The sequence below is a fragment of the Xanthomonas sp. MUS 060 genome, from assembly GCF_000963215.1.
Classification (GTDB): domain Bacteria; phylum Pseudomonadota; class Gammaproteobacteria; order Xanthomonadales; family Xanthomonadaceae; genus Xanthomonas_A.
Genome location: NZ_JZIM01000011.1, coordinates 57,672 through 98,921, shown reverse-complemented (window position 1 = coordinate 98,921; position 41,250 = coordinate 57,672). Strand labels below are relative to the sequence as shown.

The following is a 41,250-nucleotide window of genomic DNA, read 5'->3' as shown; positions in this document are numbered from 1 at the left end:
GTACACCGTGTCCTGCAGGATGTCCTGCGGGTTGAGGTAGTAGATCTCGTAGGCGCCGTAGTTACTGGTGCTGCGCAACTCGTTGTGGGCATTTTTGCCGTTGTTGCGCCAGCTCGGTTGATCCAGGCGCACCGGCGCGGCGGTGCTCGTGGTCTGGGTCACCACCACGTTCTGACGCACGTTGTTCAGCGCGCTGGCATGCAGCGCCAGCGTGCCGGCAATCTCGATGGTGGAGCCGAGGTTGTCCACCCGGGCGGCATTGCCGATGGCCTGTTGGTTGCCATCCAGCGCTCCGCCGATGGACGCATCACCATCGCTGTAGATCAAGGCGCTGTCGGTGTTGCTCAACTGGCCCACGCCGATGTCCAGGCGCTGGCGCGCGGCCACGGTGCCGGCATGGGTCACCCCGGCCACGCTCTCGGCACGGTTGAGCAAGGTGCCCGCGGCGATGGCGATGTGGTCGCCATACACGCGCCCGGTGCCCACGTTGTCCACGGTCGCCGCTTGCAGTTGGGTCAGCGCGCCGTCGATCAGGCCGCGATTGGTCAATTGCCCGCCGGCCTGCACGTGGGTGACGCCCTGGCTGCTGATTTCGCCGCTGGCTGGCCGCGTTGTCCACATTGGAAGCAGACACATCCAGATTGCCCGCGCGCAGCACGCCCTGGTTGAGCAGATCGCCGTCGGTGTGCACGGACAGGGTGCCGTTGGCGATCAGTTGCCCGGTATTGGTCAGGCTTTCGTGCAGGTTCAGGCTCAGATCGCCCTGGGATTGCACTTGTCCATCGCCACTGAGCGCGCGCGCGGCCAGGAACTGGTTGCCTTGCGAACGCAGCATGCCAGCGGTGTTGGTCAGCGCGTCGGCATGGGTGTTCAAGCTGCCGCCGGAGGCGATCCGTCCACCGCTGTTATCCAGCCCCGCGCTCAATTGCACGCTGCTGGCGCCGTTGCTGAGCACCTGGCCCTGCTGGTTGTTCAGCGCCTGCGCCTGCAGTTGCAGTTGTCCGGCCTGTACGCCCAGCGTGTTGCCGGCAGTGAGGGTGTTGCGGTTGTCCAGCGTCGCCGCGGTGAGGCTCAACAAACCATTGGCCGCGAGCAACCCGGCCTGGTTGTTCAGATCGCCGCCCAGGGTCAGGGCCAGGGTCTGCCCACCTTGGACCCGACCGCCCGCGTTGTTCAACGTCGCCGCGTTCAACGCCAGATTGCCCGCCGCGCTCAGGCTGCCGGCAGCGCTGTTGTCCACGCTGCTCAACCCCAGCCGCGCATCACCCTGGGCAAAGACGACGCCACCGCGATTGTCCAGGCTGCCGCCATCCACTTGCAGACGACCACCGGCCAACAGGCCACCGTTGGCCCCGGAGCCAGTGTTGACGATGGCCTGGCCGTCGGTTTGCACCGATAGGTCGGTCTTGGACTGCACCCGCCCACCCGCGTTGAGGAGGGGACCGCTGTGCACGGACAGTGCGCCGCTCTGGCTACCCAGGGTGCCGCTGCTGTTATCCAGCGTCTGCCCCTGGGTGTCCACGCTCAGCGTGCCGCCGACCACGCTGCCGCTCCGGTTGGATAGCCCAGCGCTTTGCAGTTGCGCAGCACCGTTCGCCTGGAGGATGCCCGCGTCGTTATCCAGGGCTCCGCCGAGCTGCGCGCTCATGTCACCACCGGCCACGACCGTGCCGGTACTGCTGTTATCCAGCGTGCCGGCCGTCAGGGCCAGTTGGCCGCCGCTGGAGATCACCCCGTGTGCGTGGTTGTCCAGTGCGCCGTCCACCTGCACCTGCAAGGCGTTGCCGGCGGCCGAGACGATGCCGCCCTGGTTCGCCAGACTGGCCGCGTTGAGCTGCCCGGCGCCGCCCAGCAGGAGCTTGCCTTGCTGGTTCTGCAGATCCTGCGCAATACGCAGCGTCGACAGGCCCTGACCCGCCGCCTGCACGCTGCCCTGCACGTTGAGCAGGCGCTGCGCGTGCAAGGCCAGCACGCCATTGCTACCGATCGCGCCGCCGGTATTGTCCAGCGTCCCGCCAACGTTGAGGTTCAATGCCTGGGTGCCGCTGGCGGTCAGGTGGCCGCCGGCGGTGCTGAGCGTGCCGGTGGTGATCGCGATGGTCTGCGCCGTGGTGGTGCCATGGCTCAGGTCGGTACTTTGCCCGGTGATGCCCAGGGTGCCATTGCTGACGATGCTGCCGCCGCTGCCACTCAGCGTGTCCGCCGCAATCTGCAATTGTCCGTTGCCGGCGTGCTGGATGGCGCCCTGCGTGTTGTTCAGCGATGTCGCTTGCACGGTCAGATCGCCATTGCTGGCCACTGTGCCGCCGGCGTTGTTCAACGCCTGCGCGTGCAGCACGCTGGCGGCATTGCCGCTGGCCACGATCCGCCCACCTGCGCTGTTGTCCAGCGTGCCGGCCTGCACCTGGAGGCTGGCCGCGCCCAGGGTGCCCTGGCGTTGATCCACCGTGTTGGCCGTCAAGGTGAGCGCGGCGCTGCTGACGATGCTGCCTTGCGTGTTGGTCACGCCGTTGGCGGTGAGCGCCAGTCCCTGGCTGCCAGTGTGGCTGAGGGTGCCGTGGGCGTTGATCAATTGGTCCGCGCTGATGGACAGCAGGCTGCCGTTGCTGGCCACGGTGCCCTGGGTGTTGTCCAGTTGCCCGCTCACCACGATGTCGCTCTCGGCGCTGCCCGCCGCGGTGAGAGTGCCGCCGCGGTTGGACAGCGCGCCGGCCTGCAAGACCAGCGCACCATTGCCGGCGATGCTGCCGCCGTCGTTGTCCAGCGCACCGCTCAGATGCAGCGTCATGGCCTGGTCGCCGGTGGCCATCACGTGACCGCCCGCGGTGTTCAAGGTGTCGGCGAAGAGGGTGATCTGTTTGGCCTGGGTCGTGCTGCCCGCGCCCAGTTCCAGATCGCCGCCGCTCAGTTGCAGGCTCCCTTGCGTCAGCACCTTGCCGCCGGCGCCCTGCAGGGTCTGCGCGGCCACGCTCAAGGTGCCGTCGCCGGCGTGCTCGATCGCGCCCAAGGTGTTGTCCAGTGTCGCCACGCGCACGCTGACGTCGCCGCTGGCGGCCAGGCGACCGCCCTGGCTGTTATCCAACAGGCTCGTCGCTCCGATCTGCAACGCCGCACCGCCAGCGGCGAGCACGCTGCCGCCGCGATTGAGCACGCTGTCGGCCTGGACCATCACCGCGCCATTGGCCGACAGTGTCCCGGCCGTGTTGTCCAGGGTGCCGCCGATGGTCAGTTGCGCCCCGTCGTGGCCGGCCGCCAGCAGCGTGCCGCCGCCGTTGTCCAGCGCGCCGGCCTGCAGGGTGATCCCCGCGTTGCCGAGCAGGCGACCGCCATGGTTGTTCAAGCCACCCTGCACCTGCAGGGCAAGCGTCTGCGTGCCCAGCGAAGTCAATTGGCCACCAGCGGTGCTCAGGCTATCGGCGTGGATGCCGATCCACTGCGCCGACGTGTTGCCCGCGCTCAGGTCGATTGCACCGCCGCTCACCGTCAATCCGCCGTTGCTGAGCAGCCGGCCACCGCTGCCGGCCAGACTGCCGGCGGCGATGCGCAACATCCCGCTACCAGCCTGCTGCACCTGGCCGTTGGCATTGCCAAAGGTACCGGCCCCCAGGCTCAGATCGCCATTGCTGGCGATACTGCCACCGGCGCCGTTGTCCAGCAGATCGCGCACTTGCACGCTGGCCGCCTGCGTGCCGGTGGACAGCAAGCTGCCGCCGCGGTTGTCCAGGCTGTCGGCTTGTACATCCAGCATGCTGGCGCTCGTCGTGGCGGCGCGATGGTCGATGCTGCCAGCCCGCCAGACCAGCGCACCCGGCGTGGCGATCTGGCCGCCGGCACCGGACCAGTCCTGTGCGGTCAGGCTCAGCCCTTGGGCGCCGCTGTGGGTGATGTGCCCATTGACGTTGAGCACCGTCTGCGCGTCCAGTTGCCACGCCGCCGCGTTGCTGGACAGCACGCCGCCAGTGTTGTCCAGCAGGCCCTGCACGTGCCAGGCCGTCGCATCGCTGCCGCCATGGCGCAGGCTGCCACCTTGGTTGCTCAACGAAGCCGCGTTCAAGCCCAGCGCGTTGGCCACGTCCAGGTGGCCCTGGTCGTTGACCAGCGCACCCAGTTGCAAATCCGCATCGCCGTACACCGCCAGGGTGCCGGCCTGGTTGCGCAGGTCTCCGCGCACGCTCAGCGCGGCCACGCCCAGACGTCCGGCGCTGTTGTCCAGCCCGGAAGCCACCGACACGGCGATCGGGCCAGCACCATCGATGCGCCCGCCGTCGTTATCGAGCGCACCGGCGATGCTCAACAGGCCTGCGGCCAGCGGCGCGCCGGTCGTGGTTTGGCCGCTGCCGGAGTTTGGCGTCGTGCCGCCACCGGACGTGGTGCCAGCGCCGCCGGTGCCGCCGCCGCCGCTCGTCCCAGTGCCCGTGCCAGTTCCGGTGGCAGGCGTGTTCCCCTGTCCGTCGCTGCCGGCCACCGTCCCCAGGCTGCCCTGGGCGCGGTTGCTCAGGCTGCCTGCATTCACTCCCAGTGCTTGCAGGCCGGTCTGCTCGATCTTGCCACCCTGGTTGCGCAACGTCGCCGCCGCGATCTGCAAGCGCTGCGCATTGAGCGTGCCACCGCTGTTGTCCACATCCGCGGCGGTGTTGACCTGCAAGGTGCCACGCGCACTGACCACGCCGGCATTGGCGATGCCGCCGCTGGCCGCGATCTGCGTGTCCTGCTGCGATTGCAGCGCACCGCTGTTCTGCAGACGGCCGTCCACCGTGACCACCAGTTCGCCCGCCTGCGCGCCCAGGTTGCCCGCGTTGCGCACACCCACGCCGTGCTCGTTGCCGATCAGCCAGATCTTGTTGGCGAACATGCCACCCAGCGCCCCGACATCCAGCGCGAACGTCGGCGCCGTGCCGCTGGCCGCCTGCGCGGTGATCTGGTGTTGATCGGCGCTGACCACGTTGCTGCCGAGCACCGCCTGCACTTGATTGGCCCAGATCCCCGCGTTGACCTGCACCGCACGCGCCAGCAGGCCGGTGTAGTCGGCGCCACGGCTATCCAGGCCGGCGCCGGTAATCTGGATCGTCCCGCCGCTCACCCGATACCCATCCAGCGCACCGTTGGAGACCAGCGGTGTGCCGGTGGTCAGCGTGACCCGGCTGGCGTTGAGGAAGCCGCCGCCATCGACCTGGATGCCCGCCGGATTGGCGATGACCACTTCCGCCCGCGCCCCGGCCACTTCCACGTAGCCACCCAGTTGGCTGACCGGCCCGTTGACCTCGTTGAGGATCACCTTGGCGCCGGTGGACAGCCACGGATTGCCCTGCACCCAACCGCCCAGTTGGGTCTGGCTCTGCACGGGGGAGTTGTTGAGGATCGCTCCCTGCCGGCCCACGTCGAACTGGCTGTAGCTGTTGCGCTACACCCCCGCCGCCGAGGGCGTGGTGATGTTCACCAGCGGCACGCCATTGGCGGCGTTGAGCACCGTCGGGCGCTGCGCGCCGGGTGCAGTGGGATCGCCCACGATGCGCCCCATCGCCTGCGCCTGCGCCGCACCGGACATCCCCACACCTGCAAGTACCCAGCACAGCGCCCAGCACAGGCGGGTCATCCGTGTCGGGCCCGCGTCCGCGCCACGCAACGCACTGCCCGCCGGGCGGCGCACCTGTTCCGAGGCGACCTGCCACACGCGCAGCGCCCGGTTGAACACCAGTCGATAGATGCGATTCATGTCACTGCTCCTTGTGAGCGCTTAAAGGTGCCAGGTCAGGCTGAGGCCGAACGTGCTGTAAGAAATGGGCAAATGCGCCGGATGCTGTAGCGGTGCGCCGACGAAACCATCCACGCTGATGTGCTGCCAATTGCCGCGCAGGCCCAACGCCAGACCGGTCAGCTCCTGACCCGCCTGGAATTGCGCCGACGGCCCGCCGATCCGCCCGGTATCGGCAGCCAGATAGGCTTCCAGGCCGCTGCCCAGTACCAGGTCCAGTTCGTTGCGCAGCAGCCAGCCGCGCTCGCCGCTGAGCGTCAATTCACCATCGAAGCCGCGCACCGTGTAGCGCCCGCCGATGGCAAAGCGGTCCTGCGGCGATAGCGGCGTGCGGTTCCACTGCGCGCGCCAGGCGGCGGTGTAGCGCAGACGCTGGCCACCAAGCTGGAACGGCACCACCAGTTGCGCATCGGCCAGGATCAAGGCCATCCGCGAGGTCCCGTCCAGCGGCAACTGCGGTGCGAAGGCGTGCGCGCGCTCCTCCGGCGAACGCAGCGCGCCGAACGCCCCGGTGCCGCGGCGATAGGCCACACTGCCATCCAGCGTGGCCTTGCCCAGGAACTGCCGATCGGTCAGCCCCAGTTCCCAGCCGGCGGTGCGCCGACGCTGCACCAGAATCTCGGTGTCGTCGATGGCGCTGTTGGATTGCCGCCACCAGCCACGCCCATACACCCCGATCTTGGTCTTGGCATTGCGCAGCAGCAGACGATCCACACGCGCTTCGGCATTGCGGCTGCGGCCGCTGTAGTCGTAGGTCTGGGTGGCGCCGGCCACCGGCTGGACGTAGTCGTAGGCGCTGGCGGTCACCCCGAACAGCCAGTAGCGATAGGGAACATCGTAATGCGCCGTCCAGCTGTCGGTGGACTGGCCGGCGGCGTTGAACACGCCCTTGCCCAGGCTGACGTAGAACAGGTCGTTCACGTGCAACGGGTTGTCCCACGACACCGTGCCGTTGGCCTGCATCTTGCCGGTCGCCTTGCTGCCGGCATCGTCCAGGCTCAGGCTGGCGCGCAGGCGCCGGTGCTGCTGCCAGGCAATGGCCAGGTCGCTCTCGCCCGGCCCAACGCCCTCGCCCTGCGCCGGGGCGATCTGGATATCCGCCGTCACCGTCGGCACCCGCTGGAAGTTCTCCAGCCCCTGCTCGATATCGCGCAGATTGAGCAATGCCCCGCTGTGCGTGGGCACCGCGTTCCACACCGCCGCATGCGCCGTCGCCGGCGTGGTGAAGCCCACCGCGTGCACGTAACCGGGCACCAGCGATAACCGCAACGTGCCGCCAGTGAGATCCTGTGGCGCCGCCAGCACCCGCGTGGTCACATAGCCACGCGCAATCACCGCGTTCTGCACCCGCGTCATCACCAGATTGATGCCCTCGGTGCCCAAGCAGCGTCCGGTCGCCGGATCCTGCTTCGGATCGGCCGCCTTCAAGGCCCAGGCAAACGCCTTGGCCTGCGTGCCATCAAGGACGATATGGTTGATCCGGAAACACGGCGACTCCTGCGCCGGCAGGCGTTGCACGCCATCGACCGGCGCGGCTTGCAACCGCACATCCGGCCGGGCCTCCTGCTGCTCGCGCAACACCCGCTCGCGCTCTTGCTGCAACAGCAACTGCTGCGCCGCAGGATCGCTGGCCTGTTGCGCCAACACCGGCGAACCAACCCCTGCCAATAAGGCAATACACCACTTGGCGCGATTGCGCGCCATCCCCTTCCTGCGAATATCCATCTATGGATGAAGCGCTCCAGCCCAGTGACACAATCAAACAACAACCGAGCCTGCGCCGGTCCCCTTTGTCTACATAAGAATACTCAGCGGCCTGACGGAGGCACAGACACGATGGATATTTGTCTACCAAAAGAGACGAAATGTGCGCGACTTCCAGGGTACTTATCCCAACACATGGCCGCGTGTCGGTGCTAAAGACTTGAGCCGCTGAAACGCATCGGCCTTCACCGCATGCCGCGCTCAATCCATCGACACATGAGCACGCCAACTAGGGCGGCCGTGCGAAGGTGGAAGCGGTCCGGCAAGTGACGGATCGTTAGCCCTGGCAGAGCTCGCCGAGCGACTAGGCCCCGTCATCAATTAAGTAAAACCGCGTTGTCCACATTGGAAGCAGACACATCCAGATTGCCCGCGCGCAGCACGCCCTGGTTGAGCAGATCGCCGTCGGTGTGCACGGACAGGGTGCCGTTGGCGATCAGTTGCCCGGTATTGGTCAGGCTTTCGTGCAGGTTCAGGCTCAGATCGCCCTGGGATTGCACTTGTCCATCGCCACTGAGCGCGCGCGCGGCCAGGAACTGGTTGCCTTGCGAACGCAGCATGCCAGCGGTGTTGGTCAGCGCGTCGGCATGGGTGTTCAAGCTGCCGCCGGAGGCGATCCGTCCACCGCTGTTATCCAGCCCCGCGCTCAATTGCACGCTGCTGGCGCCGTTGCTGAGCACCTGGCCCTGCTGGTTGTTCAGCGCCTGCGCCTGCAGTTGCAGTTGTCCGGCCTGTACGCCCAGCGTGTTGCCGGCAGTGAGGGTGTTGCGGTTGTCCAGCGTCGCCGCGGTGAGGCTCAACAAACCATTGGCCGCGAGCAACCCGGCCTGGTTGTTCAGATCGCCGCCCAGGGTCAGGGCCAGGGTCTGCCCACCTTGGACCCGACCGCCCGCGTTGTTCAACGTCGCCGCGTTCAACGCCAGATTGCCCGCCGCGCTCAGGCTGCCGGCAGCGCTGTTGTCCACGCTGCTCAACCCCAGCCGCGCATCACCCTGGGCAAAGACGACGCCACCGCGATTGTCCAGGCTGCCGCCATCCACTTGCAGACGACCACCGGCCAACAGGCCACCGTTGGCCCCGGAGCCAGTGTTGACGATGGCCTGGCCGTCGGTTTGCACCGATAGGTCGGTCTTGGACTGCACCCGCCCACCCGCGTTGAGGAGGGGACCGCTGTGCACGGACAGTGCGCCGCTCTGGCTACCCAGGGTGCCGCTGCTGTTATCCAGCGTCTGCCCCTGGGTGTCCACGCTCAGCGTGCCGCCGACCACGCTGCCGCTCCGGTTGGATAGCCCAGCGCTTTGCAGTTGCGCAGCACCGTTCGCCTGGAGGATGCCCGCGTCGTTATCCAGGGCTCCGCCGAGCTGCGCGCTCATGTCACCACCGGCCACGACCGTGCCGGTACTGCTGTTATCCAGCGTGCCGGCCGTCAGGGCCAGTTGGCCGCCGCTGGAGATCACCCCGTGTGCGTGGTTGTCCAGTGCGCCGTCCACCTGCACCTGCAAGGCGTTGCCGGCGGCCGAGACGATGCCGCCCTGGTTCGCCAGACTGGCCGCGTTGAGCTGCCCGGCGCCGCCCAGCAGGAGCTTGCCTTGCTGGTTCTGCAGATCCTGCGCAATACGCAGCGTCGACAGGCCCTGACCCGCCGCCTGCACGCTGCCCTGCACGTTGAGCAGGCGCTGCGCGTGCAAGGCCAGCACGCCATTGCTACCGATCGCGCCGCCGGTATTGTCCAGCGTCCCGCCAACGTTGAGGTTCAATGCCTGGGTGCCGCTGGCGGTCAGGTGGCCGCCGGCGGTGCTGAGCGTGCCGGTGGTGATCGCGATGGTCTGCGCCGTGGTGGTGCCATGGCTCAGGTCGGTACTTTGCCCGGTGATGCCCAGGGTGCCATTGCTGACGATGCTGCCGCCGCTGCCACTCAGCGTGTCCGCCGCAATCTGCAATTGTCCGTTGCCGGCGTGCTGGATGGCGCCCTGCGTGTTGTTCAGCGATGTCGCTTGCACGGTCAGATCGCCATTGCTGGCCACTGTGCCGCCGGCGTTGTTCAACGCCTGCGCGTGCAGCACGCTGGCGGCATTGCCGCTGGCCACGATCCGCCCACCTGCGCTGTTGTCCAGCGTGCCGGCCTGCACCTGGAGGCTGGCCGCGCCCAGGGTGCCCTGGCGTTGATCCACCGTGTTGGCCGTCAAGGTGAGCGCGGCGCTGCTGACGATGCTGCCTTGCGTGTTGGTCACGCCGTTGGCGGTGAGCGCCAGTCCCTGGCTGCCAGTGTGGCTGAGGGTGCCGTGGGCGTTGATCAATTGGTCCGCGCTGATGGACAGCAGGCTGCCGTTGCTGGCCACGGTGCCCTGGGTGTTGTCCAGTTGCCCGCTCACCACGATGTCGCTCTCGGCGCTGCCCGCCGCGGTGAGAGTGCCGCCGCGGTTGGACAGCGCGCCGGCCTGCAAGACCAGCGCACCATTGCCGGCGATGCTGCCGCCGTCGTTGTCCAGCGCACCGCTCAGATGCAGCGTCATGGCCTGGTCGCCGGTGGCCATCACGTGACCGCCCGCGGTGTTCAAGGTGTCGGCGAAGAGGGTGATCTGTTTGGCCTGGGTCGTGCTGCCCGCGCCCAGTTCCAGATCGCCGCCGCTCAGTTGCAGGCTCCCTTGCGTCAGCACCTTGCCGCCGGCGCCCTGCAGGGTCTGCGCGGCCACGCTCAAGGTGCCGTCGCCGGCGTGCTCGATCGCGCCCAAGGTGTTGTCCAGTGTCGCCACGCGCACGCTGACGTCGCCGCTGGCGGCCAGGCGACCGCCCTGGCTGTTATCCAACAGGCTCGTCGCTCCGATCTGCAACGCCGCACCGCCAGCGGCGAGCACGCTGCCGCCGCGATTGAGCACGCTGTCGGCCTGGACCATCACCGCGCCATTGGCCGACAGTGTCCCGGCCGTGTTGTCCAGGGTGCCGCCGATGGTCAGTTGCGCCCCGTCGTGGCCGGCCGCCAGCAGCGTGCCGCCGCCGTTGTCCAGCGCGCCGGCCTGCAGGGTGATCCCCGCGTTGCCGAGCAGGCGACCGCCATGGTTGTTCAAGCCACCCTGCACCTGCAGGGCAAGCGTCTGCGTGCCCAGCGAAGTCAATTGGCCACCAGCGGTGCTCAGGCTATCGGCGTGGATGCCGATCCACTGCGCCGACGTGTTGCCCGCGCTCAGGTCGATTGCACCGCCGCTCACCGTCAATCCGCCGTTGCTGAGCAGCCGGCCACCGCTGCCGGCCAGACTGCCGGCGGCGATGCGCAACATCCCGCTACCAGCCTGCTGCACCTGGCCGTTGGCATTGCCAAAGGTACCGGCCCCCAGGCTCAGATCGCCATTGCTGGCGATACTGCCACCGGCGCCGTTGTCCAGCAGATCGCGCACTTGCACGCTGGCCGCCTGCGTGCCGGTGGACAGCAAGCTGCCGCCGCGGTTGTCCAGGCTGTCGGCTTGTACATCCAGCATGCTGGCGCTCGTCGTGGCGGCGCGATGGTCGATGCTGCCAGCCCGCCAGACCAGCGCACCCGGCGTGGCGATCTGGCCGCCGGCACCGGACCAGTCCTGTGCGGTCAGGCTCAGCCCTTGGGCGCCGCTGTGGGTGATGTGCCCATTGACGTTGAGCACCGTCTGCGCGTCCAGTTGCCACGCCGCCGCGTTGCTGGACAGCACGCCGCCAGTGTTGTCCAGCAGGCCCTGCACGTGCCAGGCCGTCGCATCGCTGCCGCCATGGCGCAGGCTGCCACCTTGGTTGCTCAACGAAGCCGCGTTCAAGCCCAGCGCGTTGGCCACGTCCAGGTGGCCCTGGTCGTTGACCAGCGCACCCAGTTGCAAATCCGCATCGCCGTACACCGCCAGGGTGCCGGCCTGGTTGCGCAGGTCTCCGCGCACGCTCAGCGCGGCCACGCCCAGACGTCCGGCGCTGTTGTCCAGCCCGGAAGCCACCGACACGGCGATCGGGCCAGCACCATCGATGCGCCCGCCGTCGTTATCGAGCGCACCGGCGATGCTCAACAGGCCTGCGGCCAGCGGCGCGCCGGTCGTGGTTTGGCCGCTGCCGGAGTTTGGCGTCGTGCCGCCACCGGACGTGGTGCCAGCGCCGCCGGTGCCGCCGCCGCCGCTCGTCCCAGTGCCCGTGCCAGTTCCGGTGGCAGGCGTGTTCCCCTGTCCGTCGCTGCCGGCCACCGTCCCCAGGCTGCCCTGGGCGCGGTTGCTCAGGCTGCCTGCATTCACTCCCAGTGCTTGCAGGCCGGTCTGCTCGATCTTGCCACCCTGGTTGCGCAACGTCGCCGCCGCGATCTGCAAGCGCTGCGCATTGAGCGTGCCACCGCTGTTGTCCACATCCGCGGCGGTGTTGACCTGCAAGGTGCCACGCGCACTGACCACGCCGGCATTGGCGATGCCGCCGCTGGCCGCGATCTGCGTGTCCTGCTGCGATTGCAGCGCACCGCTGTTCTGCAGACGGCCGTCCACCGTGACCACCAGTTCGCCCGCCTGCGCGCCCAGGTTGCCCGCGTTGCGCACACCCACGCCGTGCTCGTTGCCGATCAGCCAGATCTTGTTGGCGAACATGCCACCCAGCGCCCCGACATCCAGCGCGAACGTCGGCGCCGTGCCGCTGGCCGCCTGCGCGGTGATCTGGTGTTGATCGGCGCTGACCACGTTGCTGCCGAGCACCGCCTGCACTTGATTGGCCCAGATCCCCGCGTTGACCTGCACCGCACGCGCCAGCAGGCCGGTGTAGTCGGCGCCACGGCTATCCAGGCCGGCGCCGGTAATCTGGATCGTCCCGCCGCTCACCCGATACCCATCCAGCGCACCGTTGGAGACCAGCGGTGTGCCGGTGGTCAGCGTGACCCGGCTGGCGTTGAGGAAGCCGCCGCCATCGACCTGGATGCCCGCCGGATTGGCGATGACCACTTCCGCCCGCGCCCCGGCCACTTCCACGTAGCCACCCAGTTGGCTGACCGGCCCGTTGACCTCGTTGAGGATCACCTTGGCGCCGGTGGACAGCCACGGATTGCCCTGCACCCAACCGCCCAGTTGGGTCTGGCTCTGCACGGGGGAGTTGTTGAGGATCGCTCCCTGCCGGCCCACGTCGAACTGGCTGTAGCTGTTGCGCTACACCCCCGCCGCCGAGGGCGTGGTGATGTTCACCAGCGGCACGCCATTGGCGGCGTTGAGCACCGTCGGGCGCTGCGCGCCGGGTGCAGTGGGATCGCCCACGATGCGCCCCATCGCCTGCGCCTGCGCCGCACCGGACATCCCCACACCTGCAAGTACCCAGCACAGCGCCCAGCACAGGCGGGTCATCCGTGTCGGGCCCGCGTCCGCGCCACGCAACGCACTGCCCGCCGGGCGGCGCACCTGTTCCGAGGCGACCTGCCACACGCGCAGCGCCCGGTTGAACACCAGTCGATAGATGCGATTCATGTCACTGCTCCTTGTGAGCGCTTAAAGGTGCCAGGTCAGGCTGAGGCCGAACGTGCTGTAAGAAATGGGCAAATGCGCCGGATGCTGTAGCGGTGCGCCGACGAAACCATCCACGCTGATGTGCTGCCAATTGCCGCGCAGGCCCAACGCCAGACCGGTCAGCTCCTGACCCGCCTGGAATTGCGCCGACGGCCCGCCGATCCGCCCGGTATCGGCAGCCAGATAGGCTTCCAGGCCGCTGCCCAGTACCAGGTCCAGTTCGTTGCGCAGCAGCCAGCCGCGCTCGCCGCTGAGCGTCAATTCACCATCGAAGCCGCGCACCGTGTAGCGCCCGCCGATGGCAAAGCGGTCCTGCGGCGATAGCGGCGTGCGGTTCCACTGCGCGCGCCAGGCGGCGGTGTAGCGCAGACGCTGGCCACCAAGCTGGAACGGCACCACCAGTTGCGCATCGGCCAGGATCAAGGCCATCCGCGAGGTCCCGTCCAGCGGCAACTGCGGTGCGAAGGCGTGCGCGCGCTCCTCCGGCGAACGCAGCGCGCCGAACGCCCCGGTGCCGCGGCGATAGGCCACACTGCCATCCAGCGTGGCCTTGCCCAGGAACTGCCGATCGGTCAGCCCCAGTTCCCAGCCGGCGGTGCGCCGACGCTGCACCAGAATCTCGGTGTCGTCGATGGCGCTGTTGGATTGCCGCCACCAGCCACGCCCATACACCCCGATCTTGGTCTTGGCATTGCGCAGCAGCAGACGATCCACACGCGCTTCGGCATTGCGGCTGCGGCCGCTGTAGTCGTAGGTCTGGGTGGCGCCGGCCACCGGCTGGACGTAGTCGTAGGCGCTGGCGGTCACCCCGAACAGCCAGTAGCGATAGGGAACATCGTAATGCGCCGTCCAGCTGTCGGTGGACTGGCCGGCGGCGTTGAACACGCCCTTGCCCAGGCTGACGTAGAACAGGTCGTTCACGTGCAACGGGTTGTCCCACGACACCGTGCCGTTGGCCTGCATCTTGCCGGTCGCCTTGCTGCCGGCATCGTCCAGGCTCAGGCTGGCGCGCAGGCGCCGGTGCTGCTGCCAGGCAATGGCCAGGTCGCTCTCGCCCGGCCCAACGCCCTCGCCCTGCGCCGGGGCGATCTGGATATCCGCCGTCACCGTCGGCACCCGCTGGAAGTTCTCCAGCCCCTGCTCGATATCGCGCAGATTGAGCAATGCCCCGCTGTGCGTGGGCACCGCGTTCCACACCGCCGCATGCGCCGTCGCCGGCGTGGTGAAGCCCACCGCGTGCACGTAACCGGGCACCAGCGATAACCGCAACGTGCCGCCAGTGAGATCCTGTGGCGCCGCCAGCACCCGCGTGGTCACATAGCCACGCGCAATCACCGCGTTCTGCACCCGCGTCATCACCAGATTGATGCCCTCGGTGCCCAAGCAGCGTCCGGTCGCCGGATCCTGCTTCGGATCGGCCGCCTTCAAGGCCCAGGCAAACGCCTTGGCCTGCGTGCCATCAAGGACGATATGGTTGATCCGGAAACACGGCGACTCCTGCGCCGGCAGGCGTTGCACGCCATCGACCGGCGCGGCTTGCAACCGCACATCCGGCCGGGCCTCCTGCTGCTCGCGCAACACCCGCTCGCGCTCTTGCTGCAACAGCAACTGCTGCGCCGCAGGATCGCTGGCCTGTTGCGCCAACACCGGCGAACCAACCCCTGCCAATAAGGCAATACACCACTTGGCGCGATTGCGCGCCATCCCCTTCCTGCGAATATCCATCTATGGATGAAGCGCTCCAGCCCAGTGACACAATCAAACAACAACCGAGCCTGCGCCGGTCCCCTTTGTCTACATAAGAATACTCAGCGGCCTGACGGAGGCACAGACACGATGGATATTTGTCTACCAAAAGAGACGAAATGTGCGCGACTTCCAGGGTACTTATCCCAACACATGGCCGCGTGTCGGTGCTAAAGACTTGAGCCGCTGAAACGCATCGGCCTTCACCGCATGCCGCGCTCAATCCATCGACACATGAGCACGCCAACTAGGGCGGCCGTGCGAAGGTGGAAGCGGTCCGGCAAGTGACGGATCGTTAGCCCTGGCAGAGCTCGCCGAGCGACTAGGCCCCGTCATCAATTAAGTAAAATTAACTGATGCGACCCGGTCGATGGCGCCGAGGAAGTTGCAGGCCGTCTTGTCGTATCGGGTGGCAATGGCCCGGTACTGTTTGAGTTTGGCAAAGAAGTTCTCGATCAGATGTCGATCCCATTGATCGTCTCGCAGGGCGTCGCGACGTGCCATGGCAGAATGAGGCGGAAAGGGGCAACAAGCATCGCCTATCCGCCGAGCAATTGATGACAGGCCCTAGGCGTCGAGCCCACTCAAAACGGCTTCGCCAGCACCAACCAGATCACCACCAGCAACACCAATACCGGCACCTCGTTGAACAGCCGCAGCGCGCGCGAGGACGGCAGCGCCTGCTGCCCTACCCACTTGAGCCAGCGTCCGGTGAACACATAGTAGGCCAGCATCAACGCCACCAAGCCCAGCTTGGCGTGCAACCAACCGCTGTGGTCCGGCACGACCATGGTCGGGAAATTTGGCAGCACCTTATAGCCTAGCCACAGCACCAATCCCAGTAACAACGCCAGACCGAACATGCTGTGGCCGAAACGGTACAGACGACGCCCCATCAGTGCCAGCCGCTCCTGCACCTGCGGCTGGCCCGTGCTCTCGGCCGCGTTGACCAGGATGCGCGGCAGGTAGAACACCGCCGCCATCCAGGCGATCACGAACAGCAAATGCAAGGACTTGATCCACAGATAGAGTTGCATGCGCTGGCTCCAGGTCGCTGGCGTAGGATGTCGTGCCATTTTGTCCCATTCGTCCCGCGACCGCACGGACCCACGCGCGCATGCACAAACAATACGACGCCGACTACTTCCAACGCTGGTACCGCCGCGACGGCATCGGCAATGCCGCGCGTCTGGCACGCAAGGTCGCACTCGCCATCGCGCAGGCCGAGTACTACTTGGAACGCCCGATCCGCAGCGTGCTCGACATCGGCTGCGGCGAAGGGGCTTGGCGCGCGCCGCTGCTGAAACAACGCCCCAAGCTGCGCTACCTCGGTTTCGACAGCAGCGACTATGCGGTCGCCCGCTATGGCCGCCAACGCAACCTGCACCCGGCGCGCTTCGGCGATTTCGCCTGGCTGCGACCGTGCGCCCCGGTGGATCTGCTGGTGTGCTCGGATGTCCTGCACTACGTCCCCAGCCGCGAATTGCGCCAGGGCCTGCCAGGCCTGGCCGAGCTGTGCGGCGGGGTCGCATTCCTGGAGACCTTCACCGCGCAGGACGACTTCGATGGCGACCATGCCGAGTTCCAGCCACGTGCAGCACGCTGGTACCGACGCCAATTTGGTGCAGTCGGCTTGCGCCCGGTGGGCAGTCACTGCTGGCTGAGCCCCGCGATGGCGGGCGATGCAGCGGCGCTGGAGACGACAGGTCCGCCCCCCTGTTAAGGAGCAACCGACCGCGATAGGTTATGCTGCACAGCAGCATACGCTCAGGATGGGAACACCGGCATGCTTTACCAATTGCACGAACTGACCCGCAACCTGCTCGCGCCCTGGGTCCACCAGGCCGAGGCCAACGCCAAGATCTTCTCCGACGCCAACAGTATATGGTCGACGCTGCCGGGAGCCGACCGGTTCGCCGCCAGCAACGAGCTACTGCATCGTCTGGGCAAGGACTACGAGAAACCGGCTTGGTCTTTGGATCATGTCGAAATCAACGGCCACGCGCTGCCGATCGTCGAGCAGGAAGTCCTGCACAAACCGTTCTGCCGCCTGCTGCGCTTCAAGCGCTTCAGCGACGACACCGCCATCGTGGACAGCCTCAAGCAGCAACCCGCCGTGCTGGTGGTGGCGCCGCTGTCCGGCCACCATGCCACGCTGCTGCGCGATACCGTGCGCACCCTGCTACGCGACCACAAGGTCTACGTCACCGACTGGATCGATGCACGCATGGTGCCGCAGAGCGAAGGCGACTTCGGCCTGGACGACTATGTCGACTACGTGCAGGAATTCATTCGCCATATCGGCGCCGCATCGCTGCACGTGATGAGCGTGTGCCAGCCGACCGTGCCGGTGCTGGCGGCGGTGTCGTTGATGGCCGCGCGCGGCGAAGTCACACCGCGCTCGCTGGTGATGATGGGCGGGCCGATCGATGCTCGACACAGCCCCACCGAGGTCAACAACCTGGCCACGCGCAACACGCTGTCCTGGTTCGAGCACAACCTCATCCACACCGTGCCGTCGGCGTATCCCGGCCATGGCCGCCAGGTGTATCCGGGCTTTTTGCAGCACATCGGTTTTCTGGCGATGAACCCGAGCCGGCATTTCATGTCGCACTGGGATTTCTACGCCAACCTGATCAAAGGCGATTTGCAGGACGCTCAGGCGCACCGCCGCTTCTACGACGAATACAACGCGGTGCTGGACATGCCGGCCTCCTACTATTTGGATACGATCCGGGTGGTGTTCCAGGAGTTCCTGCTGCCGCGTGGGGAATGGACGGTCGGCGGCGAACGCGTGGATCCATCGGCGATTCGCGACACCGCACTGCTCAGTATCGAAGGCGAACTGGACGATATTTCCGGCCTCGGCCAGACCGCGGCGGTACACGAGCTGTGCACCGGCATCGCCGCGCAGCGCCGCCAGCATCTGGAAGTGAAAGGCGCCGGCCATTACGGCATTTTCAGCGGCCGCCGCTGGCGCGAGATCGTCTATCCGCAGGTACGCGCCTTCATCGCCGCCAATGCCGGTGCAGCCAAGGCTGCGGTGCCGGTCGGCAACATCAGCCCACTGAAGCAACGTCGCAACAACGACAAGACACGCTGAACACACCGCCATGGCGGCATAGGGGATGAGCGCTGACGCGGTGAAACCCGCCGCGTCGTCAATGCATTGGCAGCGACCAGCGCTTCGGTGAAAATCGAACGACCTTCGACCGGATCACGCCAATGCCATTGCGCTCGCCTCTGCTCGTCCTCGCGCTGCTTTGCTCGACCACGGCAGCCAACGCAGCTACGGCTTAAACCAAGCAGATACCTTATCGCAGTCCGCAGCAGATTCTGGATGCCTCAAAGCCCAGCGATTGGCGTAACTTGGACCCGGCCAACACGCTCTATTTGGAAGCAGTTGCTGCGGACCGATACGCAGAGGTTCCGCGACGTGGTCGCAGCGTGGCGCAACCGTCATGACGATTTCTACAAGCGCCCGGTTTGGCATATCGACCTTTGCAACGTACCGCTACCGGTGCGCACGCCACCGCACTGAGGCCAAGCCAGCGCGCGTTTGCGCTGGCACGACTGCACGCTATTTTTGGACAACACACTCAGACCGGCGCCGCGCTGCGGCGCTGGACTTGCGAACATCGCCGCTCCCGCATTCACTGCACCGGGGTCAATACCAGATCCTGGAAGTCGAAACTGAAATCCGTCAACGGCGAAATCGCCTGCATGCGCGCCTGGCGCACTTTGCCGTCGGCGTTGAGGGCGAAGCTCAGGAAAGCATCGGCATTGAGCGAGCGATCGCGCCAGCGCACGATGAAGGTGTCGTGCTGCCAATGCTCCAGGCTACCCACCAATTGCGCGGTCTTGCTGAAACGCAACTCCAGCCTCTTACCCTCTAGACGCACCATCACCTCGCCATACCAGGGGTCGCGGTAAGTGCCGGCATAACCGGCCAATGGCAGCGAGGGTTTGGACTTGGCATCGCGTGCGGCCACATGCTTGGCCCAATCCGCGTCGGCGCCGGCATCGGCCTTGGCCTCCGCCGCGGCATACGCCGCAGTCCAATCGGTCGCTTGCGCGCCAAGGTAGGCATCGAGCACCTGCAGGGTGATCGCATTGAAAGCCGCACCGACCTCCTGGTTGGTCAGCACGATCACGCCCAGCTTGCGCTCGGGCACCAGCGTCAATCGCGACACCATGCCCGGCCAGCCACCGGTATGCCAGACCAGCTTGGCGCCACGGTAGTCGCTCAGGCTCCACCCCTCGCCATAGCCGGCGAAGTTCGGCTTGGCCGGCAGCAACTCCGGCACGCTCGGCTCGGAGATCGCGATTGGAGTGATGACCTGCCACATCTCCTGCTGGCGCTGCGCACTGAACAAGCGCCGCTCCTGCCCGTCGAGCGAAGGCAAGCGGCCACCGTCGAGCTGCACCAGCATCCACTTGGCCATGTCGTGCACATTGGCATAGATGCCGCCGGCACCGGAATTATTGGACCAGGTCAACGGCGACACCGTGCGCAACTGGCGAAAGTCGAACTTGGCATGACCGACCGCCGCCTGATCGCCCGCCTGTAGATGATCGCTGTTGATGCGTGCGCCCTGCATGCCCACGGGCACGAAGATGCGCTGCTGCACGAACGCCGCGTAGCTCTGCCCGGAGACCTGCTCGATCAACTTCTGCGCCACGGCATATAGGATGTTGTCGTAGGCGTAGCGGTCGCGGAAGCCCCCCTTCAGCGGCACATGCGCCAACCGCCGCACCACCTCCTCGTTGCTGTAACTGGTGGCAGGCCAGCCAGCGCACGATGAAGGTGTCGTGCTGCCAATGCTCCAGGCTACCCACCAATTGCGCGGTCTTGCTGAAACGCAACTCCAGCCTCTTACCCTCTAGACGCACCATCACCTCGCCATACCAGGGGTCGCGGTAAGTGCCGGCATAACCGGCCAATGGCAGCGAGGGTTTGGACTTGGCATCGCGTGCGGCCACATGCTTGGCCCAATCCGCGTCGGCGCCGGCATCGGCCTTGGCCTCCGCCGCGGCATACGCCGCAGTCCAATCGGTCGCTTGCGCGCCAAGGTAGGCATCGAGCACCTGCAGGGTGATCGCATTGAAAGCCGCACCGACCTCCTGGTTGGTCAGCACGATCACGCCCAGCTTGCGCTCGGGCACCAGCGTCAATCGCGACACCATGCCCGGCCAGCCACCGGTATGCCAGACCAGCTTGGCGCCACGGTAGTCGCTCAGGCTCCACCCCTCGCCATAGCCGGCGAAGTTCGGCTTGGCCGGCAGCAACTCCGGCACGCTCGGCTCGGAGATCGCGATTGGAGTGATGACCTGCCACATCTCCTGCTGGCGCTGCGCACTGAACAAGCGCCGCTCCTGCCCGTCGAGCGAAGGCAAGCGGCCACCGTCGAGCTGCACCAGCATCCACTTGGCCATGTCGTGCACATTGGCATAGATGCCGCCGGCACCGGAATTATTGGACCAGGTCAACGGCGACACCGTGCGCAACTGGCGAAAGTCGAACTTGGCATGACCGACCGCCGCCTGATCGCCCGCCTGTAGATGATCGCTGTTGATGCGTGCGCCCTGCATGCCCACGGGCACGAAGATGCGCTGCTGCACGAACGCCGCGTAGCTCTGCCCGGAGACCTGCTCGATCAACTTCTGCGCCACGGCATATAGGATGTTGTCGTAGGCGTAGCGGTCGCGGAAGCCCCCCTTCAGCGGCACATGCGCCAACCGCCGCACCACCTCCTCGTTGCTGTAACTGGTGGCAGGCCAGGAACAGCAGATCGCCAGCGCCCAAGCTCAATCCGCTCCGGTGCGCCAGGAGATCGCGCACGCGCATCTCGCGTGTCACGTAGGGATCGGACATCTGGAACCAAGGCAAATGCTCGACGACGCGATCATCCAGACTCAGCTTGCCCTCGTCGGCCAAGATCGACAGCGCCGCAGCGGTAAACGCCTTGGTGTTGGAGGCGATGGCGAACAGGGTCTGCGCATCCACCGGCTCCGGCTTGCCCAATTCGCGCACACCGTAGCCGCGCTCCAGCACCACCTGCCCGTCCTTGACAATGGCAATGGCGATACCGGGGACGTCGAACTGTTTGCGGACCCGCTCCACACGCGCATCCAGATCCTGCAACGACGGCGGCAGCACGGGGGTCGGCACCTGCGCCTGCGCGCTGACACTCATCGCCAACAGCAGGCCACAGCCCATCGATATACTTTTCAAATCCATCGCTCCTGAAGGGAACCTACACATGGTCGCGGGCGCATCACCGACTCCACCCGCAACAGATACGCAGCGCAGTGTAGGCCAGGACACGAAGCGACGGCAGCGCCAGAGAGTGAAGTCACCCGCATCGTGGACGCGAACCGCAGCACAACATCGATTCGGCAGTTGATCGATTCGCCCGCGCCGGGCTGAGCGCGTGCGAACAACCTCCTGCCGATGCCATCCACACGTCGCGAGGATGCGGTAAAACCCTCAAATAATCGCGACATCGGTGATCGCAACACCCGACGCGGTGGCGGTTTCTCCCTCACGTATCCACTGGACCCACGCAATGCAGATCAAGCAGACCGTAGAACGCATTCCCGGCGGCATGATGCTCGTCCCCTTGTTTCTTGGAGCAGCGCTGCATAGCGTATGGCCGCAAGTGGGCACATGGTTCGGCGGATTCACCCAAGGGTTGGTCACGGGCATCGTGCCGATTCTGGCAGTGTGGTTTTTCTGCATGGGCGCGTCGATCCAGCTGCGCGCCGGCGGTCGGGTGCTGCGCAAATCCGGGGTGCTGTTGCTGACCAAGATCGCGGTGGCATGGCTGGTAGCGGTCGTCGGCGCGCAGCTGCTACCACCAAACGGGATCGAGGCGGGCCTGTGGAAGGGCCTGTCGGTGCTGGCCCTGGTCGCAGCAATGGACATGACCAACGGCGGCTTGTTCGCCTCGGTCATGCAGCAGTACGGCGCGCCCGGCGAGGCCGGCGCGGTGGTACTGATGTCGCTGGAGTCCGGGCCGCTGGTCACCATGCTCATCCTGGGCAGCGCCGGTGTCGCCACGTTCGAACCACGCCTGTTGGTGGGTGCGGTGCTGCCACTGCTGGTGGGTTTCGGACTTGGCAATCTGGATCCGCAACTGCGCACTTTGTTCAGTCGCGCGGTGCCCGCGCTGATTCCGTTCTTCGCCTTCGCGCTCGGCAATACATTGGATTTACACGCCATCGTCGAAGGTGGTCCGGCGGGGATTCTGCTCGGCCTGCTGGTCGTCTTCGTCACCGGCATCCCGCTGCTGCTGGCCGACCGGCTGCTGGGCGGTGGCAGCGGTAGCGCAGGCATCGCCGCTTCCGGGACTGCCGGCGCGGCGGTGGCCACACCGGCACTGATCGCGGCAATGGCACCGCAATTCAAGGCGACAGCCCCGGCTGCCACCGTCCTGGTCGCGACGTCGGTGATCGTGACCTCGCTGCTGGTACCGCTGCTCACTGCGCTGTACGCGCGCAGGATCGCACCGGCCTCGGCCACGCAGGACACCAGCCACTGACCTCGCACGCCAGCCAGCCACCGCGCCGATGCCACGCTTTGCGCGACAATAGCCGCATGTCACCCCACCCCACCAGCAAAGCCCAGTTGCAAATTCATTTGTGCGTGTTGCTCTGGGGCATGACCGCCATCCTCGGCAAACTGATCACCCTACCCGCGCTGCCGCTGGTGTGGTGGCGAATGCTGATTGTCGTGCTGGCATTGGCGCTGGTGCCGCGTGTATGGCGTGGACTGGCCGCGCTGAACGCAAAACTGGCACTGGGCTACGCCATGGTCGGCATCCTGGTTGGCCTGCACTGGCTGACCTTCTATGGCGCGATCAAGCTAGCCAATGCCTCGGTCGCGGCGACCTGCATCGCGCTGGCACCGGTATTCACCGCCGTGATCGAGCCGTGGGTGGCCAGGCGTCCGTTCCGTCCCAGCGAATTGGTGTTCGGTCTGGCGGTGCTGCCGGGGGTAGCGCTGGTGGTCGGCGGGGTGCCGCACGGGATGCGTGCCGGGGTCGTGGTCGGCGCGGCATCGGCACTTTTTGTGGCAGCCTTCGGTTCGCTCAACAAGCGCCTGGTCGACCATGCCGATCCGCTCACGGTCACCGCAGTGGAATTGGGCGCAGGCGCTCTCACCCTGACCCTGCTGGCACCGCTACTGCCGTTGGTGCTGCCAGCGTTGAGCGGGCCGTTACTGATGCTGCCGAGCCTGCACGACAGCGTGCTGTTGGTGGCACTGGCACTGCTATGCACGCTGCTGCCGTTCGCGCTGGCGCTGGTGGCGCTACGCCGACTCAGCGCCTACGCGGTGCAGTTGATCACCAACCTGGAGCCGGTCTATGCGATCCTCTTTGCGATCGTGCTGCTGGACGAACAAAAACAACTCACCGCACTGTTCTACCTGGGCGTGACGGTGATCCTCAGTGCAGTGTTCCTGCACCCGCTAATGACCCGCGCCAAACGGGTGCAACATCCCGAGCTGCTAGCCACCAGCGAAGCGAAGAACTCACTTAACTGAGTCGCGCAACAGCACTCATTCGGCCAGAGACACGCAATCGCGGCCGGCACGCTTGGCCTGGTACAACGCCTGATCGGCACGTTTGAGAAATTGCTCGGCGCTCTCGGGCGCGCGTAAGGTGGCCACACCGATACTCGTGGTAATCGGCACGCCAACCCGCAATAAACCCGTTTCCTCGCGTATTACTTCGCACGTATGCACTGCCTGTTCCGTTTGCATCCACGGCAACAGGATCGCGAACTCCTCGCCGCCGTAGCGCGCCACAAGGCCGTCAGACGGCACATGCAGGCGCAACATCCGCGCCAACGCCAACAGCACCTCGTCGCCCTTGTCGTGACCATGCAGGTCGTTGATGCTCTTGAAGTAATCCAGATCCAGGATAGCCAAGCTGAGCGCTGTGGCATTCATCTGCGCCGACTCAACCTCCACCATCAACGCGGTGGCAAAGGCGCGGCGGTTGAGCAGACCGGTCAGCGGATCGGTGCGTGCCTGTTCGAGCAGGTCGGCATTGAGCATTTCCAGCGACGATTGATATCGCAACAACTGCTGTTCGTACCATTCGCGCTCGCGCAACTGCAGCGACAGCGCATGGCTGGTGCGGCGCAGTTCGATCAAATGCATCACCTGCCGCGACAGCGCCTGTAGCGCCGCCACCTGGCTCGGGTCCAACGTGCGTGGGCGGTTATCCAGCACGCACAACGTGCCGACCGCCAACCCATCACCGGTCAACAATGGGGCGCCGGCATAGAAACGCACGCCTCCCTCGGTCACCAAGCGATTGGACTTGAAACGCGGATCCTCGGCGGCGTCGGGAACGATCATGACCTGCTGCGGCGACAAAATAGTATGGCCGCAGAACGATTCGTCGCGCGATGTACTCAGCAGATTGACATTACGCTGCGATTTCAACCATTGACGCTCCTCGTCCACCAACGAGATCAACGCCGAAGGGGTATCGCAGAGACTGGCGGCGATGTCCACGAGATCCTGGTAGGCGTCTTCCTGCTCGGTATCCAGGATATGCAGGGCGTGCAGGGCGCGCAGACGCGCGGCTTCGTTGTCGGACTTGCAAGGTTTGATCACGGGGTACCGGAGGACGGCGACAAATGTCGCTGCTCAGTATCGCCCAATCCGCAGCCGTTGCCAGCCCCACCACCCGCTGGTCCGCTACCACTGCTGGCGCTGCGGCAGGAGCCCGCGTAGTTCCTGTTCGGTGAGATTGCGCCACTGCCCCGGCTTGAGTGCGCCGAGTTTGATGTTGTCGATGCGCACGCGACGCAACTGGGTGACGCGGTAATCGAACGCCGCCGCCATCAAGCGGATCTGCCGGTTCAAACCCTGCTCCAGCACGATACGGAAGCCGAACTTGGCGATCCGCGCAGTGCGGCACGGCAGGGTCATCTGGTCGTGCACGCGCACGCCGCGCGCCATAGCGCGCAGGAACTCGTCGGTGACCGGCCTGTTCACCGCCACCAGGTATTCCTTCTGGTGGCGGTTCTCCGCGCGCAGAATCTCGTTGACGATGTCGCCGTTGCTGGTCATCAAGATCAGCCCTTCCGAGTCCTTGTCCAGACGCCCGATCGGGAAAATGCGCTGTTCGTGGCCGACGAAATCGACGATGTTGCCCTTGACCTCACGCTCTGTGGTACAGGTCACGCCGACCGGCTTGTTCAGCGCGATATAGACGTGAAGGCGGCCACCTTTGTGCTGGACGCGTGCGCGCAGCGGTTGACCATCGACCTTGACCTCATCGCCCTCGCCCACGACCGAACCGACCCCGCCGGGCAGACCATTGACGGTGACGCGGCGTGCGGCGATCAGGCGATCGGCCTCGCGGCGCGAGCAAAATCCGCTCTCGGCGATGTGCTTGTTGAGGCGAGTGGACATGGAACCGGGGCTGGGAACGGAGAACTCGGGACGAGGCACAGCGGGCAATCAGGCGCAGCGGCGATAAAAGCGCCAGTTGGCCGGCAACCCCTGTCGCGCAGGGGTTTGCACTGAGCGGCACTCGCCGCGTGGCATCAACGCTTGGGTGGCCCCTTGCGCGGCGGACGCTCGCCAGGACGGTCGCCGAAGCGCCCAGATGGACGCGCGGCGGCGGCGTTGGGCTTGCCACCCGGCTTGCCGCCACGCGCGAACTTCGGCTTGAACGGCGCACCGTCGGAGGTGGCGTCGTCGAGCTTGCGCATCTGCAATTGCTGGCCGGAGACCCATACCTTCTTCAGGTGCGTCAACAGCTCGCGCGGCATCTCCACCGGCAAGTCCAGGATCGAGTGATCGTCGTGGATGTCGATGCGGCCGATGTACTTGCTTTCCAGTCCGGCTTCGTTGGCGATGGCACCGACGATGTTGGCCGGCTTCACCCCATGCTGGTGACCGACTTCGATGCGGTAGGTCTCCATGCCCACATCCGGAGCGCCACGCGGCGCTTTCGGCGCTTTGTCGCGACGTGGCGCCTCGAAACTGCCGACATCGCGGTGGTAATCGAAATCACCGCCCTGTACAGGCGCTGGACGCGGCGCACGTTCACCCTCGTCGCGACGGGGTGGGCGGGCCTCGCGCTCGAATTTCTGCTCGAACTTTGCACGTTCCGGACGCTCACCGCGCTCGCGGCGCTCGCCACCAGGCCGCTCGAAACGCTCGCCCTGCGCTGCCGCGCGCGGACGATCCGGGGCCAGCAGTAACGGTGTATCGCCCTGTAGCAGACGCGCCAACGCGGCCGCCACCTCGACCATCGGAATATTCTTATCGGTTTCGAAACGCTGCAGCAGTTCGCGATAGATGTCGATGCCACCCGCCGCGATGGTCTCGCTGATCCGCTCCATGAAGCGACTCACCCGCTGATCGTTGACCGCGTCCACGCTCGGCAATTGCATCTCTTCGATCGGCTGGCGGGTGGCGCGCTCAATCGCGCGCAACATGCCGCGCTCGCGCGGGCTGACGAACAGGATCGCCTCGCCGCTGCGCCCGGCGCGGCCGGTGCGACCGATGCGGTGCACGTAGCTTTCGGTGTCGTAGGGGATGTCGTAGTTCAACACATGGCTGATGCGCTCAACGTCCAGGCCGCGCGCGGCCACGTCGGTGGCGACCAGAATGTCGAGCTTGCCATCCTTGAGTTGCTGGATCACCCGCTCGCGCTGCGCCTGCTGGATATCGCCATTGATCGCCGCCGCCGCCAGACCGCGCGCCTGCAGCTTTTGCGCCAGTTCGTCGGTGCCGGCCTTGGTACGCGCGAAGATGATCATCGCGTCGAACGGCTCCACCTCCAGAATCCGGGTCAACGCATCGAGCTTGTGCAACCCGCTCACCGCCCAGTAGCGCTGACGGATGTTCGCCGAGGTGGTGGTCTTGGAGGCAATGATGACTTCGGCCGGATCGTTGAGATACGTCTGCGCGATCCGCTTGATCGCCGCCGGCATGGTCGCCGAGAACAGCGCTACCTGACGCGATTGCGGCAGCTTCTTCAACACCGCTTCGACGTCGTCGATGAAGCCCATGCGCAGCATTTCGTCGGCCTCGTCGAGCACCAGCGTCTTCAACTCGGACAGGTCCAGGGTGCCGCGGTCGAGATGGTCGATGACCCGTCCCGGAGTACCCACCACCACATGCACGCCGCGCTTGAGCGCGGACAGTTGCTGCACGTAGGGCTGGCCGCCGTACACCGGCAATACCTGGAAGCCGGGAATGGCCGCGGCGTAGCGGTGAAACGCCTCGGCGACCTGGATCGCCAATTCCCGCGTGGGTGCCAGCACCAGGGCCTGCGGCTTGCGCTGGGCGAAATCCAGCCGCGACAGGATCGGCAGCGCGAACGCGGCGGTTTTGCCGGTGCCGGTCTGGGCCTGGCCGAGCAGGTCGCGCCCGGTCAGCAGGGCCGGGATGGTGGCCGCCTGGATCGGCGAGGGCGACTCGTAACCGATCTCGGCGACCGCCTTCATCACAGCAGAACAGAGGCCGAGATCTGCGAACAGCAGCGGCGCGGGGGTATCTTGGGACATGGGAGACTCCGGAGGCGCCGCAGAGAACCGGCAAGCGCAAAGGAGTACATTGTGCGCCTTGGCAGCCCACATGTCGAAAGTAGGTGAAGGCCACCGTTCAGGCGCGACGCCATCGATGCTGTGCCGCGAGGTGCCAACAGCGCACTCGCCGCGACACCACTGACCTGCCCGCTCGGCTCGCGAATGATCGACAATAGGCATCGATTTCCGAGTCCCCCATCATGCAAACCATCGATCTCCAATTAGAAAGCGACTACGTGGAACTGAAACACTTGTTGAAATTGACCGGCCTGTGCGACAGCGGCGGCGGCGCCAAAGCCGTGATCAGCGAAGGTCAGGTGCGCGTGGACGGCGAGGTCGAACTGCGCAAGGCATGCAAGATACGCGCGGGCCAGATGGTGCAACTTGGCGATGTGCACGTGCAGGTGCTGGGCAAGGTCTGAGCACACTTCCCTCACTCCCGGCAGCGCGAGAAGCGCAACGATTTGCGCCACGGCCCCCGCCGTGGCCGCTCTCGGCGCAAGGACACGATGACCCGCTGAATCAGGTATGCGGTGAACACGCGCGCGCATGGAACGCCTCGCCCGGCGACGTGCAGCGCGCGGCGAGAGGATCGAAGTTGTCCCGGCAACACGCAAAACGCGCGTCAAGGCAATTTGCTATCCAGCGCAAGCCGCATAGCTAGGCCGGGATGACACGCGAGGGCGCACCATCACGCGGCCAAGAGCGTACTCAGAACAGCGCCCATACAAATTGCAGGATCGACCATAGCGATGCCACCCAGGCCACGCTGCGCAGATACGGCACACCCAGCGCGTACAGCGGCACGTAGGCCAGGCGCGCCCACACATACAACTGTGCCGCCAGTGCGGTATGCGCACTGCCCTTGCCCAGCAACGTCACCGCCAGCACCCCCGCGGCAAAGAACGGAAACGTCTCCAGGAAATTGCGCAAGGCGCGTTCCAGGCGTCCAGCCACCCCGGTTGGCGGCGGCTGTGGCGTGTCACGCGGGCCAGCGTTCCACTTCAGTCCACGTTGCCCGGTGACGAACACCGCGGCAAGTAGCAATTGCCCGATCCCGAGCAGGATCGCCCAGGCCAGCATGCGGATTTCGAAACTCATCATCGGAACCTCCGGCGGGAACGGGGAACAGCTTGCGACTCAATCCGGCTGCGCGACATGGTAGCCGGCCAGACGCCAGGTTTTGTCCTCATCCAGACGCAGTGACACCAACTCGCGCACCGGCTGCGGCGCATTGGCAAAGCGGCTGGGGAAGCTGATGTTGACATAAGTCCCCGGCGGCACCTGCGAGCCCGCGACGTACTGCACCCGGGCCACGCTGGCGACACCGCGCCCGAGCAACGCACCCAGCCGCGCACGGGCGGTATCCACATCGCGCACGAATGCCGCGCGCGTCACCGCCTTTTTGGTGAGCGCCGAGGCACCGTCCCATAATTCGCCGCTACGGCCAGCATCGACCAGTTGGGCGGCGCGCAGGCCGGCCTGTGCCATTTGCGCATCCTGCTTGGCTAAAGGCCCAGGTGCGGGCACAGCCGCGACGGCATGCTTGGACGGAGCCGGCGGCTTGGACGGGGCGGTTTGGGCGGACACAGGCAGCGCCACGGCGCACAGCAACATGCCGAACAGGCGATGCGACGGCACGGATATCGGCATGGACAACGCTCGCACGCAACGATGATGGGACCGGCAGTCTACGTCGCCGCGGGCCTCGCCGCTCAGGGCATCTCCTCTCCTGGCGCTGCCGGGATGGGGTCAACGACATAGCGCTGCCGATGCCAGGCACGCCAACTGCCCCATAACGCCCAGACGGTCGCGCCAAGCAGCGCGCACAGGCTCACTAGAGAAGCGCTGCGCGCGAGCAACGTCGCGTGCCTGCCAGTGGCGAAATGCAGGAGCACTTCTGCAATCAGGAAGCCGACCAAGGCCAACAGCGCCGGCGGCAGATACAAACGCATCATCAGCTTGGTTCCGGGGGACATAGGTGCACTCCGGGGATCAATACCGGGGACGCTAGCGCCACGCGAATGCCCACAACATGAATGGGCGGCGACGCATCGTGTCCAGGCGCAGCCACCGTTCAGACTCAGAGCGATGCCACGTCGTTCTGCGATAACGGTCTTTCCACCGTGCAGAGCAGATCGGGAAGCTGTCCGTTACCGCTGTGCAGGACGTCCCAATTGGCGGCGACCCGCGCGCGACACCACCATGGCCGCCGGCAGTGCTTCCGGGAACGCTCCGTCCTGGTGGTCAGAACGTACTAGACTGGCCGGCGACCCGCCCGTGGGAACTGCCACATGAACCGCTGCACGCTGTACTACGACCGATTTGCCACGCCAATCGGCGAACTCACCGTCGCCGTTGGGCACGAGGAGAGCGTGCATCATCTGCTGTTCCCGGAAAATCGCTACGACGCGCCGGATCGCGCCAACTGGATCCACGATCCAGCGCCAGTACGCGAAGCGCGCAGGCAATTGCAGGCTTATTTCGACGGCGAACGCACCGGCTTCGAACTGCCATTGGCACCGCATGGCACCGTCTTCCAACGCCGTGTGTGGCAGGCATTGGCCGACATTCCATACGGCGCAACCTGGAGCTATGCGCAGTTGGCGCAGCACCTCGGACAACCGCGTGCGGTGCGCGCGGTCGGCGCGGCAAACGGCCGTAACCCGCTACCGATTCTGTTGCCCTGCCACCGCGTGATCGGCGCCAACGGCACGCTCACCGGCTTCGGCGGCGGCCTACCCACTAAAGCCGCGCTACTGGAACTGGAACGCCGCACCAAGGTTGACACCCACACGCATCGCGGCACGACCACGGCACTGTTCGGCTAACAGCGGCTAACACAACGAAGCGATTCGCTATCGTTTTGCTAGCCACGCTCATGCGCCACGGCGGGGCTATCCGCCATCGACAGCAACACCGCTCCGCGTCACGGTGCGGGTTCTATCTGCCTGGATCGACAGCGTGCGCACGCGCCGCTTCACGCCGAAGCTGAGCCGAAGCTGGCCACAATCTGCACGCATGCGTGCAACACCGCTCATCCATGCGCTGATCGCCTCGCTACATACCACCGGCACAACGCAACGCATGCGACAATCCGCGCATGCACTCGCCAGATCACGCGCAACCGCCACGCCTGCGCCATCGCTTGCGGCCGCTGCTATCGCAGGAAAGCTGGAAACAACGCCTCGTGCTGTGGGGCGGCGCGGTGGCGGTGGCCCTGGTCGCGCTCGTCTTTGCCAAAGCCAGCGACGCCGCCTTCCACCTGTTCCAACGCATCACCGCCCATTCGCGCTGGTGGGCCTTGCTGCTCACCCCTGGCATCTTTGCACTGCTCGCCTGGCTGACCAACGGCGCACTGCGGCCCACGCGCGGCAGTGGCATTCCTCAGGTCATCGCCGCGCTGGAACGCAGCGACCATGCATTCCGACAGGCCAACCTGTCGCTGCGCGTGTCCGCCGGCAAGCTGCTGTTGACCACCCTGGCGCTGCTCGGCGGTGCCTCGATCGGCCGCGAAGGTCCGACCGTCCACGTCGGTGCCAGCCTCATGTACGTGTTCGGGCGCTGGTTCGGCTTTCGCGACTCGCGCCATGCCAGCCACTTCCTACTCGCCGGCGGCGCGGCCGGCATCGCCGCCGCGTTCAACACGCCACTGGCCGGCGTGGTATTCGCCATCGAAGAACTCAGCGGACGTTTCGAGCATCACTTCTCCGGCACCTTGCTCACCGCCGTGATCGTTGGCGGCGTGATCTCGCTGGGCTTGCTGGGCAACTACACCTATTTCGGCAAGGTCGCCACGGCGGGGCTGCCACTTGGCGAGGCGTGGCTGGCGATCTTGCTGTGCGGCGTGGTCGCTGGCCTGCTCGGCGGCGGGTTCGCACGCATGGTCCTGGCGACCGTCGGTGGCAAACCACGCTGGCTGGGCACGTTGCGCCGCCAGCATCCGGTGCTGCTGGCCGCGTTGTGTGGCCTGTCGCTGGTCGTGCTGGGCCTGGTGTTCGGCGCAGGCGCCTTCGGGACTGGCTACGAGCAGGCCCGCAGCCTGGTGCAAGGGCATGCCAGCGTCGGCCACGAATTCGGCCTGATGAAACTCCTGGCGAATTTGGTGTCCTACGTCGCCGGCATTCCCGGCGGCCTGTTCTCGCCAGCGCTGGCGGTGGGTGCCGGTCTCGGCCACAACCTGGCCGTGCTGATGCCGAGCGTGGATCCGCGCATGTTCGTGCTGCTGGGCATGTGCGCCTATCTGACTGGTGTCACCCAGGCTCCCCTGACGTCGGCGGTGATCTCGCTGGAACTGACTGACAGCAGCAACATGTTGCTGCCGATCCTGGCGACAGTCCTGATCGCGCGCGGTGCCTCGGCGCTGGTCTGCCGCACGCCGATCTACAGGGGATTGGCCGAATTGTTGCTGGCGGCGCCGCCACCACCTCCCGCGCCCACGACAGAGGAAAAAACGTCTCTGGTCGCCGACCTGGCTGGAGACCAGGGCGAGGACGCGCCCCCGCGCTGAGCGCCACAGCGCCGCCGTTTTCGTGCAGCCTCCGCCAACCGGGGGATGCGACCCGGCGCAGGCGGTACGGCACGAAACCCGCCGCAGCCTGGCAAACTGCGCAAAAAAAACGCGGCGCAAGCGCCGCGTTTTACGCTGCAGGCGTTGACCTGAACTCAGCCGGCCTTGGCCACCGTCTTCTTGGCCACCGCCTTCTTCACCGCCGGCGCCTTGACCACCGACTTCTTCGCGACCGGCGCAGCAGCGCCCACAGCCACCTTGCTCACGCTGTGCGAGCGCGCATTGCCGTAACTGGCGTTGTAGCGCTTGCCTTTGGCGGTCTTGCGGTCACCCTTACCCATGCTCATCGACTCCTGAATGTATGTGCAAAAAATCCCCGCGCGCGGCGCGGGGTTTGGCGAGGGCAACGCAATTGGCGATCCTCACACAAGATCGATAAGCCTAACACGTGCGCTCAATGGGCGCAGCTGGCGTCGTGCACATGGCTGTGATTCAGGCGCAGATTGAGCAGATGGGCAAGCCCGACGAGGGTGCCACCGAACGTCATGATCACCGCATGCGCCACTGCCGCGTGGTGCAAGGCAGGCACCAGGATCCCGGCCCACACCGACAACAGGCCCAATATCAACAACCCCAGCGCCTGCCAGGCGCGATGCCGACGGTAGCCGAGCAGCAAACTGGACAAGCCAAGGCAGGTGACGAACACCACCATACTCAGCTCCACCCCTTCGCCCAGCCATATCGACAGACCCAACGAGGGCAATAACGCCAGGGCCAACGGCAGCACCGCGCAATGCACAGCGCATAACAACGAACCAGTGGCGCCGAGACGGTCGAGCAAGACACGGAGATTGGAAGGGATAGGCATTGTCGTGAATTTCATGCGAGAACCGCTGCGCAACAACTTGGCAAATACTATCGACGCCTCATTGCATGTGAGCTCCGGCGCGTACACGCAGGCTCGGAGATGGCGCCCTAGCCGTTCGCGCAGCGTGCGCACAGGCCGTGCACTTCCAGGGTCTGCGCCTGCGGCTGGAAGCCCAGCGCCCTGGCACGCCGTTCCAATTGTTCGACCACATCGCGGTCTTCCAGTTCGACCGCGCTGTGGCAGCGATCGCAGATCAGGAACGGCACCGAGTGCTGGGCGCTACTGGGATGATGACAGGCGATAAAGGCATTGACCGATTCGAGCTTGTGCACGAAACCGTTGGCAATTAGGAAATCCAGCGCCCGGTACACGGTGGGTGGCGCATCGGCCCCCACGCTCTTGCCTTCGCGCACCCATTCCAGCAACTCGTAGGCTTTGACCGGGCGCGCCGCCTCGGCGATCAACCGCAATAGATTGGCGCGGATCGGGGTCAAACGCAGACCACGCTCACAACTCACTCGCTCAGCCACCGTGACGAAATCGACCGGGTCATGGACATGGTGCTGGGGATCGATACAGGCGTGCTTCTTGCTGGGCATGGCGGTCTCCGGGGAATCAGCTTCCCGCTGGGATCTTGATGAGCGCGGCATCGATGCGTTTCAACGCCTCGCGGCGGCCGGCCAGGTAGACAGTCTGCGAGATATCCGGGCTGACCTGGGTACCGGTGATCGCCACGCGCAGCGGTTGCGCCACCTTGCCCATGCCGATTTCCAACGCGGCGGCGGTGTCGTGCAATGCCGCCGCGACGCTCTCCAGGCTCCACTGCGGCAACGCGGCCAGCAACGCGCGGGCTTTGCCCAGCGCCTGCTCGGCGCCCGGCTTGAGGTGCTTGGCCACTGCCGAGGCGTCGTAGCTGTCCAGCGGTTGGTACCAGACCAGCGCCTTCTCGGCCATTTCTTTCAGCGTCTGCACGCGCTCGCGCAACGCCACCACCACCTCGGCCACGGCCGGACCGGTCGCCGGGTCGATGCCGAGGCCGACGAGCTGGGAATGCAGATGCGGGGCGATCGATTCGGGGGCATCGGTCTTGAGGTAATGCTGATTGACCCAGCCGAGCTTTGCCATGTCCAGACGCGCCGCCTTGGAGTTGACGTCCTTGACGTCGAACAGCTCGATCAATTCCTGCCGCGCGAACAGCTCCTGATCACCATGCGACCACCCCAAGCGCGCCAGATAGTTGATCAGCGCATGCGGCAGGTAACCGGCATCCTTGTACTGCATCACGTCGGCCGCGCCGGTACGCTTGGACAGTTTGGCGCCCTGCTCGTCCAAGATCATCGGCATGTGCGCGAACTTCGGCACCGGCACCTCCAGCGCCTGGTAGATATTGATCTGGCGCGGGGTGTTATTGATGTGGTCGTCGCCACGGATCACTTCGGTGATGCCCATGTCCCAATCGTCGACCACCACCGCGAAGTTGTAGGTGGGATAGCCGTCGGGACGCAAAATCACCATGTCGTCCAATTCGCTGTTGGCGATCTCGATGCGACCCTTGATCAGATCGTCGAACACCACCACGCCCTCGCTCGGGTTCTTGAAGCGGATCACCCGGTTCGGATCATCGCGATACGGCAGGTGCTGCTCGCGCGCGGCGCCGTTGTAGCGCGGCTTTTCCTGCCGGGCCATCGCCGCTTCGCGCATCGCGTCCAGCTCCTCGCGGGTTTCATAGGCATAGTAGGCCTTGTCCTGGGCCAACAACTGCGCGGCGACTTCACGATAGCGCTCCAGGCGCTGAGTCTGGTAGACCGGACCTGTGTCGTAGTCCAGGCCAAGCCAGTCCATCGCTTCCAGGATCGCATCGATCGCCGCCTGCGTGCTGCGCTCGCGGTCGGTATCCTCGATGCGCAGCACGAATTGCCCACCACGGTGGCGCGCCTCCAACCAACAGTACAACGCGGTGCGGGCACCGCCGATATGCAGGTAACCGGTCGGACTGGGGGCAAAACGGGTGCGACAGACCATGGAGCGCTCAAAGCAATTGGCAAGCTCACGATTTTACCCCGCCCAACGTGGCACTGTCTGGCAACGCACATCCTGCGCGGCCGCTCTACCGCGACAGCGTTCGCCGCGTCTGCGCGCAGTCGCGCGCGGAGCTGTAAGCCACCAGCAGGCAAGGAGACGAGCTGAAGTGCATCCCCATCTTGCCGAGGACACTCGCGTTTGCACATCGTCCAATTCATCGAATGTTCGCTGGCGATGGAAAGCAAAGCTTGCAGGCGATCATGCCGCCCGCACACCTGCGCACCGCTGCCATAACTTCATCGCAGCTTTGATCACGCCGACCAGACGCATGAACATGTGAACTTCCGCCGCGCGCCTTCCGTCTACCAAACACACCAGAAGGGAAGATTCGTGATAGATGCACATCGATTTCATTCACTATTAATGCAATAAAAGTGCCTCACGGCTCTCGATTCCAGTGCGAGCCGTGACTCAACATGTTAATCGCAATTTAACACAACTTCATACATCGCAAGATGCGCGAATGCCCTCGACATTTGCCTGACCGCCCCGCGGCAGCCGCATGTCGGCATGAGCCGCCGATCAAGGAGTCACTAATGTCGCTATCCGTCTCTCGCCCAATCGTCGCGCTGGCTAGTCTGCTCACATTATCCGCGTTCGCGGTCGCCCATGCGCAACCGCATGGTATGGGTCTGAAGCCACCCACCTTGACACAACCACTGGTAAAACTCTTTCAAGCTGATGGAAAGCTAGTTAAGACGCCTCCGGAAAGCTTCGACCTGACCCAATGGGCAATCCAACCCGGCGATCAGAAGCAGTTGGGTGCGTGTGCCTCCTGGGCCACCGCGCACACACTGGCGGGCTGGTATGCCAATGTCACCAAGCAATCGGTCAATCTGTTCGCACCGATGTACCTGTACACCCAAGTCAATGACGGACAGGATGAAGGCTCCTCGATGGAAGCGCCGCTGGACGTCGCTTTAGCGCAGGGCATCGATACCGAGGCGGACTACTTCCAGGGCGACTACAACTGGAAGAGCAAGCCGACCAAGCATGAGCGCGCCAATGCCCGTAACTACAAGCAGCCCTTCCATTACAAGATGATCTACAGTAATTCGGGCAAGATCAGCGCTGCCGATGGTCAGGCACTGATCGAACAGATCAAGCTGGCAATCGCCAACGACACCCCGGTCGTGATCGGTTTCTATGTCCGTGCTGGCTTCGAATCGTTGACCCAGAACAATGATCTCGATACCGACACCAATAGCGATATTTTGGGCGCGCACGAGGTCATCGCCCTTGGCTACGACAAAGATGGCCTGCTGATCGAGAACAGTTGGGGAACCGATTGGGGCAAGAAAGGTTTCGGGAGGTTAGCCTGGTCGGTGGTGGCCAAGGACGTGCTCCAGGCGGCTATCGCCTACTGACCGATACCTGATGCGCTGCGGCGATTCCATGGTCGCCGCAGCGTTTGCCACTTGCACACCATGGACGAGGTGACATGCTCGGCATCAGCCGACACCGCGACGGGCTCATGGCTGTGCGCGGTGTCGGCCCGTACACTGCGTGGATGAACTATCGTCACGCCTACCACGCCGGCAACCATGCCGACGTCCTCAAACATACCGTGCTGCTGGCATTGCTCGATGCGCTCAAGCGTAAGGACAGCGCCTTCTTCGTCCTCGACACCCACGCAGGGCGTGGCCGTTACCTGTTCGCCGCAAGCGAGGCGCGCAAGACTGGCGAAGCCGCCGCCGGCGTACTGCGCCTGATGTGCCACCCCACCCTTCCGGAGGGAGTGGAACGTTACCTACGCGCAGTGCAAGCCGACAACCCCATCGGCACGTTGCTCAGCTACCCAGGCTCCCCACTGCTGGTGGCGCAAGCGCTGCGTGCACAAGACCGGCTGGTTGCATGCGAACTGCAAACCGAGGAAGCCGCAGAGCTGAAAACACTGTTGGCCCAAGACCGCCGTGTGCAGGTGCATGTCGGCGACGGCTATACAGCCATCAAGGCGTTCCTACCGCCGAAATCCGGCAACAGCAAGATCGGGCGTGGCCTGGTCCTGATCGACCCACCCTACGAGGCCCAGTCTGCGGAGTACCCGCTGATCGTGACCGCCTTGCGCGAAACACTGACACGCTGGCCGCAGGCGATGTGCGCAGTGTGGTATCCGATCAAGCAACGGCGCAGTTTGCAACCCTTCTTCCGCAAGACGGCAGCACTGCCGGCATCATCGATACTACTGGCCGAACTGCAGGTCCGCCCCGACGATTCACCACTGCGACTCAACGGCAGCGGCATGCTGTTGCTCAACCCACCCTGGCAGTTCGAACAGACACTGGCGCAAACGCTGCCGATCCTGCAAACGCATCTGGGCGAAACCGGCGCCAAGACCCGCCTGGAGTGGCTCAAACGCGAAACCTGAGCCGCACGGCACAGCGAATGGGAGTGAACACGCAGCGCGGCATGCGCCGCGCGAGGATCACTCCGCATCGACTACGCACCGTTAGCGCACGCAACAGCCTGCGCGCAGCGACGCGTATCGGCGACGACCTACCGCACTGCGGCACCCGCGGCAACACGAGAAAGACAGCAGGCATTCACGGACGACGACCTGCTGATAATGCGAGAATCGCGAGCCTGATCGAGGACAAGACGGACATGGCGACCCGTAACCGCATGCCCCCTTGGCATGAAACCTTCACCCTGCCCAGCGGACGTGAGCTGCTGATCCGGCCAATCCGGCCCGAAGATAGCGCACCATTGCAAGGTGCCTTCGGCCTACTCGGCCCGAGCGAAATCCGCACGCGCTTTTTGCATTCTGCGCAGCAATTGAATGAAGAAATGGCGCAACGGCTCACCCATCCCAACCCGAAGGAGGAACTGATCCTGGTGGCCGCCGAACCACTGCCGCCCGGCGAAGCGGTGATCGGCGCCCTCGCCCGCGCCGCGATCACCCCCGGTACCCGCGAGGCCCAGTGCGCGATCCTGCTCAGCAGCTTCGTCGCCGGCCAGGGCCTGGGGCGGCAACTGATGCGCAAGCTGGTCAAGTGGTCGCGACGCAAATATTTGGACCGGCTCTACGGCGAGGTTCTCGAAAACAACGTGCCGATGCTGCAACTGACCGAATCGCTCGGTTTCCAGCGGATGCCGCATGCGGACACATCCGGCCTGGTGCGCGTGGTGCTGGAATTGGGCAACTGAAACCAGCGCACGCGCCGCTCGTATAGAACATTGCTTGTTCTGCGCGGCATCCGCTGCCGCTGCCTCAGGCTGCGGCGTTTCTCTGGGCAAAAGCCAACGGCTCTCGCCCATGGCTTTACTAAACTCGACAATCGATGCCGTCTATTTCCTTCCCCGTTCCGCCGCTGCCCAAGTCCGGCCAACTCCGCGCGCACTGGCGCGCACCCGCCTCCTCCACCGCGCTGGCCTGGCACATCGCCTGCGCCGCCGCCGCGCACCGCGGACCATTACTGGTGATCGCGCGCGACAACCACAGTGCACACCAGATCGAGGGCGACCTACATACCCTGCTCGGCGGCGATACGCATCTGCCAGTGGTGCCATTTCCCGACTGGGAGACCCTGCCCTACGACCAGTTCAGCCCGCACCCGGACATCGTCAGCCAACGTCTGGCGGCACTGCAGCGATTGCCGACCCTGCAACAGGGCATCGTGGTGGTGCCGGTACAGACGCTGATGCAGCGTTTGGCGCCACTGCGCTACATCGTCGGCGGCAGTTTCGACCTGCGCGTGGGTCAACGTCTGGACCTGGACGCGGAAAAGCGACGACTGGAAAGCGCCAGCTATCGTCACGTGCCGCAGGTCATGGATCCTGGCGACTTCGCCGTGCGCGGCGGTTTGCTCGACGTCTACCCGATGGGCGCCGACACACCGCTGCGCATCGAACTGCTGGACGAGGACATCGATTCGATCCGCGCATTCGACCCGGAATCGCAACGCTCACTGGACCACGTGCAATCGGTGCAAATTTTGCCCGGGCGCGAAGTGCCGATGGACGATGCCAGCGTGGAGCGGGTGCTGACCACGCTGCGCGAGCGTTTCGATGTGGACACCCGGCGCAGCGCGCTCTACCAGGATCTGAAAGCGCGGCTGGCACCGTCGGGCATCGAATATTACTTGCCGCTGTTCTTTCAGGAATCGCGCGGTACCCAAGCAAGCGCACGCGATACCACCGCCACCTTGTTCGACTACCTGGGCGAACGCGTACTGCCGTTGATCGTACCGGGCGTGGGTGCCGCCGCCGATGCCTTCTGGGCGCAGACCCAAGCACGCTACGAGCAACGCCGCCACGACGTGGAACGTCCGCTGCTCGCGCCCGAAGAGTTGTACCAGACGCCGGACACACTGCGCGAACGGCTCAACACGCTGGCGCGCATCGAAGTGCGCGCGGCCGACCATCCGCGCATCGACGAGGCGCAGACGCTGGGCGACCAAACGCTGCCACCGCTGCCGGTGGCCGCCAAGGACGCCGCGCCGGCTGCGGCGCTGAAGCAGTTCCTCGACCATTACCCGGGCCGGGTGCTGATCGCCGCCGACTCGCCCGGCCGTCGCGAAGCGCTGCGGGAAGTGCTGGCCGCCGCCGATCTGAAACCCCATGTGCTAGGCGACTTCAGCGCGTTCGCCGCCGCGACCGGCCCGGCGTTCGCCATCGCGGTGGCGCCACTGGATGGCGGCTTCGCGCTGGAGCAACCGCACATCGCGGTCCTGACCGAGCGCCAACTGTTCCCCGAGCGCGCCAGCCAACCGCGACGCAGCCGCCGCGTCGGCCGCGAGCCGGAAGCGATCATCCGCGACCTCGGCGAGCTGTCCGAAGGCGCGCCCATCGTGCACGAGGACCACGGCGTCGGTCGCTACCGTGGACTGATCGTGCTCGACGCCGGCGGCATGCCTGGCGAGTTCCTGGAAATCGAATACGCCAAGGGCGACCGGCTGTACGTGCCAGTGGCCCAGTTGCACCTGATCAGCCGCTACTCCGGCGCCTCAGCCGAGACCGCACCCTTACATTCGCTGGGCGGCGAGCAGTGGGCCAAAGCCAAACGCAAAGCGGCCGAAAAGGTCCGCGACGTCGCCGCCGAACTACTGGAAATCCAGGCGCGACGCCAGGCCCGTGCCGGCCTGGCGCTACAAGTGGACCGTGCGATGTACGAGCCATTCGCCGCCGGCTTCCCATTCGAAGAAACCCCCGACCAGTTGGCCGCCATCGACGCCACCTTGCGCGACCTGGCCAGCAGCCAGCCGATGGACCGCGTGGTCTGCGGCGACGTCGGCTTCGGCAAGACCGAGGTGGCGGTGCGTGCGGCTTTCGCCGCGGCCAGCGCCGGCAAACAGGTGGCGGTACTGGTGCCGACCACGCTGCTGGCCGAACAGCATTACCGCAACTTTCGCGACCGTTTTGCCGACTACCCGCTCAAGGTCGAAGTGCTGTCGCGCTTCAAGAGCAGCAAGGAAATCAAGGCCGAGTTGGAGAAAGTCGCCGCCGGCACCATCGACGTGATCGTCGGCACCCATCGCCTGTTGCAAGCGGACGTGCGGTTCAAGGATCTGGGCCTGGTTATCGTCGATGAAGAGCAACGCTTCGGGGTGCGCCAGAAGGAAGCACTGAAGGCACTGCGCGCCAACGTCCACCTGCTGACCCTGACCGCCACGCCGATCCCGCGCACACTGAACATGGCCATGGCCGGCCTGCGCGATCTATCGATCATCGCCACGCCGCCGCTGAACCGGCTGGCGGTGCAGACCTTCGTCACCCAGTGGGACAACGCCTTGCTGCGCGAAGCCTTTCAGCGCGAATTGGCGCGCGGCGGCCAGTTGTATTTTCTGCATAACGACGTGGAGAGCATCGGCCGCATGCAGCGCGAATTGAGCGAGCTGGTGCCGGAGGCGCGCATCGGGATCGCCCACGGGCAGATGCCCGAACGCGAGCTGGAAACCGTCATGCTGGACTTCCAGAAGCAGCGCTTCAACGTGTTGTTATCGACCACCATCATCGAATCGGGCATCGACATCCCCAACGCCAACACCATCGTCATCAACCGCGCCGACCGTTTCGGCCTGGCGCAATTGCACCAGTTGCGCGGCCGCGTCGGTCGCTCGCACCATCGCGCCTACGCCTACCTGCTGGTGCCGGATCAACGCAGCATCACGGCCGATGCACAGAAGCGACTGGACGCGATCGCCTCGATGGACGAACTCGGTGCCGGCTTCACCCTGGCCACCCACGACCTGGAAATCCGTGGCGCCGGCGAATTGCTCGGCGAAGATCAGAGCGGGCAGATGGCCGAGGTCGGTTTCAGTCTGTACACCGAACTGCTGGAACGCGCGGTGCGCAGTATCCGCCAGGGCAAGCTGCCGGATCTGGACAGCGGAGAGAGCGCGCGTGGCGCCGAAGTGGAACTGCACGTGCCGGCACTGATTCCGGACGACTACCTGCCCGACGTGCATACCCGTCTGACGCTGTACAAGCGCATCTCCAGCGCCCGCGATGGCGATGGCCTGCGCGAACTGCAGGTGGAAATGATCGA

The 41,250-nt window shown here is 65.5% G+C and carries 28 protein-coding genes and 6 pseudogenes (1 of these 34 cut by a window edge); 12 read left to right on the top strand and 22 right to left on the bottom strand.

Annotation, left to right across the window (positions count from 1 at the left end; all coding sequences use genetic code 11):
* From XANALMUS060_RS22045 to XANALMUS060_RS11480, 10 genes and pseudogenes are all read right to left on the bottom strand, one after another.
* A partial coding sequence (locus XANALMUS060_RS22045) for a hypothetical protein (protein WP_235430457.1) occupies positions 1 to 348 on the bottom strand: 348 nt, incomplete at its 3' end.
* Complete coding sequence (locus XANALMUS060_RS11500) at positions 308 to 5,341, bottom strand: filamentous hemagglutinin N-terminal domain-containing protein (RefSeq protein WP_052688153.1); 5,034 nt, start codon at positions 5,339 to 5,341, stop codon at positions 308 to 310. The genes XANALMUS060_RS22045 and XANALMUS060_RS11500, both read right to left, overlap by 41 nt.
* Positions 5,342 to 5,401: 60 nt before the next feature.
* The gene (locus tag XANALMUS060_RS22040; RefSeq protein ID WP_052688151.1) at positions 5,402 to 5,713 is read right to left on the bottom strand and encodes an autotransporter outer membrane beta-barrel domain-containing protein; all 312 of its coding nucleotides are present in this window, start codon (positions 5,711 to 5,713) and stop codon (positions 5,402 to 5,404) included.
* Positions 5,714 to 5,734: 21 nt separating this feature from the next.
* Positions 5,735 to 7,477, bottom strand: coding sequence for a ShlB/FhaC/HecB family hemolysin secretion/activation protein (locus tag XANALMUS060_RS11495; RefSeq protein WP_045738513.1), 1,743 nt, complete (start codon positions 7,475 to 7,477; stop codon positions 5,735 to 5,737).
* A 356-nt stretch (positions 7,478 to 7,833) separates the two neighbouring features.
* Positions 7,834 to 10,029 (bottom strand): hypothetical protein, encoded by a 2,196-nt coding sequence (locus XANALMUS060_RS23050; protein ID WP_343122975.1) that lies wholly within the window; start codon positions 10,027 to 10,029, stop codon positions 7,834 to 7,836.
* Positions 10,030 to 10,389: 360 nt separating this feature from the next.
* Positions 10,390 to 12,627, bottom strand: a pseudogene (locus tag XANALMUS060_RS23045) (filamentous hemagglutinin N-terminal domain-containing protein); the annotation flags it as partial.
* A gap of 15 nt (positions 12,628 to 12,642) precedes the next feature.
* Positions 12,643 to 12,954, bottom strand: a complete 312-nt coding sequence (locus XANALMUS060_RS22035; protein ID WP_052688151.1) for an autotransporter outer membrane beta-barrel domain-containing protein — start codon at positions 12,952 to 12,954, stop codon at positions 12,643 to 12,645.
* A 21-nt stretch (positions 12,955 to 12,975) separates the two neighbouring features.
* Positions 12,976 to 14,718, bottom strand: a complete 1,743-nt coding sequence (locus tag XANALMUS060_RS11485; RefSeq protein WP_045738513.1) for a ShlB/FhaC/HecB family hemolysin secretion/activation protein — start codon at positions 14,716 to 14,718, stop codon at positions 12,976 to 12,978.
* 360 nt (positions 14,719 to 15,078) lie between these two features.
* Positions 15,079 to 15,204 (bottom strand): annotated as a pseudogene (locus tag XANALMUS060_RS18635) (IS5/IS1182 family transposase); the annotation flags it as partial.
* Positions 15,205 to 15,323: 119 nt separating this feature from the next.
* Positions 15,324 to 15,776: a CopD family protein gene (locus XANALMUS060_RS11480; RefSeq protein ID WP_045738512.1), complete on the bottom strand. Its 453-nt coding sequence runs from the start codon at positions 15,774 to 15,776 to the stop codon at positions 15,324 to 15,326.
* 80 nt (positions 15,777 to 15,856) lie between these two features.
* Between XANALMUS060_RS11480 and XANALMUS060_RS11475 the strand changes: the two genes are divergently transcribed.
* The 3 genes and pseudogenes from XANALMUS060_RS11475 to XANALMUS060_RS18625 all read left to right on the top strand — a co-directional run.
* Positions 15,857 to 16,462, top strand: a complete 606-nt coding sequence (locus XANALMUS060_RS11475) for a class I SAM-dependent methyltransferase (protein WP_045738511.1) — start codon at positions 15,857 to 15,859, stop codon at positions 16,460 to 16,462.
* A 63-nt stretch (positions 16,463 to 16,525) separates the two neighbouring features.
* Positions 16,526 to 17,755, top strand: a pseudogene (phaZ, locus tag XANALMUS060_RS11470) (polyhydroxyalkanoate depolymerase); the annotation flags it as partial.
* Positions 17,756 to 18,139: 384 nt separating this feature from the next.
* Positions 18,140 to 18,280: pseudogene (locus tag XANALMUS060_RS18625) on the top strand (peptidylprolyl isomerase); the annotation flags it as partial.
* A gap of 112 nt (positions 18,281 to 18,392) precedes the next feature.
* Here the strand turns inward: XANALMUS060_RS18625 and XANALMUS060_RS11465 are convergent.
* Both XANALMUS060_RS11465 and XANALMUS060_RS11460 read right to left on the bottom strand, forming a co-directional pair.
* Positions 18,393 to 19,529, bottom strand: a pseudogene (locus XANALMUS060_RS11465) (serine hydrolase); the annotation flags it as partial.
* Position 19,530: 1 nt separating this feature from the next.
* Positions 19,531 to 20,974: pseudogene (locus XANALMUS060_RS11460) on the bottom strand (serine hydrolase); the annotation flags it as partial.
* A gap of 334 nt (positions 20,975 to 21,308) precedes the next feature.
* On the opposite strand from XANALMUS060_RS11460, the gene kdgT reads away from it, so the two are divergent.
* Both kdgT and XANALMUS060_RS11450 read left to right on the top strand, forming a co-directional pair.
* Positions 21,309 to 22,283, top strand: coding sequence for a 2-keto-3-deoxygluconate transporter (gene kdgT, locus XANALMUS060_RS11455; protein WP_045738509.1), 975 nt, complete (start codon positions 21,309 to 21,311; stop codon positions 22,281 to 22,283).
* A gap of 56 nt (positions 22,284 to 22,339) precedes the next feature.
* Positions 22,340 to 23,287 carry a DMT family transporter gene (locus XANALMUS060_RS11450; RefSeq protein WP_045727925.1) on the top strand — a complete coding sequence of 316 codons (948 nt, stop codon included), beginning with the start codon at positions 22,340 to 22,342 and terminating at the stop codon, positions 23,285 to 23,287.
* Positions 23,288 to 23,302: 15 nt separating this feature from the next.
* Here XANALMUS060_RS11450 and XANALMUS060_RS11445 read toward each other — a convergent pair whose 3' ends face one another.
* The 3 genes from XANALMUS060_RS11445 to XANALMUS060_RS11435 form a co-directional block, all read right to left on the bottom strand.
* Positions 23,303 to 24,370 carry a sensor domain-containing diguanylate cyclase gene (locus XANALMUS060_RS11445; RefSeq protein WP_045738508.1) on the bottom strand — a complete coding sequence of 356 codons (1,068 nt, stop codon included), beginning with the start codon at positions 24,368 to 24,370 and terminating at the stop codon, positions 23,303 to 23,305.
* 84 nt (positions 24,371 to 24,454) lie between these two features.
* Complete coding sequence (locus XANALMUS060_RS11440) at positions 24,455 to 25,174, bottom strand: pseudouridine synthase (protein ID WP_045738507.1); 720 nt, start codon at positions 25,172 to 25,174, stop codon at positions 24,455 to 24,457.
* Between the two features lie 134 nt (positions 25,175 to 25,308).
* The gene (locus XANALMUS060_RS11435) at positions 25,309 to 27,282 is read right to left on the bottom strand and encodes a DEAD/DEAH box helicase (protein WP_045738506.1); all 1,974 of its coding nucleotides are present in this window, start codon (positions 27,280 to 27,282) and stop codon (positions 25,309 to 25,311) included.
* A gap of 221 nt (positions 27,283 to 27,503) precedes the next feature.
* Here XANALMUS060_RS11435 and XANALMUS060_RS11430 point away from each other — a divergent pair, with 221 nt between their 5' ends.
* Positions 27,504 to 27,725 carry an RNA-binding S4 domain-containing protein gene (locus tag XANALMUS060_RS11430; protein WP_045738505.1) on the top strand — a complete coding sequence of 74 codons (222 nt, stop codon included), beginning with the start codon at positions 27,504 to 27,506 and terminating at the stop codon, positions 27,723 to 27,725.
* Positions 27,726 to 28,014: 289 nt separating this feature from the next.
* Here the strand turns inward: XANALMUS060_RS11430 and XANALMUS060_RS11425 are convergent, their stop codons facing one another.
* The 3 genes from XANALMUS060_RS11425 to XANALMUS060_RS11415 form a co-directional block, all read right to left on the bottom strand.
* Positions 28,015 to 28,404, bottom strand: a complete 390-nt coding sequence (locus tag XANALMUS060_RS11425) for an MAPEG family protein (RefSeq protein ID WP_045729091.1) — start codon at positions 28,402 to 28,404, stop codon at positions 28,015 to 28,017.
* A 39-nt stretch (positions 28,405 to 28,443) separates the two neighbouring features.
* Positions 28,444 to 28,920 carry a DUF4019 domain-containing protein gene (locus tag XANALMUS060_RS11420; protein WP_045738530.1) on the bottom strand — a complete coding sequence of 159 codons (477 nt, stop codon included), beginning with the start codon at positions 28,918 to 28,920 and terminating at the stop codon, positions 28,444 to 28,446.
* Between the two features lie 98 nt (positions 28,921 to 29,018).
* Positions 29,019 to 29,282, bottom strand: coding sequence for a membrane protein (locus XANALMUS060_RS11415; protein ID WP_045738504.1), 264 nt, complete (start codon positions 29,280 to 29,282; stop codon positions 29,019 to 29,021).
* Between the two features lie 315 nt (positions 29,283 to 29,597).
* On the opposite strand from XANALMUS060_RS11415, the gene XANALMUS060_RS11410 reads away from it, so the two are divergent.
* Together XANALMUS060_RS11410 and XANALMUS060_RS11405 are read left to right on the top strand one after the other, a co-directional pair.
* On the top strand, positions 29,598 to 30,134 hold the full coding sequence (locus XANALMUS060_RS11410; protein ID WP_045738503.1) for a methylated-DNA--[protein]-cysteine S-methyltransferase: 537 nt from the start codon (positions 29,598 to 29,600) through the stop codon (positions 30,132 to 30,134).
* A 272-nt stretch (positions 30,135 to 30,406) separates the two neighbouring features.
* Positions 30,407 to 31,813 carry a chloride channel protein gene (locus tag XANALMUS060_RS11405; protein WP_045738502.1) on the top strand — a complete coding sequence of 469 codons (1,407 nt, stop codon included), beginning with the start codon at positions 30,407 to 30,409 and terminating at the stop codon, positions 31,811 to 31,813.
* A 155-nt stretch (positions 31,814 to 31,968) separates the two neighbouring features.
* On the opposite strand, the gene XANALMUS060_RS11400 is transcribed toward XANALMUS060_RS11405, so the two are convergent.
* From XANALMUS060_RS11400 to gltX, 4 genes are all read right to left on the bottom strand, one after another.
* Complete coding sequence (locus XANALMUS060_RS11400; RefSeq protein WP_045727934.1) at positions 31,969 to 32,154, bottom strand: 30S ribosomal protein THX; 186 nt, start codon at positions 32,152 to 32,154, stop codon at positions 31,969 to 31,971.
* A gap of 113 nt (positions 32,155 to 32,267) precedes the next feature.
* Positions 32,268 to 32,681, bottom strand: coding sequence for a MerC domain-containing protein (locus XANALMUS060_RS11395; protein ID WP_045738529.1), 414 nt, complete (start codon positions 32,679 to 32,681; stop codon positions 32,268 to 32,270).
* A gap of 107 nt (positions 32,682 to 32,788) precedes the next feature.
* Positions 32,789 to 33,280 (bottom strand): transcriptional repressor, encoded by a 492-nt coding sequence (locus XANALMUS060_RS11390; protein ID WP_045727935.1) that lies wholly within the window; start codon positions 33,278 to 33,280, stop codon positions 32,789 to 32,791.
* A gap of 16 nt (positions 33,281 to 33,296) precedes the next feature.
* Positions 33,297 to 34,703: a glutamate--tRNA ligase gene (gene gltX / locus XANALMUS060_RS11385; protein ID WP_045738501.1), complete on the bottom strand. Its 1,407-nt coding sequence runs from the start codon at positions 34,701 to 34,703 to the stop codon at positions 33,297 to 33,299.
* Between the two features lie 596 nt (positions 34,704 to 35,299).
* Between gltX and XANALMUS060_RS11380 the strand changes: the two genes are divergently transcribed.
* The 4 genes from XANALMUS060_RS11380 to mfd form a co-directional block, all read left to right on the top strand.
* Complete coding sequence (locus tag XANALMUS060_RS11380; RefSeq protein WP_045727937.1) at positions 35,300 to 36,130, top strand: C1 family peptidase; 831 nt, start codon at positions 35,300 to 35,302, stop codon at positions 36,128 to 36,130.
* A 143-nt stretch (positions 36,131 to 36,273) separates the two neighbouring features.
* Positions 36,274 to 37,131: a 23S rRNA (adenine(2030)-N(6))-methyltransferase RlmJ gene (gene rlmJ / locus XANALMUS060_RS11375; protein WP_045738528.1), complete on the top strand. Its 858-nt coding sequence runs from the start codon at positions 36,274 to 36,276 to the stop codon at positions 37,129 to 37,131.
* Positions 37,132 to 37,367: 236 nt separating this feature from the next.
* Positions 37,368 to 37,910, top strand: coding sequence for a GNAT family N-acetyltransferase (locus tag XANALMUS060_RS11370; protein WP_045738500.1), 543 nt, complete (start codon positions 37,368 to 37,370; stop codon positions 37,908 to 37,910).
* A 134-nt stretch (positions 37,911 to 38,044) separates the two neighbouring features.
* Positions 38,045 to 41,250, top strand: partial view of a transcription-repair coupling factor gene (gene mfd, locus XANALMUS060_RS11365; RefSeq protein WP_045738499.1) — the 5' portion only. It continues 295 nt past the right edge of the window; 3,206 of the gene's 3,501 nt are visible here — the first part of the coding sequence; the start codon lies at positions 38,045 to 38,047; its stop codon lies off the right edge, out of view.

What these genes read in the sequence shown, in the direction of transcription:
- XANALMUS060_RS22040 (WP_052688151.1), bottom strand. Translation starts at nt 5,713, where the DNA reads ATGAATCGCATCTATCGACTGGTGTTCAACCGGGCGCTGCGCGTGTGG.
- XANALMUS060_RS11495 (WP_045738513.1), bottom strand. Translation starts at nt 7,477, where the DNA reads ATGGATATTCGCAGGAAGGGGATGGCGCGCAATCGCGCCAAGTGGTGT.
- XANALMUS060_RS23050 (WP_343122975.1), bottom strand. Translation starts at nt 10,029, where the DNA reads ATGACGCTGCATCTGAGCGGTGCGCTGGACAACGACGGCGGCAGCATC.
- XANALMUS060_RS22035 (WP_052688151.1), bottom strand. Translation starts at nt 12,954, where the DNA reads ATGAATCGCATCTATCGACTGGTGTTCAACCGGGCGCTGCGCGTGTGG.
- XANALMUS060_RS11485 (WP_045738513.1), bottom strand. Translation starts at nt 14,718, where the DNA reads ATGGATATTCGCAGGAAGGGGATGGCGCGCAATCGCGCCAAGTGGTGT.
- XANALMUS060_RS11480 (WP_045738512.1), bottom strand. Translation starts at nt 15,776, where the DNA reads ATGCAACTCTATCTGTGGATCAAGTCCTTGCATTTGCTGTTCGTGATC.
- XANALMUS060_RS11475 (WP_045738511.1), top strand. Translation starts at nt 15,857, where the DNA reads ATGCACAAACAATACGACGCCGACTACTTCCAACGCTGGTACCGCCGC.
- kdgT (WP_045738509.1), top strand. Translation starts at nt 21,309, where the DNA reads ATGCAGATCAAGCAGACCGTAGAACGCATTCCCGGCGGCATGATGCTC.
- XANALMUS060_RS11450 (WP_045727925.1), top strand. Translation starts at nt 22,340, where the DNA reads ATGTCACCCCACCCCACCAGCAAAGCCCAGTTGCAAATTCATTTGTGC.
- XANALMUS060_RS11440 (WP_045738507.1), bottom strand. Translation starts at nt 25,174, where the DNA reads ATGTCCACTCGCCTCAACAAGCACATCGCCGAGAGCGGATTTTGCTCG.
- XANALMUS060_RS11435 (WP_045738506.1), bottom strand. Translation starts at nt 27,282, where the DNA reads ATGTCCCAAGATACCCCCGCGCCGCTGCTGTTCGCAGATCTCGGCCTC.
- XANALMUS060_RS11430 (WP_045738505.1), top strand. Translation starts at nt 27,504, where the DNA reads ATGCAAACCATCGATCTCCAATTAGAAAGCGACTACGTGGAACTGAAA.
- XANALMUS060_RS11425 (WP_045729091.1), bottom strand. Translation starts at nt 28,404, where the DNA reads ATGAGTTTCGAAATCCGCATGCTGGCCTGGGCGATCCTGCTCGGGATC.
- XANALMUS060_RS11420 (WP_045738530.1), bottom strand. Translation starts at nt 28,920, where the DNA reads ATGTTGCTGTGCGCCGTGGCGCTGCCTGTGTCCGCCCAAACCGCCCCG.
- XANALMUS060_RS11415 (WP_045738504.1), bottom strand. Translation starts at nt 29,282, where the DNA reads ATGTCCCCCGGAACCAAGCTGATGATGCGTTTGTATCTGCCGCCGGCG.
- XANALMUS060_RS11410 (WP_045738503.1), top strand. Translation starts at nt 29,598, where the DNA reads ATGAACCGCTGCACGCTGTACTACGACCGATTTGCCACGCCAATCGGC.
- XANALMUS060_RS11405 (WP_045738502.1), top strand. Translation starts at nt 30,407, where the DNA reads ATGCACTCGCCAGATCACGCGCAACCGCCACGCCTGCGCCATCGCTTG.
- XANALMUS060_RS11400 (WP_045727934.1), bottom strand. Translation starts at nt 32,154, where the DNA reads ATGGGTAAGGGTGACCGCAAGACCGCCAAAGGCAAGCGCTACAACGCC.
- XANALMUS060_RS11395 (WP_045738529.1), bottom strand. Translation starts at nt 32,681, where the DNA reads ATGCCTATCCCTTCCAATCTCCGTGTCTTGCTCGACCGTCTCGGCGCC.
- XANALMUS060_RS11390 (WP_045727935.1), bottom strand. Translation starts at nt 33,280, where the DNA reads ATGCCCAGCAAGAAGCACGCCTGTATCGATCCCCAGCACCATGTCCAT.
- gltX (WP_045738501.1), bottom strand. Translation starts at nt 34,703, where the DNA reads ATGGTCTGTCGCACCCGTTTTGCCCCCAGTCCGACCGGTTACCTGCAT.
- XANALMUS060_RS11380 (WP_045727937.1), top strand. Translation starts at nt 35,300, where the DNA reads ATGTCGCTATCCGTCTCTCGCCCAATCGTCGCGCTGGCTAGTCTGCTC.
- rlmJ (WP_045738528.1), top strand. Translation starts at nt 36,274, where the DNA reads ATGAACTATCGTCACGCCTACCACGCCGGCAACCATGCCGACGTCCTC.
- XANALMUS060_RS11370 (WP_045738500.1), top strand. Translation starts at nt 37,368, where the DNA reads ATGGCGACCCGTAACCGCATGCCCCCTTGGCATGAAACCTTCACCCTG.